Here is a 57671-nt window from a genome sequence, read left to right as displayed (position 1 = left end):
TCCCAAATCGATCAAAATTTGCGCCTGAATGATATGGTCAATGGCACTTTGATCTGATTCCACGATAATAGCAGATAATAATTTCTTATGCGTACCAATAGTGTCTGCACTTAAGACATTACACTGTAAAACACAATAAAGTACAAGAAATGTTGAAAGTAGGTTTTTGATAAGGGAACAGTAATGTAGAATTATAAGTTGATTACAAATTTAGAAATCTTTTATAAGGTATCAGTGAAAATTTTCGGAAATCAAACAAATCTAATAAAAATATGGCGGCATCCTGAGAATGTGGTCAAAACACAACTGTGGCTTGCTATTAGTATATACCTTATCGTAGCACACTTAAAGCAAATTGTAAAAAACCCAAACTAAGTATACACGATGACGTAAATCCTTGAAATATCCACCTTCACCAAAACACCTGTAGATAAGCTTTTTACGGAAAAGTATATCCCTTTTTTTATTCGAAAAGTTTCTATCCCACCTACTATGTTCTTTTGGTAGATATCTAAGCAAATCGTATAATGACTACATTGCATTAAACCTACAATACCAATGGATTTAGGAATATGAGAGTAAAATACACAATGAACGGTTATCGCAATACTTAACATTCAATCACTTTCCCAGGAGGTCAATCTTCCTTTCGCTTTAAATTATTAAACATGTCTGCGGTCATTGAATCTAAATTATAATTTGGAGTCCAATTCCAATCCTTATATGCGCAAGAATCATCAATGCTCTGTGGCCATGAATCAGCAATTAACTGTCTAAAGTCCGGCTTATATGTGATTTCAAAATCTGGATATAACCTTTGAATTGTTTCTGCAATTTGTTCTGGATTGAAACTCATACCTGCAAGATTGTATGACGTTCTTACGGTAATATTTGCGTTCGGTGCATCCATTAGTTCGATTGTGGCCCTAATAGCGTCCTCCATGTATATCATTGGTAAAGTCGTAGTGTTTTTGAGAAAACATTCAAATGGTTCATTGTTCAATACTTTATGATAGATGTCTACCGCATAATCAGTAGTCCCTCCTCCAGGTAAAGATTGATACCCAATGACCCCTGGATATCGAATTGACCGAACATCCAAACCATACTTTTCATGATAATAACGTATCCAGTTTTCACCAGCAACTTTACTCATCCCATAAACGGTAGCAGGTGTCAGAATGCTATCTTGTGGCGTTAACTCCTTTTGAACATTGTCACCAAATACAGCAATAGAACTCGGGAAAAACACTTTTTCAACAGTGTTTAATCTAGACGCCTCCAACACATTAAAAAGCGTTTTCATGTTTATATCCCATGTTTTTAATGGGTCCTTTTCACCGTTAGCAGATAAAACTGCCGCCAAATGATAGATTTGTGTAATCTTGTAATATTTTACAATCTTTTGTACACCATCAAAATTTGTGGCATCAAGAATTTCGAATTTCCCAATAAAGTTATCACTTGGATATATATCTGAGGCTATTACGTTTGTTAACCCCCACTTTTCTTGTAAACGTTGTGTAAGCACTGTTCCCAATTGGCCATTTGCCCCTATAATCAAGATTTTTTCGGTATGCATAATCAGATAGAATTAATAACAGATCAAATCTATATAAAATTGCACAAATTCAATTTAAATATCTTATGTTGGTTGAATAATAAGTGGTTTTATCTTTAAAATATTTATTAAAAGGTAAAAACACTTTTTCTGATCTATAGGGTATTGAAAAACGACCAAATTTTCTTTTATGGAAAAACTTGATGAAACAGATTTAAAAATTTTGAGAATTCTCCAACATGATTCCAAAAAAACAACAAAAGAAATTGCCGCCACGCTGCACTTATCATCATCTCCTGTTTATGAACGTATTCGTAGATTGGAAAAAAAAGGCTACATCAAAAAAAATGTCGCCCTTCTGGATAAAAAGCTGATTGGCAAACCAATCACCGCGATTTGCATGGTGTCTCTCCGTTATCATAATGAAGGTTTTATTGACAAATTTGATCAACAGATAAAAGAACTGGAAGAAGTTCAGGAGTGTTATCATATGGCTGGAAAAGTAGATTTCTTTTTAAAAATCAACCTTGAAAGCTTAGATGCCTATCACGAATTTATTCGGTCTAAACTCTCAAAAATTGATAATATAGGCGTATTGGAAAGTTATTTTGTACTCAAGGAAATTTTACACACCACAGCGTTCTGTTTTTAAACCTCTATGTCACCTTCCATAACAACTTGGGAGGTAAAATAACCGAGCATTCCCAACTCGCGAACAGCCGTTAGGAACGTATATAAATAATAATCTGGTTTGACATTTTCTGCGAGCTCATCACTACCATTTTCCAACATTTGAAAAACAGCTTTTTCTCTTTTTTCTGAAACATCAAAATACGTAGCGATCATCTGCTGATAATCTTCCCTATTTCCATTTGATGGGAGCTTATTTGTGATTTTTTCAAATTGTTTTGAAAACTTCTCAATCCCCATTCGAATTTCGTCCTGTTGTTTTTTCGACAGAACATGGCAGCACATTTTATCAATGAATAGGGAAATATTCAAATCGTTCGCACCTATGCTCGACGTTTTAGGCAGTATTATATCGACCAGTCCCTCTATACCAAGCATATCAGACTTCTTAAAAAACTCTGGCAACACCACAGTCTTGTCAGTGGTACACGCATTAAAAAGACTTAAAATGGTTGAACCTGAAACGACCAAACCCAATGAGAGTACAATGTTTTTGACAGCTGTTCTTCTATCCATAATTACCATAAGTTTTCTTTAAACTGTTTCACCGCATGATTAACTGCCCTTGCCGTGAGAGCCATATAAGTCAATGAGGGATTCTGGTTTCCTGAAGAGGTCATACAGGCACCATCAGTGATATATACGTTTGGGACAGCATGTATTTGATTGAATTTGTTCAACACAGAAGTTTTAGGGTCATGTCCCATTCTGGCCGTTCCCATCTCATGAATGGCATGTCCCAAATATGCCGCGGTATCAAATCCTTTGACGTCTTCAAATCCAGCGAGCCTTAACATTCTAATGGCTTCCTCCTTCATGTCTTTTCGCATTTCCAATTCATTCTCTTTAAATTCAGCATTAAAAGTAACGGTTGGCAAGCCCCATTGGTCTTTCTTGTCATAATCTAAGGTCATTTTGTTATCATGATATGGCAAGCATTCACCAAAACCAGTGAGTCCAATACGCCATGGCCCAGGTTTTAAAAGATCATCCTTAAAGTCCTTGCCATAGCTCAGTTCTTTGATGGCTCTTCGCCAATCGGTTCTGCTGGCACTGCCCTGAAAGGAATAGCCTCTTAAAAAATTGGATTGTGGTTCACTCCCATTTAAATTTCTAAATCGTGGGATGTGAAAACTTGCCGGACGATTATTGGAATAGGGTACATTTTTAAACTTTGCAGTGGAGCCAGACGCTCCAACTCGAAAATGGTGGTCCATCAAATTATGTCCCAATTCTCCACTATCATTACCCAATCCGTTAGGAAATCTATCAGATTTTGATTGTAATAAAATGCTGGTTGTCCCCACCGTAGACGCACAACAAAAAATGACTTTAGCAGAAAACTCCAGAGTTTCGCCAGTTTCCGCATCAATTACATTGACTCCGGTTGCCCTTTTGCCAATATCGTCATATAGAATCTCTGAGACTATCGAATAAGGTCTTATAGTCATATTGCCCGTACGTTCCGCAGCGGGCAAAGTGGACGAGTTGCTGCTAAAATAGGCACCTAACGGACAGCCGCGCATACACCTATTTCTGTATACGCAATTTGACCTCCCTATATGATGTGTATTACCAGTAAGATTGGCAAATCGTCCCATAGTTAAATATCTATCTTTATAATGTTTGGAAATTTGATACCGAAAATCCTTTTCCACCTCATTTAAGGGCATGGCGGGCGAAAAATGACCGTCCGGCAAATGAGGCAATCCTAAATTCTCACCGCAGACACCGATGAATTTCTCCACTTTTGTATACCAAGGTTCTATGTCCTTATAACGAATGGGCCAATCCACGGCAATCCCTTCCAATTTATTGGCCTCAAAATCGAGGTCACTCATTCTCAGGGCCTGTCTTCCCCAGGTGAGCGAGCGGCCACCAATGTGATAGCCTCTTATCCAATCAAAACGTTTGGTTTCGTTATATGGGTGTTCGATATCGTTAACAAACCAATGGGCTGTTGTTTCCTGGGTAACAAAACCAGTCCGACTTTGAGTTTTTTGCTTGGAATTGGATTCGGCGCTCGGCTTGCCACGATAATCAAATTCCCAGATGTCTTTAGTGGCGGTGGGGTAATCTCCGTGGCTCACCAATCTGCCGCGCTCAAGCACCAAAGTTTTAAGGCCATGCTCACAAAGTTCTTTAGCTGCCCAACCACCTGAAATTCCCGTGCCTATTACAATGGCATCATATTCCTTATTCAATTTTTTACTTTTTAATTTATTCAGAATTAATTTAACCTTCGTCTTCAAATACTCATTTTAACAAAGAAAACCCATTTATTATACTTGAAGTGGGCATCATTTAGGCTAAAAGGTGGAGTATTTCTATAAGACATATAAGGTTCAAAGAAATTGATCAAATAATGAAACACTATAATCATAATTTTATGGAAATAAACCGATCATAATTTTAAATTCATTGTTTGTGCTTCGCTCCAAAACTGGTTGGTGTTTCGCCAAATTCCTTTTTAAACGATCGTGAAAAATAAGATTGACTCTCGATTCCTATCATAATCATTATTTCCCGCATCGATAAGTTCGTATCGATAATTAGATTGGCGGCCTTGCGCAAGCGATAACTCTTTATGAATTCAATAATTGAATTCCCGGTGATACTCTTTATTTTATTGTAGAGCTTACTCCTACTCATAGAGAGTTCAGAAGCAATTTTATTAACATCCATTTGTGGCTTATCCAAATTTTCATCTAAAATAGCAATGAACTTCCTCATAAAATCACTTTCTCTTTTATTGGTCGTAAGTTCATGCGTTTCAGCAAAGAAGTTCTTTGCATAATATTCGCGCATTTGCTGCTGTTGGCTAAACACATTTCGAAGGGATAAACGCAATAAATTGAAATCAATTGGTTTTTCCAAGTAGATATCGGCGCCAGAATCGGCACCTTCCAACTTACTATCCAATCCGGCTTTTGCGGTCAATAGAATAAATGGAATATGTGAATGTTCCATGTTCTCCTTTACTTCTTTACAAAATGTGATCCCATCCTTTATGGGCATCATAATGTCGCTAACAATAAGATCTACATGGGTCCTTTTAAGAATGTTTGAAGCTATCAGCCCATTTTCGGCTTCAATAATTTCAAAATCCGTAGATAAATAATCAGCAATCATTTGTCGTAGATCATCATTGTCCTCAGCCAATAGAATGCGTTTTTTGTCTTTGATAAAACTTTCAATAACAAATTCCTCAGAATCAAGCTCTTCGGATTTGGATGCATCAGTCAAAACCGCGAGAGAGACGTTTTCTTCCAATGCTTCTGCTCTTAGAAAGTCTTCAGGAGCATAGATGTTGGCATCCATTGGAAAGCAGACAATAATATCTGAGCCTTTGCCTTGTTCACTAAACACAGTCATTTCTCCTTTATGCAATAAAACCAGATTTTTTATTATGAACAATCCGATACCCGTTCCAAAAACAGAAGTGAAATCTTCTGTTTTTGCCTTATAATAAGAGTCAAAAATCAATGGGAGCGCTTCTCTAGTAATACCAATACCTGTATCCGTTATAACAATGCAAAAACAATTCTCTTCCAAATTGGACTCCCCTATGGTTACGGTATTGGTATAGTCCGAATAGAATTCACTTCTTTTGCTATACGTGCTTAAGGAAATAACTCCATCATCCTTAGTAAACTTAAATGCATTATTTAAGAGGTTCAAAATTACCTTTTCCAAGATGTGTTTATCGATATATAAATCTTTCGGCATTTTGGGGTCGAGATCAATCTTAAAATTTATGTTATGTTGGAGTGCATAATCTTTAAAATCAAAGGCAAAAATGTTCACTAAATTATTGATATCCGATTTCGTTACCTGAAGCGGCATTTTATCACTTTCGATCTTCCTAAAATCCATCAATTCAGTAACAAGCCCCAATAAACGCTTTGTGTTTCCACTTAAAATCCGATAATAATATTCTTTTAAACCTTCTTCCCTTAACTTATCAACAGCGGCGCTAATCAATGAGAGTGGCGTTCGAAAATCATGAGAGATACTCGTAAAGAAGGTTAACTGGGATTGATGGATTTCTTCTTTTTTTTCTTGATTTAGTTTATCAAGAAAAAGTTGCATTTTTAGTTTCTTTTGATTGTAATAATACCGAACGAGCACAAAAATTACCGATGATGCAATCAAGAAATAAATAGTATAGGCCCACCAACTAAACCAAGGTGCAGGGATACGTTTTATTGTAATATCTAAAGGCCATCCCCATACGCCATCGCTATTGGCAGCGACGACTTCAAAAGTATATGTTCCCGGAGGCACCTTCGAATAGAAAACATTGCGGTTAGAAGCATCTACCTCAATCCAACGGTTATCATATCCTTTTAACCGATATTTGAAACGGTTGTTTTTTGGCGTCAAATAACTGTTGGATGTGAACGTAAATCCAAAGTTTGATTGCTTATGGTTCAGTTCGATCGTTTCTGGGAAACGTATGGTATTCCCTAATTTATCTCCATCATCGACCGGTGGGTTTGTAGGAATATTATCTACAAAAAAACTGGAAATATTGACCTTCGCCTTGGTAGTGTCTTGGACAATTTCGGTAGGTTTTATAATTGTAAAACCTTCGGTTCCGCCAAAATATAATTTCCCTGATCTATCCCGATATGTGGCTAAAGGATAAAAGACCTGTCCTTGAACACCATCATCTTTATCAAATCTGAAAATTTCATTTGTTGATGTATTGTAATAAAACAGCCCATTGTCTGTTCCTAACCATAAATCATTTTTAGCGTCGAGAATAATACTGAAAATGGTGGAGATGCCAAATTTTAAAATTTCGTCAAAGTTTTTAAAAACCCCAGTTTTTGTATTATATCTATAAAGACCTTTTCCAACCGTCCCAATCCATAAGTTCTCATTACCATCCATAGCAAGCGTTTGACCATAGAGCAACGAAGAGTCAGGTAGTCTTATTTTTTTAGTTTCTCCAGTTTCTTTATTTAAAGCATACAGCTTATTGTGGGTAAGAACCCATAATAAGCCATCACTACCTTGAGATATATCGAAAATATAATAATTAGGATCCTCTGTATTAATATTGTAATGCGTAAAAAGATCTTCTTCAATGCTATAGTATGACAAATCCAAACTTTTGGTCTGATAGCTTATCCAAAAGCCAGAATCAGAATTTAAGCTTAATTTTCTTAGATCATCATTTAAAATAGAATTGGGGTCATTAAAATTGTGCCTGTAATTTTTAAACTTTTTGGTTTTAGTATTGTAGAAACCCAACCCTCCTCTGAATGTAGCAAACCATAGGTTTTCATTACGATCTATAATTAGCGATTTGACATTGTTTGAGGATATGCTATTGGAATTAACTTTAGCCTCATGAAATGTATAGACGTTTGTTTCTTTATCAACTTGGTTAATACCACCACCTTCGGTAGCGATCCAAAAATTTTCTTTATCCTCGGCAAAGCCACTGACAAGGTTTTGGTTTAAGGGACTATTAATGGTGGAATATGATTCAAAATGATTTTTTTTATCAAGATTGACATAGCTTAGTCCACCAGAGTATGTTCCTATCCAGAGATTGCGTTGTGCATCTTCCTCTATAGTCCAAATAGAGTTGTTCGGTAAGCTAAAAGGATCCATTTTATGATGCACATAATGTTGATATGAGTTGGTTTTTGTATTGTACACATACAATCCATTTTGACTAGCAACCCAAATATTTTCATTCTTATCGGCAAGAATCATTTTAGAGTAAACATTTTCTGAATCCGATATAAATTCGAAACTATCCATAAATTCTCCTGACGGAATATCAAGGGCATTAAATATATTATCTGTAGAAAGACACCAAATTGTATTGTTGATCTTGCAAAAGCCTTTTATAGAATTATCATTTTCAAACGCATAAAACAACGTCACCTCCTCTGTATCATTATTGTATCTAAAAATATTTCTACCCCAGGACAAGAAAAAGAATCCATTTTCTTCGGGGACAATAGACTGAACCCTAGTGAGTGGTTTTCCCTGATATGAAAGTTCAGTAAACTGGTCGGTTTCCCTATCATATCTACCCAGTTGGTTTGATCTGGTGGCCAGCAAAGGATTGTCGGCAGTTGACCATAAGTAAAGAAAATCATCTTCATGTATTCTGGCAAAGGTGTTTTTCAATATGTCATAAGTATACAACCCATCGGTCACCGAGACATATAATTGCCCATTATGGTCCGCAACAATATCTCTAAAGGTTTTTTCCAACTGCACGTCATTTTGATTAAAATGACTTTGATAAGACTTATGCTCATAACCATCAAAACGAAACAGGTCATTGTCCATTAATATCCATATAAAGCCATTTGAATCTTGTTGAATTTTTTTGACCCCGTCATAATTAAAACCGCCTTCGGGAGAAAAGGTCTGAAATTGGTAGTCTCCTTTTTCTTGTGATAATGCGACCGTTCCTATCAATAAAAAAAACAAAAATTTGAGCAAATTGAAAATCAACTTCATTATTAATGAAAGATTATAAGATTGGTAATGATATGCTTTTGTTCGAATATACAATTTCAAATCGCTAAAAAGTATTGATTTACACAACAAAAAGCAAAAGAAGCAAAACATAAACCAAATAGGACAAGAGCTTAAGAGCCTGATGAAAATACATTTGTAAGCATCATAAATCCCTATTAATGAAAAAATATAACTACTTGATATTGTATGTTGCATTTCTTCTTTCTTCTACGCTCTATTTTGGCTGTAATGATAAAAAGGAAGACAGCAAGGAAAGTGATGAGCAAGAGATAAAAAGACCTTGTGTAAGTAAGACGGATGTAAAAGAAGAATTAAACAAAGTTGCCAATTGGCAGATTGATAATTTCTCCTATGGTACAACTGGAAACCTACATGACCACGGTATTGACTCTTGGACCAATGCAACGTTTTATGTGGGTTTAAACGAGTGGGCCAAAATTGATAATAACAAGCCAACCTTTTTAAAATGGCTTAAGGGAATTGGTGAAACAACCTCTTGGATAATGCCAAGTAATTTTAAAAACAATGCACACTATCAACTTTATCATGCAGATGAGTTCTGTATTGGCCAGTTGTATTTAAATACCTATGACCTCTACGGCGATCCAAAAATGCTTGCATCGGTCCGTGAACGCGCGGATTGGGTTCTGAGCAATCCAGGGAACTCGAACATGAATTATAGAAACAAACAATCTTGGACCTGGTGCGATGCGCTTTTTATGGCACCTCCTGTGTATGCGCATTTAGCCGAGATAGAGAATGATGAAAAGTATCTGGCTTTTATGGATGCGGAATTTAAACGCACATACAACCACTTATATAGTCCCGATGATAAGTTGTTTTTCAGGGATGATAGCTATTTCAATAAAACCGAAAACAATGGAAAAAAAGTGTTCTGGGGAAGAGGAAACGGTTGGGTGGCAGCTGGATTGGTAAGCATTTTAAAGCAATTGCCAAAAGACTCACAATACCGGTCTTTTTATGAAAACTTGTTTAAGGAGTTTATTCCAAGACTTGCATCGCTACAGAGTGAATCTGGTTTTTGGCATGCTAGCCTCCTGGATCCTGAAAGCTATCCTGCACCAGAAACCAGTGCAACGGCATTAATAACCTATGCGATTGCTTATGGTATTAACAACAACTTAATAAACAAGGACATCTATTGCTCGATGGCAAACAAAGCTTGGGAGTCATTATTATCTATTGTAGATGAAGATGGAAAGTTAGGTTGGGTGCAACCTATTGGAGCTGATCCCAAAAAAGTGACCGCAGACATGACTGCCCCTTATGGAGTGGGTGCTTTTTTGTTGGCCGGAAGTGAAATTTACAAACTGTAAAATGCCCATCAAGTTCCACCTTTAAGTTTCAATTTGAAGTGGATTCCTTTTTAAGAAAAACACAAATGCTTACAAGTTGGGACAAGGGCACAAAACACAAATGAAACCATGGAATTAAAAGATTTATTAACATTATTAACTACAGTAACATTGCCGAGTGTGAAACTTTCACGAGATAATAATTATTAATTAGACCAACATTATGAAACATTTTTTGAAACCATTCTTATTCGTAAAAACACCACTTATAAGAATCTTACCCGTGTTAGCTTTTTGTTTCCTTTCAGTTTCATGGGTTAACGCCCAAGAAATAAAAGGAGAAGTCTTAGATCAAAATCGCTTACCCATCTTAGGTGCCAACGTTCTTGTCAAGAATACAACGCGAGGTGTGATCACCGATTTCGATGGAAACTTTAGTATCAATGCAAAAGAAGGTGAAGTTCTTGTATTCTCCTTTATGGGTTACCAATCCTCTGAAATTACGGTGGCAAATCAAGATTTTATTACGGTAACGCTCCAGGAAGATTTTGCCCAGCTTGATGAAGTGGTCGTTGTGGGTTATGGAACGATGAAGAAAAGAGATTTAACGGGTGCATTGGGCACCGTTAATGCCGACCAACTTAAAAAAGAACAACCTGCAACAGTACAGGACCTATTGCGAACCAATGTTCCTGGATTATCCATGGGAATATCCAATAGCGCGAAAGGCAATGCAGGGAATATTCTTATCCGTGGTAAAAATAATTTACGTGGCAGTACTACCCCATTATTTGTTTTGGATGGCGTTATCTATGACGGAGAGCTTACAGACATCAACCCACAGGATATTGAGCGTGTTGATGTTTTAAAAGATGCCAGTTCGGCTGCTGTTTATGGTGCCAAGGCCGCGAATGGTGTCATCCTGATCACCACCAAAAAAGGAAAAGCTGGAAAACCGGTCATTCGATTTTCTTCAATATTGACCTCTGCGTTTACCAATTCCTTACCAGATGTTTATCAAGGTGAGGAGTTTATTGCTTACAGACAAGAAGTAATGAAAGCACAGAACAAAGGCAGACAGAAAGGCTATTATGACAATCCTAAGAACTTACCAAACAGGGATCTGGTGGATTGGATGGCGATGACAAACTCAAGTGGAGACCCTACCGGTGTGTGGTTTACAAGATTAGGATTTTCAGACATTGAGAGAGAAAACTATATGGCGGGCCGAGTGCTCAATTGGAAAGATATGACCTATCGCACAGCCATTAGCAAGGATTATTCTTTGAGCCTATCTGGCAGAACGGAGAACACCTCCTATTATACGTCGTTTAACTATATTGACAACGAAGCCAATCAAGTAGGATCTGGATATTCTGCAGTTCGCGCTCGATTAAACTTAGAGTCCAAGGTTACTGACTTTTTAACATTTGGGGTCAACACCCAATTTACTAACCGCGATGAAAGTGCCATAAGTGTTGGCGGGTATCAACCTCTTTCCCCTTACGGAAGTCTGTACGAAAACGACGGGGAAACCTATAAATATTATCCCAATGACAATTTAAATGGTTATAATCCATTTTTGAATCGGGAGTATATCGATAGAATGGATAATTACAGCATTTTAAACTCCGCACTATATTTAAAAATTAGTTTACCGCATGGTTTTTCTGTCCAGTCTACATTCTCACCACGCTACCAATGGCGCAATTATTTAAACCATAATTCGACGTCACACCCACTTTGGGCAGATGCCACAAATACAGCATCACGATCGAATTCCAGAACTTATAACTGGCAGTTGGACAACACTTTGAAATGGAAAAGAGAGTTTGGAAAGCATGATTTCGATTTCACATTCTTAGCTAACTTGGAGAAGTTACAAACATGGTCAGATTCCATGACCAATAGCGGCTTTCAACCGAGTGATATATTAGGTGCACACGGTATTGAATGGGGAACCAATCCAAAAATTTCAAGTAACGATACGTACAGTACAGGTGACGCACTTATGGCGCGTTTACATTACAGTTATGACGACCGATATATGCTGACAGGAACAGTTCGTCGTGATGGGTATTCAGCTTTTGGTCAGGAGCAACCTCGAGCGACCTTTCCTTCCATTGCGGCAGGTTGGGTATTTACAAACGAATCCTTTTTCCCAAAATCTGATGCGTTCAACTATGGAAAACTCAGATTGTCTTGGGGGTTAAATGGTAACAGAGACATTGGAATGTATCAAGCTTTAATGAACCTTGACGCTCGGAAATATTTATACTATGATGCTTCTGGCGAACCAATCAGCATCAATGCTTATTATGCCTATAGAATGGCAAACTCCAACTTAAAATGGGAAAGCACAGAATCATATAATATTGGATTCGATTTTGGTTTTATAAATAATAGGATCACAGGGAGCGTGGATGTCTACCAAAAGAAAACCAACGATTTGCTTATCCAACGTGACTTACCGGACATCATAGGTTTTTCAAATGTATGGGGTAATATTGGTGAGGTAGAAAATAAGGGAATAGAACTTTCCATAAATTCAACCAACATAAGAAACGATAATTTTAAATGGGAAACTTTTTTAGGGTATTCGTATAACAAAAACAAAATTAATTCATTACATGGTTTAATGCAGGATGTTTTAGATGACAATGGAAATGTCATCGGGCAAAAAGAAGCAGACGACATCGGCAACGGATGGTTTATAGGAAAGTCCATTGATGAGATTTGGGATTATAATATTCAGGGCGTATGGCAAACGGACGAAAAAGATGAAGCTGCGGTCTATGGTCAATCACCTGGAGATTTTAAATTCTTGGACAAAGATGGCAACCAAAAATATAATAACGAAGACAAGGTTTTTCAGGGATCGAAAGTGCCTACCACTCGATTGAGCATGCGAAATACCTTTACCTATAAAAATTTCAATTTTTCCTTCAACCTATACTCTTATTTAGGTCAGAAAAAAGCTTTCAACCGTGCTAAAAATGATGGTGCATTGATAAACACCACCAACCAAATTATAACGGAATATTGGAGTGAGGATAACCCTACCAATGATTATGCAAGATTAAGTTCTAAGGCACCTAGCGGCATAGGCTATTCGGTTTGGAGGAAGGCGGATTTCATTCGCTTGGATAATGTATCTATCGGGTACACACTCCCTGATTCACTTTTGAAGCAATTAAAAATTTCAGATATGAATTTAAACCTAACCGGTAAAAATATCGCCTATTGGAGCAACTGGCCAGGAGAAGATCCTGAGCTTTCCGGCAGTAACGTGCCCATCAGTATATTATTAGGATTTAATGTAACCTTTTAAAAAATGAAGATTATGAAAAATATAAATAAAATCGCAGGATATTTCGTTTTGTTTACAGCTCTAATGATGACTGTAGGCTGTAGCGATGATTGGTTAGATCCAAAACCCTTATCCTTTTACACGCCAGAAAATGCATTTCAAGATTATCAAGGATTAAAGACCGGAACGGATATGTTGAATCGTGACGTGCGTTATTTAGAGTTTTATCCAACAGGATTTTCACAAGATCCTGCCTATTTAACCGAAGCCTTCTTTTCAGACATCGGTGTAAACGGTCGTGTAGATGATGCAAGTGCTCCTCAGGATTTGGTGCGTCAAATTACGCCAAGCGCAAACCTAAGTGGCGGTAATAGAGCACGAGTCCATTTTTATTGGCAAGCACTGTATAAAGGCATTAAGGATGCAAATACTATAATTTCCCGTTCTGAATTTGCAGAATTTGATAACGAAAATCAAATGAAAGAAGTTTTGGCATTGGCCTACTTTCATCGTGCCTACCGATATTATAGACTAGTAAACCAGTTTGGTGATGTTCCATTTATTGCAGAAGAAGTTACCGGCCCGCGTTACGACTTCTATACTACAAAAAGAGAAGTGATTTTAAGACAAATGAAAGAAGATCTCGACCAGACCGTAGAATTTATGCCAAAAAACGTCCACATAGGAATGGTTACTCAAGGGGCAGCCTATCATTTACTTACTAAAATCAATCTGGCACTTGCCGAATTTGATGATGCTATCGCATCAGCCTCTGCTGTAATTGACGGAGGATCACATTCGCTGATGACACAACGTTTTGGTAATGCCGTTGGTTCTGATGACCCCACAAAAAACGTGACCTGGGACCTACATCAAAATAAAAATAAAACATCTTCAGAAAACAGGGAAGCATTATATGTTGTGACCGACGAATATGAGGATGAATCTGCAACGCCTACAGGATTGGAAATCAAACGTCAGGTCATTCCATGGTATTCTTATCCAGGGATGATATCTACTCCAAATGGAGAAAATGCATTTGTGGATAACGATGAAGTTAAAAATCCATATTTGGCTGAGTACGGACGAGGTATTTTCACCTTGCGCTCCACCAGTTACCAACAAGATTTAATCTGGAAATTGGACAATACCGATTTACGTCACGATCGTGAATCTAAGAATTGGATGCACGTTGAGGAGTTCAATTATAACAGTCCAAATTTAGAAGGTAAAAGCGAATGGTTTGGAAGACCAATTAAAGAAGCGTTGGCATCGGTAGGTGGTGACGTGAGTGCAATTTGTAAGGATACCATTCGAGGCTGGGGAGGTTGGCCGAACTATAAATCAAATGTTCCGGATCAAAAAACTGCCAACTGGAGAGGTGGTAGCGCTGCTTGGTACATTTTCCGTTTAGCAGAAACTTATTTGCTCCGGGCAGAAGCTCATATCTGGAAAGGTGATTTATCCAACGCCATGACTGACATCAATGCGGTAAGAGAAAGAGCGGGTGCCAGAACATTGACTACTGCAGAAATAAATATGCGCCAATTGATTGATGAGCGTGCTCGTGAATTGTTCTATGAAGAACCAAGAAAAACAGAGCTCACACGAATTTCCTATATCTACGCAAAAACAGGAATCGCAGCCGATAATGGCAAAAGTTATTCCTTAGCCAATTTTTCTGAAAATAATTTCTTTTTTGATCATATTTCATCGGTGACAAACTTTTATAATCTAGGTGTCACCAATCAAATAGGAAATGAATATACTCTTGCTCCATGGCATGTACTATGGCCGATCTCTGAGTCTGCCATAAGTGTAAACGTTCAAGGTCATATCAATCAGAATGAAGGATATGCTGGTTCTGAAAGTAATATTGAACCTATTGATCATGCCAATTAAATAACATAATCAAATAAGATAAAAAGATGATAACGAAACAATTTTATAAAAGTAAAGTCTGGATTTATGCCTTACTTATGATTCTTGTCGTTGGAGCTCAATCATGTGATAAAGATAATGTCATAGACTCCGAAAATGAAGGATGGTTAAAGGTCTTGCCTCTAGAACTAGATTTTAATACTAGCGGTGGAACTAAAGATGTGTATTTAGTACTCACAAACGATATCAATCCACAGGATGTTATCTACCAGGTCTCTGATAATGGAAAGGATTGGTGTACACTTGATTTAGAAGGGAACTATTTACATGTAACTACCATGCCCAACTATTATGAGTCCCCACGAAGCACTATTGTAACCATAAACTATGGAGATTACAGTAGAAAAGTGCCAGTTAGCCAAGAAGCCGCTGTAGGTGATCAACTAATTGATGTCATAAGTGGCACAGCAACCTCTGAAGAAACAGTAAACGAGGATCGTGGTCTTGTAAACTCATATGACGGTGATTACGAAACCTATTTCAATTCAAAATTTGGTGCAATTACCGAGTGGCCATTCCAAATAGAATACACCCTGGCTGAAGGACATACTTTAAATAGAATTATCTACTATCCAAGATCGGATTCAGGAAACAAATGGGGATCATTTAACGAATACGAGGTTTGGGTCTCAACCGCAGACGCTCCTGATAGCTTTTCAAAAGTGGGTAAATACGAACGCGGGGATGGTAACCATAACCCAACCATAATGAAATTGGAGACTCCAATCGCGAATGTTGCCAAAGTGCGTTTCGATATTTATTCTGCGTATCAAAATAGAATCAGTTGTGCAGAAATGGAGTTTTATCAAGATGGCAACACAGGCTATGATTATTCGTCCATTTTTGAAGACGATGTCTTCTCAGTTTTGAAGGATGGCGTCACCGAAGCTCAATTGAAAGCCATTCCAGATGATGAGTTACGCAATTTAGCATTAGATTTATTTGTTGAAGAGTACGATCCTGAATATAGAGTAGCATCATTCCGTCCGTATCAAAACCCATCGATTCAAAGCGCAATTAACAAAACCTCAACATATAGTTTAAGAGATAATCCATCAGGAATTTATGTAGAAGAAGGCGATGAATTAGTGGTGATTGTAGGTGGCCCTTACAAACAAAATATATCATTGGTTGTTCAAGACCTAAACATCGGTTTTGGCAGTTCTAAAAATTACCCACTTATAGAAGGCGTCAATCGGTTGAATATCGATACTGGAGGACTCGTTTATGTCCAAAACCTTACCACAGACAATATTCCACTCATTTTGGAATCCGAAGCAGATAAGACTGCCGCTGCAGCGAAATCAGTAGATATTCATTTTGTCAACGCTAAAGTTAACGGCTATTTTGATTTAGCCAAACACACTAGTGAAGACTGGTCAACAATTCTGAATAATGCACCATACCAAGATATAGATGTGCTAGGCTTGCGTTCTCATATCACCTGGACAACCGAAAACTTCCGATCATACAACACGGATATTGTAAGTGTTTTAGAAAAATACGATCGTTTAGTCTATTTGGAATCTGAATTTGCAGGATTGGAAAAATATGGCAAAATGTTTAAGAACAGAATGTATTTCCACATAGATTATAACGGCGCAAGTCCATATGCCACAAATAACCGAACTGCATATACCTCCAGTTATGCAGAGATATTTTGTAATGCTGATCGTTTTGAAGCCCGTCTATGGGGTCCTGCTCATGAAGTTGGTCATGTCAATCAACTTAGGCCAGCCTTAAAATGGGCTGGAACAACTGAAGTCACCAATAACATCATGTCTATGTATGTACAGACCGAATTCGGAGAACCATCTAAATTACTTGTTGATGGGACCTACGCCGAGGCTAAGGCTAATATTATCGACGCTGGAGCACCTCATGCATTAGATAATGCCTCAAATGAATTTATGGTAAAACTCGTGCCTTTTTGGCAACTGAAACTATATATGATTGACGCCTTAGGGAAAGAAGACTTCTATAAAGATCTTTATGAGCACTATCGAATCACCCCTAATTTAAATACCAGCAGCAATACCGAAGGATTGTTGCAGTTAGATTTTGTACGTCAGGTTTGTAAAATCTCAGGATTAAATATGATTGACTTTTTCCAGAAGTGGGGCTTCCTTACGCCTGTAGATAAAACCATAAACGATTACGGTAATAAGCAGTTTAAAATCACACAAGAACAAATTGATGTTCTAATTACTGAAATCAATGCGGAAGGCTATGCAATGCCGCATGACAATGTGGAAGATATTCAGGATGACAATATCAATCAATATAAGTAATTAGTAAAGTTTTTTTAATTATGAAAATAAACTATAAGAATATGAGATTAATGAAAAGCATTGGGTTTGTCTGGACAGTATTGCTGTCCCTTACCCTAATGACTGTTTCGTGTAACTCTGATGACGATGTAATCGAAAACGCTATCAAAGTAACACGTATGGAAGTGGAGGGCGTAACTGATGACATTGTCGTTTTGGAAGTCGCTGATACATACAAGGTCAATGTGAAGTTATTGCCAGATGACGCTGTGGATAAAGACACGTACAGTTATGAGTACTTTAGCGCAAATGAAGAGGTCTTTAAAGTAAGCGAAGACGGTGTTATTACCGCCATTGGGGTTGGTGAAGCTGCATTAAGGATAGATCCAGTGAACAATACCGATTTATGGACCTCCATAACAATTAAAGTGAATAGTAAATTGTTTTTGATTGAGTCTTTAGATATAGATCCAGCATATCAGGATTTTTATATGGGTATCGATAAATCCTTTGATTTATCAGAAATCATTAGCATTAACCCAGAGTTCGCTACCAACAAGGATTTAATCTTTGCATCAGATGATACTTCAGTTGCAACTATAACCCGTAGAGGGGTTGTTAGCACTGTAGGTCTTGGAGATGTAAACATTACCATTAAATCAGATGATGGTAGCAATATAGAAAAAACCATAAAAATTAAAGTCAGAAACACAACCTATCAAAATTTAGATCGTGATGGTTGGGAAGTCACAACCTCTCACCCATATTTCGCTGATGGTACTGTCGTTGGGACTCCAGAAAGTTTAATCGATGATCCAGACGCTTACGGCACTATGGAGGGAGAACCTACCTGTTTGGTTTTGGTAAAACCAGGAAAGTCATTAGGAGGAATAACCGTTGGAAACGATGAGGAAGTGCATTTTATTATTGATATGAAAAAGGAAGAAGATTTTGATGCCTTTTACTTACGTCATCGCCTCAGAAATGCATCAGCTTTTTTAAGATTAGCTGAAGCTAGTGTGTACGGAAGCAACAATGGTGTAGACTTTGAACCGGTGGCCGAAGGTTTGACTATTGACGTTGAAGAAAATGAAGTCATCGTTGATTTGCCTAAAACGGTTAGTTATCGCTATTTTAAGTTAACTTACGACAAGTGGCATACCACAGGCAATACGGTTCAGATATCAGATTTCAATATTATCAAACTCAATTATGAAGAACTCTAATTGAGGTATATAATAAAGAATGCCCGCTTTATTATTTATATCCAAACTTTAATAAGACGGGCACTCTACAATTATTTTTGTTAGTCTTAGATAGCAATGCGATTAAAACTTTGGATCAAAGGTTTTAGCGCATTGCTTTTCTAAAGCCTTTTATAAAATTTAGATGCAGCTGTAAAAACCAGCCTATTAATATTAAGACACTTAAAACAACATGGAACGAAGAAAATTTTTAGGGTCAGTTTCTGGAGCGGTGATGCTTTCCGCCATCACACCCTTTGAAATGGTGGCTGATAATAATATTTTGACCCCTCCACCACCGGCCAATGGAAATGATAGGGAGCTATGGGTAAACATTATTTATAAAATGGCTAATCCCATTTTTTCAAACCTTGCAAAAGGAACCTTAAAGAAAAATATGTTAGTGGAAAAATCGCCTTTTTACGACAGCCGAAAGAACGTGACCTATTTGGAAGCCGTTGGCAGATGTTTGGCGGGAATAGCACCATGGCTTGCTCTCCCGGATGACTCTTCTGAGGAAGGAAGACTAAGAGCCTCCCTAAGAAGCAATGTACTCAAAGGAATAGCTAACGGAGTCAACCCATCAAGTCCAGATTATCTGAATTTCAGAAAAGAGCATCAACCCATTGTGGATGCCGCTTATATGGTCCATGGTTTTGTTAGAGCAAGAAAAGCATTATGGGAGCCACTCGATGCGCAAACTAAAACACGAGTGATTACAGAACTTAAAGCATTGAGAACGCGAAAAGCATTCGATAGCAATTGGTTACTTTTCACCGCGTTAACAGAATCTTTTTTGCTCTCAATAGGTGAAAAAGATTGGGATAAGAAAGCAGTGGATAAAGCACTCGACAAATTTGACGAATGGTACGTGGGTGATGGATGGTACAGTGACGGGCCAACCTTTGCGCTTGATTATTACAACTCGTTTGTAATTCACCCGATGTTAGTGGACACTTTGGAAATCTTGGTCAGACATAACATAAAACCGCAAGCTGACTACGATCGCGCTCTAAAACGCATGTTACGCTACGCCGATCAATTGGAACGAATGATCTCGCCAGTGGGTACATTTCCCGTAATAGGACGATCAATAACCTATCGGACCGGTGCAATGCAAGCGTTGGCACAAGTAGCATTGGAAGAGATCCTGCCAGAAGGTGTCAGTCCTGCACAAGTGCGATGTGCCCTCACAAAAGTCACTGAAAACATGCTTGGCGACGAGGCGTTTGATGAAAATGGCTGGTTAAAGCTTGGATTTACGGGACACACTCCGGAAATAGCAGATTATTATACGTCCACCGGAAGTTTATATATGGCATCCTTAAGTTTTTTACCATTAGGTCTCCCTGCCGATAATCCTTTTTGGAATGGTCCTGCGGAAGAATGGACTTCTCAAAAGGCATGGAATGGCGCCGCGTTTGCGAAAGACTACCATGTGAAATATTAATACCCTGAAATAAAAGTCCATAAAAAGGAAGCTCATGTATGATGTATGAGCTTCCCTTTTTTTTGACCATGATTCATTAAAGCACCATAAATCATCTTATGATGAAACCACTTTGAGATGTTTTCTTAAAGTAGCCTCACATTTCATAGGTTAAAAAACAGGAGCTCCAGAAATTCTTTATAGATCCTCTCCTGAAACAGCATTATCGTATAGTCCAATTCCTATCCCATAGCATATCACAGACATGTAATTTCCTTAATAGCAAGAAAGATTATAAACCTCAAGTTTAGAGTAGCTTTAAGTTTCATCTTAAAAATCACACAGAATCGTATAGAATACCAACAATCGTGGATATATTGACATAAAACCTTCAAAAAATAACCAGAAACGGCAAATACTAAAGCAAATCAGACAACTGTAACTTAAGATATAATAATAATTTGTACCCAGCCTAAAGCAACTGAATTACAAGCTTTATCTTCAAAAATTTATTAATTCTTAAATAGTTATTATGAAAAACAAATTACTCTTTGCATTACTTGTTGTTTTCCTTTTAGGAAACAACATTTTAAGTGCTCAGGAAAAGATTACAGTTCCTTTAACTGAAGACGGTGCTTGGTCTGTGAATTCGCAGCCAAGTGCCGTTTACCATAACGGGAAGTCTTATTTTTCATGGGTAAACAGTAATAAATCCTTAGTGGCAGCGTCGTATAACCATTCTACTGGTGATTATCAAGAGACCGTCGTTGCTTCCAGCTATAGAGGTGATTTTGCCTCGCCGGCGTTGTTAGTGAGGGAGAACGGCCAAATACTATTGTTTGCTTCCAGAAATGAAGGAGAGGCCCATTATTTTATTTGGGTTACTACCAGTCCTGAAGATATTTCACAGTGGTCCAATCCAAAAACAGCTATAGCGTATGGTGCCGGTGGAACTCTTCCATTTGCAGTGGGAGACGATATTTATGTGCTATATCGCGGAAAAAATAGTGTTGGCATAACTTATGGAGCAGGGTTAAATTCGGCAACAGACCAAACTGTAAATGCAGATTTAGCGAGTGGCAATAGGCGTGCAGGGTTATTTCCTATACAAAATGGCAATGATTATGAGGTAAAATTAGATATCCCGTACATGAAGGCTGTTCAAGATAGTGATGGCGCCATACATATTGTCTTCACCCAACTAGCCAATGGTGGTGAGTCAGGTAATTTTTACGCTTATGACCAAAGTTCGATACATTATATGAAATTGGTAACAACTTCAACACCTGCCACAGGGTTAAGTTTTGATTTATTTAAAGCAGATGGGACAACCATAGTCAAGTCAAGTATTGATGCAGGAAGTCCACCAGATGTAATCTTCAATGAAGAAGAAAGTGGTAAAAAAGCATGGGCTTACGATATTCAATTAGATGGTAACGATCAACCTGTAGTATTATTTGACACTTTTAATGCTGATGGCACAGAACATGTTTACAACCAGGCCCGATGGGACAGTAGCAGCAATCAATGGGTCACCTCACAAATAGCAGATGCAGGTGATGGTCTGCATACTGCAGCCTATTCTGCAAACCAATCGCGGTTTCCTTCAAATTCGTTTTCTTCAGGGGGTCTTAACTTTGCTGCAAACGACTTATCAACTGTTTATTTGTCTAAAAGAAGTGAGCAAGGTGTTTTCGAAATCTACAAATATACCACTTCAGATTCAGGAAGTACTTGGCAAGAAGCAGAAGCTTTAACTTCAGGAACAGATTCCAACCAAGTGAACATACGTCCAAAACGAATAGAAAACCTGCCTGAAAATGCTCCTTTAGATATCGTATGGATGCAGGGCGAATACTCAAGTCCCGTAGATTTTGACACCAAAATATTGGCAATAGGCAATGCAGTAACTCCAACGGCAATAGCCTTCGAAAATGAGGAGTACAATCTTGTGATAGATGATATTGAAACTTTAAAAGTTAACTTCTCTCCAATCTTTGTAGCCAATAAGGAATTTACGTTGAAATCTAGTGATGGGTCTATCGTAGAAATTACTTCAGATAATAAAATTAAAGGTCTTACCCTAGGTACCGTGACTGTTACGGCTATGGCCTTAAATGACCCATCGATTACAGCAACTTGTCAAGTAACGGTTTTGGATAAGTTGGTATTTGACGTGTTTAAAGAACGTATTGTTGCTGACCTCATACAAGAGAAATCAAAAGATGTTAGTCAAAGAGATGCAGATGTTGCTTCTTACTTGGTTCAATTGCAATCAGATGGCGCATTCCCTGATGTCGATTATTCGTCAACCGCCCGAACAGACTGGCCTCCACTAGTACATTTAGACCGATTAATGGATATGGGGCTGGCCTACACTGATGAAGAAAGCACCTACTATAGAGATACTTTCCTAAAAGCAACGATGGACACCATGCTTCAATTTTGGCAAACCGAGCAACCAAGCTCAAACAATTGGTATTATAACCAAATTGGAGAACCAAAACTAATGGGGCAGTATCTTATCCTAATGGATTATTTAGGGAATGAAAGCATCCCGGAAGCCTTATTGAACACAGCTATTGCACGCTTAAGCAATAATGGAGGAAGCCCTTCGTCTCAAACTGGTGCCAACCGCATTGATGTGGCATTGCACCATATGTATAGAGCTTGTCTTACCAAAGATTCCTATTTACTGAACGAAGCAATGACCTATATCTATTCTCCTATTGAGCTAACAACAGGAAGTGAAGGGATACAATATGATAATTCATACACACAACACGGACGCCAGTTATATACTGGTTCCTATGGAAACGTTTTTCTAACAGGAATTACCAAGGCAAGTATGTATGCTGTAGACACAGAATATGCCATTCCATCTGATAGATTGCAAATTCTAAGTAATTTAGTAAAGGATTCCTATGCAACTATATTTAGAGGTGAATATATGCTTTTCAACCCTTTAGGACGGGCCTCTACCCGACCTAATGCCACAAAAAAGACGGGAGATACAAGTATCTTTGAACGAATGAAAAGTCTTGATCCTGCAAATGCGTCAATTTACGATAATGTAATTTCTCGATTAACAGGAGCCGAAGATCCAAGCTATGGCATAACCCCTTCGAGCGCTCATTTTTATCATTCCGATTATACATTACACAACAAACCAGCCTATACAGTAGATTTACGCATGGTTTCCAATAGAACAGTTCGCAACGAATATCTAAGCGATAATGGAGAGGGCATCAAACAGTACTTTTTGTCCGATGGTGCTACTGGAATTTTTGTTGATGGCGATGAGTATTATAATATCTTCCCTGTATGGGACTGGTCTAAAATCCCTGGCGTTACTTCTCCAGAATACACTTCTATTCCCCAAGCATCAAGTTATATTCAACAAGGCCAGTCAGATTTTGTTGGTGGAGTAACCGATAATTCAAATACCATTTCTGCCTATCAACATATCGACACTTATAGTGGAATCAATACTTCAGCCAATAAAGCATGGTTCTTTTTTGACAATGAAATTGTTTGTTTAGGAAACAGCATTCAATCCACTTCAGGTCTAAAAGTAAATACGACCGTCAATCAAAACCTTCTTGAAGGGAACATCACCGTGTCTTCCGGTGGTACAAAATCTTCCATGACCTCAGGCCATTATGATTACAGCAACTTAGATTGGGTATATCACGATAAAGTAGCCTATTATTTTCCAGAGCATGGCAACGTCAATCTAACGGCGCAGCAAAAAACTGGTGAATGGTCAAGTATAAATACCAATTATGCAGATGAGCCTATGGTTGTTAAAGACGTTTTCACATTAGCCTTTGACCATGGTGTTGACCCCACGGAAGACACCTACGCTTACGTGATAGTTCCAGGAGTTTCAGAGGCGGAAGCAGATACTTATTCGATTTCAGATATTGAAATCTTGGTGAATTCCGATTCTTTACAGGCAGTTTACCATAAAGCACAAAAAAGTTATGGGTTGGTTTTTCACAAACCAGCGAAGTTTACAAATAATGGTTTTGCAATAGAGGCAGATGCTGGTTGTGTCGTGCTGGTCAAAGATATTGATCAAGCTGAAACAATAATCCATGTTGCAGATCCAAAAAATGGGACAATTCCAATTAACTTGGGGGTCGTAACCCCTTCAGTAGATGAGGCCAAGTTAATCACTTATAGCGCTTCCAGCCCTCATTTAGGGCAGTCCCTAAGATTTAATATTAATCAAGACTCGCCGCTTTACCCAGGCAAAGAAAGTTTGTTGGATAAGTCAGGCTGGATCATCAAAACCTCGATAGAAGGACCTTCAGACGCCGTTGTGGGAGGTACAGAACCAGAGTATATCATAGATGACAATACGCAAACCGCCTTTTTGTTTGTAAAGCCAGGAAGGACTTTTGGAGGAATTACAACTGATCCGGATTATGAGCCATCCTTTACCATCGATATGCAAACTGAGCAAGATATTAGTTTCTTTGTCTATAGACACCGAACGGACAATAGCCTTAGCATTTTAAGAGCCTCCTCAGTGTCTTTCTATGGTAGTGATTCAGAAGATGGACCATTTGATCCAATCATTGAAGATGTGGCAATTGCAACTGATGTTCCTGAGGTTAAAGTGTCATTTCCTGAGGTGAGCTACCGTTATATCAAATTAGTAATTACCGGATGGGATGTTAACTCAGGAAACACTATTCAAGTCTCGGAGTTCAATGTAGGGAATTTGGATAATACCACTCTCGGATTGGAAGATCTTCCAGTTAATGCCAGCCCATCAGAATTCTCGGTATTCGTCTATCCAAACCCTGTGAATTCAGGAAATCATCTAAACTTCAAGATGTCAAGATTTTCGGATGATGTTGTTTTTGAAGTTTACGATATTTTAGGAACCTGTCACCAAAAAGCAAAAGGGACAGTAATCAATACGGCAGAATTGTCATCTGGATTGTACTTTTTGAAAGTGTTTGAAAGAACAACCAATCAAATAGCAACCGCAAAGTTTGTTGTAAAATAGTTTGAATTAATAGCAACCCTCAATTAGGCTTACTCGAAATTTCGGGTAAGCCTTTTTATAAAATCAAAACTTAATTATTTTATAGTTGGAGTTATTCTAAATTGATACTGATAATGTTTTGCATTAAGTGAATACTTTTCCATAGGGACTTCTTCCCAACTATTTATGCCCCCAACCCCCATTTGCTTAGAATCTATTTTTAAACTTGTAGCATCCCGTTCTTTTAGGTCCTCTGGATGGCTTTGCTTCTTTTCAAGACCATCATCCAAATCTTCTGTGAAATAATGAAGCGCTGTGATGCTTAATAAAGTGTCGGATTGGATGCTAACATCTATGTTATTATCTGAAAGCTCATACCATCTCACACCTGTTTTATTCCCCGTTTCTTGAGGACGGATGTATGGATAAAACTGTTCTGAAACCGTTTGATTGTATATACCAACTTTTGCGCTGTATTTTCTATCTATATAGTTTTCAAAAGGTCCTTTGCCGTAATAGGAAATTTTTTCAAAAGCTTTAGGCAAAATCAGTTCCATTCCAAACCTTGGCAACATCGGTGTTTTGATAGCTTCATCTATGTTTAATTCTGCATGAACAAGGAGTTCGCCGTTACTATTGATTTCATAGTTAAGATTTAATTTCGCAGAAACTTCAGGTAAGCTATACACTGCAGTCACTATAATTTTATGAGCTTTTGTCTTTGAATAGCCCAAACTAATAAGTTCAGGATTATCTGTAGTCTCTTTCCAAGCTCTTAATGTTTTTTGTAAACCAGCTCCCATGTCATTATCATTAGGCGCTCTCCAAAAATTAGGACGCAATTGATAGCCTGCTTTTAAAATAGAGTGGTCATTAAATTGATAGCTATTAATAAATCCAGTGTTTTTATCAAATCGGATCTCAGTCTTGGCGCTTTTGAACCTAATGTCACTTTTTGATTTTTTCACTTTCAACTTCGTCGCACCAGCTAACGTCATGTTATTTTGCCATTCACCATCTAAATGTAATTGCTCTTTGGCTATTTCAAAACCTTTAGACAACAAGGGTTCGTCCTCTTTTAAAACATAACTGATGTTTACAAAGGCTTCTTGAAAATTTTTATCTTTTAATTGGATAGGAAGCACATATTTTGTTTCGGATTGGGCAGCGATGTCCAAATTGTTAATGCTACCCTTAATATCTGGTTGTCCGTCCAAAATTAACTGCCAGTTTAACTGCACATTACTTAAATCTTTAAAGAAGAACTCATTAAAAACTTTAATAGTAACCTCATCCTTATTGTCCCATGAAGTAAGAATATCCTGGAGGGTATTTTTAACCTCAAACGCATGTGGATTTGGTTTGCGTTCTGGGTTGAACATCCCATTATTCAAAAAGTTATTATCACTTGGTACATCTTCCGGTCCAAAGTCGCCACCATAAGCAAATATACGGGTGCCATCGTCTCGTGTTTTATAAATCGACTGATCGATCATATCCCAAATAAAACCACCTTGAAAGTTTTTGTGAGCTCTAAAAACATCCCAATAGTCTTTAAAATTCCCCATAGAATTCCCCATAGCGTGCGCATACTCACTAAGTATATAAGGTCTTTCTCGGTTTGGATCGGCCTTTATATAATCCTCCATACTGTTAGGAGAACTGTACTGTGGGCATATAATGTCAGAATTATAATCATATACCAATTCTGGACCTTCCCACTCACCCATGGACACTCTTTCATATTGAATAGGTCGCGACGGATCTCTTTCTTTCAGCCATGAATAAGCACTGTAAAAATTATGACCATTCCCTGCTTCGTTGCCCATACTCCAAATAATAATGGAAGGGTGGTTGATATCCCGCTCTACCATGCGCTTGATACGTTGTAAATGTGCGAGTTCCCAATCTGGTTTGTTTCCCAAGGTTTTGTCGCGATCATAGCCTATACCATGGGATTCCAAATTGGCTTCGTCCACCAAATAAATACCATATTTATCGCATAGTTCATAAAAATACTCGTCGTTGGGATAATGTGACATTCTAAGGGCATTCAAATTGTATTCCTTAAGCAGCTTAATATCTGCTTCCATACTCTCCCTCGAAATGGTTTGTCCTGTTGTAGGATCTGTCTCTTGACGGTTCACACCTTTTATATAGATGGCCTTGCCATTGACTAAAAGCTGGCCACCTTTAATTTCAATAGCTCTAAAACCCACCTGTTGTGGAATCACTTCAATGATGTTACCGCTTTTATCTTTTAAAGTGAACGTTAATTGATACAAATTAGGCGTTTCAGCAGTCCATTTTTTTGGATTCTTAACCTCAAAGGTAAAGGTGTTCATTTTGGTAGTTTCATTAATCCTAAAGGCTTTGGAAGCCATTACAACACCTTTATCTTTTAACTCAACCTCTAAATTATAGGCATCTTTTTTTGTGATTTCCGAAATTTCGGTAGTTATTTTTAACGTAGCATCTCTATAGTTTTCATCTAAACTTGGTATAAATTCAAAATCTACCAAATGCGTTTTATTTCTAGCATACAAATAGGTGTCTCTTGTAATACCGCTCATGCGCCAAAAATCCTGACACTCTAAATAAGAGCCATCACTCCATCGCATCACTTTTAAAACAATAGTGTTTTCACCTGACCTTAAAAAAGTATTGAGTTTAAATTCTTGTGGCAATTTCCCATCTTCCCCGTAGCCTACATATTTTCCATTTACCCAAACAGTAAGATTGGATTTTGCCGCGCCTACGTGAAGCAACACATCTTTATCTTGCCAAGTATCATCAACCGTAATGGTTCGCCTATAGATCCCTGTTGGGTTATAGGTTGTAGGCACTAACGGTGGATTTACGTCGATAAGGTAATCAAAATCATAAGTAGTATTTGTGTAAATAGGATACCCGTAGCCATTCACATCCCAATTGGCTGGTATTTTAAAATCATCCCAAGCAGTATCATTAAAGTTTACACTTTCAAAATCTGAAGGTAGATTATTAGGATTTTCAAGATATTTAAATTTCCATTTTCCATTTAAGTTGAGGTAATTTCTTGAAGATTTCCAGTCACCTTGTGCAGCTAATGCTTCTGTTTCATAAACATAATAAGATGCATGCATGGGCATTCTATTTTCTTCATTAATCTTTTCATCCAACCAAAATGGGGTGTCTTCTTGACTGTTGCAAACCGAATTGAAAAACAAGAAAAATGCAAATGCTATAAGAATATGTTTCATTTAAAAAATATTAAAGATTTGTCAACTTTATTAATCGCGACGCAATACTTCCTTTAGAAGGTTTCATTGTTGTCTAATTTGCTCTTTCTATATAGGGCTTCTAAATAATAGTAATCAGCATAAACTAACGGCACATCGATCTCGACACCATGTGGAATACTTCCTACACTATGGTCTAGTATAAAAAATTTATTCTTACTATTTTCATTCATATACGATGGTGATGATAAGGATTCTATAATGTTGTCTGCTGCTTTTAAAAATTCAGCTTTTTTATCTGAATATTCTGATAGTTCATATAACGCAGAAGCTGTAATTGCAGCCGCTGAGACATCGCGTGGAATTGTAGAGAAATCACTTTCATTATACTTCCATTCAGGTTGAAAATTAGGATTTCCAGCATCATAATCCCAATATGGCACCATGTCCTTTGGTAAGTTTGGATGTTTGATGATATAATTTGCAATGTTTTCTGCAAAATCAAGAAACTTTGGATCTTTTGTATATCTATAAGATACCGTGTACCCGTAGAGTCCCCACGCTTGACCACGTGACCAAGAAGATTCATCTGCAAATCCTTGGGCTGTTTTTTTATTAAGAACAGCGCCTGTGATGGTATCATAATTCACAACATGGTAGCTAGAATAATCGTCACGATAATGATTTTTGATAGTCGTTTCAGCATGTTGTATTGCGATATCTTTAAATTTCGAATTTCCGCTTAATTTGCTGGCTTCAAACAAAAGTTCTAAGTTCATCATATTATCGATAATTACTGGGTAATACCAATAGGTGCCATCCCACGATTTTTGACGGTTCCATGATTTAATAGCCTTTGTAGTGTCGTTATAACGCTCGCTTAATGATTCAGCAGTTTGAATAATGATGTCTTTATACTGTTTTTGATTCCCAAATTTAAGTCCATTACCATAACTGCAATACATGATAAAACCAACATCATGATTGCCTGTCCAATATTGTATGGTATCCAAAACTTCAGTTCTTTTGATCGCTTCATCTTTCCATTTCTCATCCTTGGTCAACTCATACGTGTACCATAGATTTCCAGGAAAAAAGCCACTGGTCCAATCATATTTACCAACTGTTACCAAACTCCCGTCATTGGTTGTCGTTCGTGGAATTTTTATTGCATCAGGTTCAGCTTTTAAAGTATATTCTAACCGTTGTGTAACAAAATCAAGTGTTTTATTGGTTTCACTTACTTTTTCTTTTTTTTCTTTAGCACAACTAACAACTAATGCCAAAACACATACAAAACTCAAAAATCTTTTCATATCTAATCTATTGTTTAATTTATTATATACTCTATTTTTTAAGGTATTTTAAAATTGACGGTCACCGAAGCGCCTTCCTTATGCCCTCCTGTAGGCAATTCTACAACCTGAGCGTATGTTTTGCCCTTCTTTTTAATGCGCACCAAAACATTAGAATAGGTTTGCGAAGGATTTGAAACGGTTACGCTCGTTCCTCGATCAAGTAGCAAGGCGCACGGTCTATCAACCGACACGCTCATTCCTTGAAATTCAACGGTTCCGGCCTGATAAAATATCGCTTGCAATAGGTTCAAAGCCTTATGGTAAACCGCCTGGATTGTAGTTGTGTTTTCAATGATGTCCAAAGCATTCATATCATATGCTTGTGCTTTTTTATTGGAATCTATATTTGGAACCACGATATAACTATAGGAGGCATTATCGGGATTTTTTCCATGATCTACCCATAGAGAAAAGACATTTCCCGCTTCAGTTTTTGTTGAATCTTCAATCTTATTAATGTCGAGCCACGTGCCACTTTTTGACTGCATGGTAAACTTAACTTTTGTTTCATTAGGAAAATAGTATCCAAATTTGCCATTACGAATGTATTTCAAATCGGAATTAAGATAGACATCTGAGCTTATATCTGCCAGTTTTTCAGTGGCTTTACCTCTTTCATTGTAATACGAAGGATGCTGCATCCACGCCTGATTAATCGTTGTCCGCACTTCTGTATTACTATGATCTACAATACCAGCACCCAAGCAGACCATTTCATCATCAAATAAAAACCAACTTTTCTTAGCCGATATATTAGCTTCATCTAAACTTAAGACCGAAGCACCATAAGTCCCATTTGAAACACCACCTACAAAGGTTGTATTCCCAAAATTAGAACCCCAAGTGCGTCGTTTTGGGAATGTCTCTATATAAGGAAACGTGGCCCCTGGAATCATAGCCCAATCCCAAACAGGCATAATATTAGTGTACTCATTACCATCAATAGCCATAAAATTAGCACCATAAGAAAAGTAATTGGCTTTTAAATTTTCGCCATTTCCGGTTTCACTCTCCGCAGTTCGTGTTGAAGTATTTCGAATAGTGAACAAATAGCCACTACGAGCGTGTTGCATATAATCAGAAACCCAATACTGCTTATTAAACGTGCGCACATTATAATCTGGAGGATATGTGCCGTTCAACCTCCCTAGTGCGTCTAAATAGGATGTAGCATTTTCTGGATCAATCGTCTCTGCTAAAATATGAAGATAACCCAGACTAGCTTTCAGAGCATTGTAACGGCTAACCCCCCTACCTAAAATATTAAAGTCCCATGAGCGGCCTCGGATCGATGAAATTTGAGTATCGCGAATAAAACGAATAACTTTTGAAAAACTCTCACTTTTGGTATCGAAAGCAGCTGGAGAATCTGCCAAATAAGATGCCAAACGCAACAAACCTTCACTAAATACAGGTCCGTAACTAGCAATCATTATTTGTGGTCCATGATCTTGATAGACCATGTCTGCTTTAATGTTATCAGTTAAAAGCGTTTCTAATTTATTTCTCGTAACTTCTAAAAGCTGTCCATTTTCAGTAAGCAAGCCACGGTACACATAATGTAACGCAATGTCAATGGCATTGGCACCTGTACTATGGGAAGTTATATCTTTTATTTCAGTGGGGTTAAATAATGATAAAATTTCTGGCTCATCAATTCCTACTGAGCTATTTTGCGGTATAACCCCATCAAAAGCGCGCATAAAAATTAAAATCTCACCCAATCGCTGCGGAAAATAAATTTTATTAAACCACCAATTGGCATCGTTACTTTTAGAATCATACCAAAATTGTAAGCCATTTTTAACGGCATTCTTATAGCCTGAATCGTTATATTTTATATGATCAAGCCTTGTACAAGCCGCGGCTAAATGCCATAAACGGTGGATGTGATTATTGTTTAAGGCATCTGTTAACGCAATGTTTCCATAGGTCATATCTGGCCAACTTCCATCAAAATTCTGATTGGAAATCCAATCATCCATAACTGCTACTTCTGCAATGTTTGTGCTTTGACTATTAGCAACACGGGCTCTTAATTGCTGGAAATTGTATTCCTGAGCCTGAAGATTGCTGATAGTGAAAACAAAAACTGAACAGATTATAAGAATAGTTTTAAAGGATGCTATAAATTCACTTGCAATTCTCATGAATATTGGACTATTTAATACTAAAAACAAAGGTTCTTATAGCGTAAGGGTCACGCTGTTGAAAAATAATTACCCTGCAAATAAAACAATTATTTGCAGGGTAATATCTTGTACTTCCTATGCTATCATAGATGAACGTTTTTATTGTTTTATAAAACGTTTTACAGAGGTCTTGTTATCATCAAACATGACTTTAAATACATACATACCACTTGTAAAGTTAGATACATCGATAACTTCAGTTGCGTTCGTTTTTAGAACTTGGCTTCCGTTGATATTAAATATCTCAATGTTCCTAATTGCTTTATTTGTTTTAATGTTTAACACACGCGTTGTTACCGTAGGATAAATTCTAAACTCTGATGGTTGTGCTACTAGAGTCTCTAAGCCCAAAACTGGTGGGTTAGAAGCGTCAAATTGATAAGCACCTACATCGGGGTAAATAAAATCGTTTGACGAATTAGGACGTGCTTTTCCAGCAAAGTCAGTAATAATAGGGTTGCCATTATTGTCAGTCGCATCCGTCCCCGCTTCAATTGCCGCAGAGCCATCCGTTATTTGCCATCTGCTCACGTCCAAATCACTAGCTCCAAATCCAACGGTTGCTGTTGGCGCTAAGAATTTAGGTCCCGTAGCATTCTCAGCATCTAAATTAATAACGCTTTCGATAGTAGCGTTATCCCAGCCATAGTACGTTGAATTAAAGCCTTGTATTGCCGAATACTGGATGGTTGATGCTTGTCCATTATTACTAAATTGAGTACGTCCTGTGTCTGGAATACCTTCTTTATTACCCCATAGCAACACATTCGTTAATGTTGCATTGATCGTTTGGTTTCCAGATCCTGCAAAATTAATTCCGCCACCACCATAATTAGCCGTGGAATTATTATTTACAATAGTTGAATAGGTCACATTTACAGTTCCTGAGCTATTAATAAACATCCCACCTCCTGTGTTAGCGGTATTATTAGCGATCACAGAATTGATAACATTTAATGTCCAACCTGTATTTTGTTGTGTAGCTGCCGTAGTTAAAATACCGGCACCAACTTGAGTAGTTTTATTATTGATAATCGAGGTGTTAGAAATGGTATAATCACCAAGGAATTGGCCACTCCAACGTGGATCTATAAGAATAGCACCACCACGTGCACGACTTTCATTATTGGTCACACTACAGCCTTCAATAAGGACTTTTCTTGCAGCTGTTTGAGGTACAATTGCAATAGCCGCTCCTGTAACATTATTTCCAGCTGCCGTACCTATAACTTTATTATTATCAATAGTGGAGTTTTTAATAACACCTTCAATAATAAATATTCCTGCTCCAAATACAGAACTTCCGTTTGACAAACCATTAATCGTGTTTCCAGAAATGATACAATCTTCAATCAATGCTGCTTTTGAGTTAGCACCTACAAAAATCCCAGCACCACCACCAAAATAACCTCCTCCATCTGAAAAAATGGTATTGTCCTTTATCGTAGAATTAGTTAAGTTAACGGTGCCAAAAACGTTCTCACTAGAGACTATAGCAACACCTGCACCTGAACCATCAGTTACTGCGCAATTCACAACAACAGCATTATTAAGATTACAGTTGCTTGATAAAAGTACACCAGTACCCACATTATTTCCATCAAAAGTAAAACCATCCCAGGTAGTAGCCGTATTTAAAACTGCACTACTGAGCAACCTAAAATCTGGAGTTCCATTTTCAACATGGCTAATGATAGTTAATTCTGGATTGGCATCCCGTTGGCTAAGCGCAGTTTCGCTGCCTGTGAAACCACCATATACGTTCACACCCTCTTTATAAGCTAATTGTTCTGCTTCGCTAACGATAATATAAGTGCCTTGTTGCACCCAAATTTCATCACCAGAAACTGCAGCATTTAAAGCAGCTTGAATTGTTGTATAGGCGTTAGCCCAGGAGGATCCATCAGAGTTATCCCCTGTGGCAGATACACGCAATGTTGCCGCGTGCAAGGTTACTGTCATTAACATGACGATAATAAAAGATAATTTTGTTTTCATAATACTCAGGTTTAAATTAATTAATCAGTTGCTTGTTCTATTTAATAATGTCTGTAATTTTAATACACATCCTAAAATGATAACAGACTTACCAACCAGGATTTTGTTCTAACATATTACTCCTGTTAAGTTCAGATTCAGATATGGGATATAAATACATTTTGTCAGAAAAAAAACGTTGTTGCACCACATTATTAGTGTCATAAGTAAAGTTCCCTGACACTGGATCTTTAGTGATTTTAACGCCACGAATCGTTAGCAATTTCTCTCGCTCAGAAGGCTGGTCAAACAATTTCCAACGACGTACATCGAAAAAACGGTGTTCTTCAAAGGCCATTTCAATACGTCGTTCATTTTGAATGAATTTTCGCATTTCATCTTTACTTAAACCTGGCGGTACGTAAACCGGTCGAAATCCCGCGCGGAAACGTAAGGTTCGCAATGCAAAGTACACATCGTCATCAGGACCAAAAGCTTCGTTTCTTGCTTCTGCCAGATTTAAGTATATTTCTGCAAATCGAATTAAAATCCACGTGCGCGTTACATCAACTGTGCGTCCTTCCCATGCCGCAAATGGCATCACGTATTTCTGTAAATAATAGCCTGTTTGCGTAGCATTGGGATAAGCTCCAGGGCCATCTGCACCACCATCAAAGGTTTCTAATACCCTGGCTTTGTCATTCACTTCAAATTCAGTCCCATTTGCCAAAACCGTCATGCTTAATCGTGGATCTCGGTCTTTAAATGGATTATTTGAATCATATCCTGATGTTGGATCAGAAATGGCTTTACCGTTACTCATAGGAAACGCCTCAACTAAGTTTTGAGTAGGATTAGTTAAGCCTTTTGCTCCATACGAAATAGGCGCGTTTTGTCTTTCAACCGTGGTGTTATTATTATATTTGGTTGAAAATATAAGTTCGTCATGGTATTGCGGTACAATCGAATTTGTAGTAAATAAAGTAGACATCGTTAAAGTAGAACTAAAACGTTGCAAGTTGTACACTTTAGTCCCACCATTTTCATTGACCGTATAATCGATAACTTCCGCTGCTGCCGTTGCAGCACGTTCCCATCGTGTTATATCGTTGGCCGGATTAAATAGTGGACTTGCCCAATACAATAAAGCTCTAGACTTAAGAGCTAATGCTGCTCCCGATGTGGCCCGTCCTATATCTTTACCTTCATTAAATCCAACTATAGCTGGAGCACTCCCATATTTCCTAGGCAACAATTGTGCAGCAGCTTCGCATTCTGCAAGGATAAACTCAAAACATTCATCGCTACTTGCACGTTTTAAGTTCACTGCCTCTTCAGGTGTTAAAACACTTTGAGTCAATGGAACCCCTCTGTAACGCTTAACCAATTCTAAATAAAAGTAAGCCCGAAGAAAACGTGCTTCTCCTTTCATTCTCTTGCGCGTATTCAAAATACTTTCATCCGTACCTAAGGCATTGGATTTTTTAGGGAGTGGCACGCTATCCACCTTTTCAAGGAATGTATTGACTTTGCGAATGCCTTCATAATTCTTATTCCATACATCATCAATCACATTAAATGGACTCCATCTGCCATCATTAAACCCATTAACCTTGCTGATAGGGTCTGGGCTCACTGCATCATCAGTTGCAGCTGCGAGCATTGCATTAGAAATACGATTGTATCCGTCTGGCAAGTTATTGTATGCATTATTTAAAAAACCAAATGCCAAGTTATTATTTGACCAAACAGCCTCTTCGCTTAAGGTGCCATCTAAATCTGGATCTAGTAGATCTTCACAGGAGGATAGAGATACTATGACCAATACAAATACTATTACTTTAATTAGTTTCATTACCTATTGTTTTATAGATTAAAGATTTACAGATAAACCTACCAAGTACGTTTTCAACATCGGATAATCTGAATAGCCCGCATTAACCGCTTCAAAATCACGACCCTCAATAGAGTTGTTAGTAGAGAATATATTATCAACATTCAAAAACAGCCTCAATTTTGATATGGACAAGTTACGTACAGTCTGAGTTGGTAGTGTGTAGCCCAATTCTATAGTTGAAAGCCGGAAAAGATTTCCATTTTCTTGCCAGAAAGTTGATGTTTGCTGATTATGCAAACTCTCTAAGCTAACTCTTGGATATGCAAATGTTGACGTATTTTCCCCACTTTTGAATCGGTTATCATAAGCATAGGTTGAAAATTGATTAGGTATAATATGTGAGATAAATTTTGAAGTCCCTTCAGCAGCAGCATACAAATCGAAGCCTTTAAATTCAAGGCCTAAATGCAGTCCATAAATCACTTCTGGCAGTGTATTGCCAATCGCTTTTTTATCGGCATCATTAATAATACCATCTCCATTTAAGTCTAAATATTTAATATCACCTGGAGCCAAAGATCCAAATGAAGAGCCCACAGCATCAGCATCAATTTCAGCCTGATTCGTGTAAATACCGTTAGCAACATATCCAAAATAAGAGTCTACTGAGTTTCCCTTACGATAGCGGTAATCTTCTTGCGCGCTATAAGGAACTTCTTTTAGATCGATGATCTTATTATTTGCAATGGTCGTATTCCCTCCTACGTTAACCAGTAATTCACCTATATTTTTTGTATAATTAAGCTGTAACTCTATACCTTTATTGGTGATGTTTCCCGCATTATATAAGGGAAGCCCTACACCAATTAGATCTGGTACAACATTAGCTTGTGGTACGAGTATGTCTTTACGGTTTTCATGAAAGTAATCTGCAGATAGCGTTAAGGCATTCGTGAACATACTCAAGTCAAAACCTACATTAGTCTTAAGAGATTTCTCCCAAGTTGCACCTTCGTTTCCTAAAGTTCCTGCATACGTTCCTGGAACTGAACCATTGGGGTTCCCAAAACCATAACCATTATTTTTAATATACGCTTGACGGTGTAAGTAACGCGTAGCGTCTAAATGATTCCCGACTAAACCATACGACCCTCTTAACTTAAGATAGTTAACGGTCCGGCTAGCATTAAGAAATGCTTCTTCTGAAATTACCCAAGAGGCTCCTACTGCTGGAAAAAAACCATAACGTTGACCATGAGCAAAGCTATTAGACCCTTGATAGGCACCACTTACTTGTAGAAAATAGCGGTTTTGAAACCCATACAAAAAACGTCCAGAGGTTCCTAACCATTTATAATCTGGATTATCACCACTGATGCGACTTGTATATTGGTTGGCAGTTAAACTTCCTCTTACTTGGTGATTTTCAAAAGTACGCTCATAGTCCAAACCGCCCATAATGGTAACATCTTTATAATAATCGCCCATTTGCCCCCCTGTGTTTGTGACTTTCGTATCATCTACTCCATACATTGTATAGGTGTCATCCTGATTCAATTGGTATACTGCAAACCCTGTATAACGACCTTGGTAATAGGAGTTATAATTCTCAAAGCTGTACACCATATTAGCACTTAATCCTTCTAATAAAGAACTTAGATCCTTTGTGAATTTCGTTTTCGCAGTTAATTGTCGTGTCGTTTCAACTCGGTTTCCAGACTGTAAAATACCGAGCATGTTATTTTGATATTCTGAAGACCCTCCTAAAGACCCATCTCGATTAACTAAAGGATAGGCATTGGCAGGTGTTGTCATAATTCTATTGAAAAGATTACTATTAGAATTATTCACATTAAAATCACTTCCTAGCCAAGGCGAACGTTTAGCGTCATTAATTGCTGCAATATTGAGGTTAAGCTTATAGCCTTTGCCGAGATCAATATCAATATTCGTTCTAAAGTTATAGCGTTCATCATTGGAGTTGTTTACGTCACCATAATTTAAAGGCGCGGTAAACAAGCCATCTTGTTTCATGTACCCAACTAATACATAATATTGGGCGACATCATTACCACCACCTGTTGAGAAATTTAAATTTTGATACATATATTGCGTATTATCATTTAAAAACAACTCAGGAAAATTGGTGTTTGGGTAGCGAAACGTGTCGCTATTATTCAAATAATTAGAGGTATCAAATACTGGACTTCCTCCATCATTAACACTAGCTTCATTATATAAAGTCGCATACTGGTAAGCATTCAGTTTATCAGCAATGAAATTAGCCTGTTGAAAACCTGTTCTTATTTCAACATTCATATAACTATTTAATTTATCACCGCGTTTCGTTTTAACAAGAATAACACCGTTAGCGCCTCGCATACCGTACATAGATAGTTCTGTTGCGTCCTTTAAAACGGTGACACTTTCAATCTCTTTAGGATCTAACAGATTGATGTTCGCATCAACACCATCAACTAATATGAGTGGACTTGCGTTACCTGTAGTGGCAATGCCCCTTATATAAAATTTGTAATTAGAGTTCCCCATTTTTTGTCCGCCACTTTTAACAGAATGCAGGCCAGATAGCGTACCGTTTAATGCTTGTTCAACGATACTCACAGCATTCTTTTCAATGACATCTGCATCAATATAAGATAAGGCTCCTGGTAGCGTTCGTTTTCTATAGTTTCCATAGGCCACGTCTACCCCACTATCTTCCTCAAATAATGGTTGCATTACAATAGTAAGAGCTTTTGTTTTTTCTGTTAAAAGCACTTTTTCAGTTTTATAGTCTTTATAGCTGCATACCAACACATCAGAAGGTGATACTTCTAACGTGAATAACCCATCAACATCAGTATTTACAACGTCTGGTTTATCTTGAATTTTAATATCAGCACCGCTTAATGGCATACCGTTACTATCTGTAACCACTCCGCGCAACTCATATCCAACTGTTTGTTCTTGTGATTTTTGTGAAAAAACAGAGGTCGAACAGAAAAAGAACACCAGCAATAACAAGCTTCTTTTTACCATTATTTTGATTTCGTTTTGACTCATCTTTATATATTTTTGTCTGCTTAGGATTATATAATAATTACCAACCAGGGTTTTGTTCTAACTCCGTACTCTTATAAATTTCACTATTAGGAATTGGGTAACGGTTCATGTGAGGTCTAAACACACGTGTTTCGTACACATAAGGTTCGTAGATAAATGTGTCATCAGGATTTTTAGTGATTTTCATGCCCTTTATGGGGTTTTCTTCTCCAAAAATCTCCACGCCTTTGTTCCAACTTAGGACGTCGTACCAGCGCTGTTCTTCAAAACTAAGTTCAATAGCACGTTCGTTATGAATCCGCTCACGCATGGTCTCTTTAGAAGATGACAATACCAATGGAATAGGCACCTGATTTACTCTTTGACGAACTTGTGATGTGGCATCTCTTGCTGTTAATCCTGCTCCCGAATGTGCACCATCGGGTCCATAGGCCTCATTTACCGCTTCGGCATAATTAAGAAGCACCTCGGCATATCGGAAATAAATATAATTTAAATACGTACTGGTGCCTTTATAACGCTGGTGTGCCTCTGGCCAAAATTTTGCTATAGAGTAACCTATTGGATTTATTAAGGTATTTCCATAATCAAGACCACCTGTATAAAATTGTGTGTTTCTACTGTACCAATAACGATCGTTATAAAGCACGGTCATTTTCAAACGCGGGTCCCTATTGACGTAGGGATCATTCGGGTTGTAGTTTGAACTTGCATTTGTGATTGGAAACCCATTAGAATCTTCATAAAGATCCACGAAATTTTGTGTTACCGCAGTGCCCATCCAACCATCATACCCTTGTGGCACAATAAACCGTACTAAAAAATTAGAGTTGTCGGAATGCCCTTGTTCAAAATTTATTTTTGGTCTTGGACGATTCATTATGATTTCATTTCCTAAATCTGATCTGAAAAACATATTCACATAATCAGGATCGAGACTGTATTGATTTAAATTAATAACATCCCAAGCTGCCGCTGCCGCCGCTTTCCATTTTTCCACATCTTGATTAGGGTTATTTAATGGTCGGGCAGCATATAATAAAGTTCTTGACTTTAAAGCCAATGCTGCACCTTTTGTGGCTCTTCCTGTATCACCTCCTAAGTTTTCTAAATCTAACAGTTGAGCTGCACGGTTGCAATCTTCAACTATAAAATTGATACTTTCTTCGTAGGTGTTTCTAGGTACATCCAATTCATCCTTACCTAACTCCAATGGCCTATCAAAAAGAGGCACGCCACCCCAACGTTTCACTAATTCGAAATATAAAAACCCACGAATAAAATAGGCTTCACCTAAGGAACGCTCGTAAACTTTTTGAGAAGGGAAATTTTCAACTAAATCGATGTTTTTTATAACATTATTTACTTGACGAATGCCTTTAAATAAGTCATTCCACATATCACTTAGCTCCCTATTAGCATTGGCTGCAGGATTTGATCCTATGCCAGGGATTACGTCTCCAGACCAAGCTCCATTATTAAATACAGAAGAACATACGTTAACTCCAAGTCCTTCTGCTTCGTCAGACAGTTCTGCAACCATACTGTTCCACATACGTCCTAAGTGACCTGGCATAAAATAATAACTATAGTCTAAGTATTGACGAAATTGCTGATAGTCAGTAAATACTTTGTCAAAATCCAAATCTTGCTCTGGTGCTTGATTTAGCTGTGACTCATCAAACACATCTGTACATGATACAGCACTTCCTAGGACCACTATTAAAACCATTATAAATGGTATTACTTTATATTGTTTATTGATTTTCATCTTCATTATAAATTAATATTAATACCTAAGTTATACACCTTTTGTTGCGGATAGGATTCTCCTTTTTGATCTACAGTTTCAGGGTCGAAGCCCTCTACTTTCGACCATGTTTTTAAGTTATTACCACTTAATACGATTCTCATATTTTTTATATTGAGCTTTTTACAAAACAGTTCAGGCAATTCAAAGCTTAGCTGTACATTACGCAGTCTTACATAATTACCAGATTTTAAATGAAATGAATTCACATTTTTGTTACTATGCTGTGGATTAAGGTGTAAGGATGGATAACTTGCATTTTGATTATCGACCGTCCAATAATCCTGATGCATTGTAGTCACTTGTCCACCACCTGCAGCACCTCCAAATTCAAAACCTGCATTAGAAGTAAACAGAACTGAAGCATTTGCCGCACCTTGCAACGTAGCGTTAAGCGTAAAGCCCTTCCAGGAAACTTCAGGTGTTATTGAGTAAATGATTTCTGGTACTTGCGAAAATCCTATAGGTTGTATATCTGCTTCGGTGATTTTATTATCACCATTAGTATCTTGATATCTTAAATCACCTGGAATAATTGGTCCTCCAAGAGTGCTGTGATCTGGTGAATTGTCAATTTCTTCCTGAGAGGTAAAATATCCAAGAACTTTATATCCTCTGTATTGTCCAATGCGATAGCCGGCATATTTTTGCATTACAGGGGTTCCACTAGGATCGTCATAATTGATAATTTCGTTTCGCGCAAAACTGTACCACCCGCGTAATGAATACCCAACTTCACCAATGGTATTCCTATGGCTGACATCTATTTCATACCCCCAGTTTTTAACTTCACCTATATTATATTGTGGTGATGGAATCCCTGTGGTATTGAGCAGTGAGCGTGCCGACATTAAAATATCTGTACGGTGTTCATTAAATACGTCTATTGTAATGTCTAGCAGTCTATTTCCAAAAAACTTGGCATCCAAACCAATATTTTGTTTAAGTGATTTTTCCCATGTTAACAGTCTGTTTTCAGTACGTGTTTCATAAATCCCACCTAAACTAGACGGGTTTGTAGTACCAAAACCAATATATTGTAATCGTGAGCCCGTAGCAGGCAGGTACTGATATAAACCTTGCCATAAGAAACGGCTGCCTCCAATCTTATCGTTACCGACCAAACCAGCAGAACCTCTTATTTTAAGAAATGTGACGACAGAGGACAATGGCATCATAAAATTTTCATTTGATATGACATATCCTAAGGAAGCCGCAGGGAAAAAACCGAATTGATTGCCTGGCGCAAAATTTTCTGAACCATTGTAACCCGCATTAATTTCAGCTAAATACTTTCCGTCAAAATCATATTCTAAACGGCCAGCATACCCCATTAAAACAAAAGGGTTGGACGTATTGCTTTTGTCGTTCTGTTGGTTATAAACCAAAGTGGTATTGATTTTTGACTTTCCAATTGTTTTGGTATATCGCATATTGGCCTGAATTCCTAATCTCGTGAAGGTGGTAGTTGGACTCTCTCCTGTGTAACTCAGCGGACTGTATTCAGTGATTTGATCATAGTCATCTCTGACAGAATTGTATTGAAAAGTTCCCGCTTGCTCTCTATAACTTTTAGTCGATCCTGTAGAACTATTGTAAGACAAATTCATGTCCAAGGTCAAACCATCCGTTATAAAGCTTAAATCATTTTTTAAACTCCCGACGATATCGTAGTTGTTGACATCTGTTCTATCATAGCCACTTTCTGCTATTTTAACTATAGGATTTCCCTGTCCAGCAATCGCTGCATAGCTGCCATCTGGGTTATAGATAGGAAACGCATAAGGTACTTGAGCAATTAACGACTGAAAGACGTTACTTATGTTTGGGAACCCATTCTTTGTATCCTTACGACCGCTAATATTAGCACTTAAGGTTTGAAATTTATTGACTTTAAAATCCAGATTTGAACGGAAATTAAAACGTTTAAAGTCGGTGTCCGAACTGTATCGGTTATGGGTGTTTGTATATTTAAACATCCCGTCCTGATTAAGATACCCTAAAGACACGAAGTATTTGACTTTTTCTGTACCTCCAGAGATATTGACATTATACTTTTGCTGAAAAGACAATGATTTAATAGCCTTGTCATACCATTTCAAATTTGGGTACCTGAATATATCTTCTCCTAAGCGGAACCCTTCTAAGGATTCATCAGAAATCAAGGGATCATTTTCAATATTTAATCCGTCGTTAATTGACGCTTGCTTTCTTAATAATAAATGGTCATAAGAACCTAGGAAATTCGGAATATTTATCGGTTGCTGTGCACCCAAATCTGCAGAGACACTTATTTTTTGTCGCCCTACCTCACCGCGCTTGGTAGTTATTAAAATAACACCATTCGCACCTTTAACACCATATACAGCTGTTGATGACGCATCTTTTAAAACCGAAATACTTTCCACTTCATTAGGGGCTATTTGTGAAAAAGTACGTCGCTCTACACCATCTACAATAATCAAAGGCGAACTGTCCACCCATGTTGATTGTCCTCTAATAAAAATATTTGCAGCATCCTCACCTGGTCGACCCGAACTTTGTATCGTTACCACCCCTGGCAACTTTCCAGTGATAGCGGTACTTAAATTTGATGTCGGCACATCGGTTAGCTCAGAACCTTTTATAGTGCTAATGGCACCTGTCACCGTTTCCTTCTTTTGAGAACCATACCCCACAATGACCACTTCATTTAACGATTGAATATCTTCTTCTAAAGCGATATTAAATGGTTGTTTACTGGACGCAGGTTTCTCTTGGGTAATAAACCCAACATAAGAGAATACTAATACCGCCTTAGGACTGGAAACCGAGATACTAAAATTACCATCAAAATCTGTAACGGTTCCCGTGGCGGTTCCTTTAACAACAATAGAAACACCAGGTAGAGGAACGCCAGATTGGTCGGATACAACTCCTGAAATGATTTTATCGCTTTGAGCATATAGAGACATGTGACTCACTACAAATAAAAGAAATAATGTGACTCTTAAGACATATGAAAATGATAGGATTCCTTTACCCATATTAGTTTATAGTTTAATAGTTAGTTTGTTATATAAAAAGTAATATGACATGGTGCAAACATCCATCAGTACTTTATGATTTTTTGAGTATTCGTTAGATTGTTAGCATCCGTTATATTTAAGAAATACAAACCACTAGGCAGATTCGATAAATCTAAAGTTGTCTCTTGTAAAAATTGGTCTGTTGCTATTATTTTACCATCTATACCAATCACTTTATAGCTTAATAAAGCCCCGGCATTATTAGACTTAAGATTCAAAACCCCTTTTGTAGGATTAGGATAAAGGAGTGTTTTTAATTTATTTTCCGAGAAATCGGTAGTACTTAATACATCTTGAAAATCGACCGTTACAGAACTTCCTTTGAATGGTGTACTTGTTGGTACTACCACAGCTTTGGTATAAGGCAAACCACTATCTGTGATTGTAACGTTTACTCCAGAATAACTTTGTGATGGATTTGATACAGTAACGAGCGTACCATTTTTAAATATTAATGCACAAGGCTTATCCACGGTAACTGATTTGTCTTCAAAACTGACCGTTCCCGCTTCATGAAAAATGACTTGCAAAATATCTAAACCGCGATGATACACCGCTTGTTGTGAAGGGGTGTTTTTTATAATACTTACAAGGCTATCATCATAATTTTGCGCTTTTTGTTGACTATCAATGCCAGGCACAACGATGTAGCTATAATTGGCATTATTAGGATTATTGCCGTGATCCATCCATAAGGAAAACACATATCCAGATTCAAGTGCTGGAGAACCATCTGCATTAATAGACTTCCAAGTGCCTTCTTGGGCTTTCATCGTATATTTCACATTACCTTGATTAGGAAAATAGTAACCAAACTTCCCGTTTCTGATATACTTTAAATTTGCGTTAGCATATACATTAGAACTGATAGATTGTGCGGTTTCTTCAGAAGACCCGACTTCGCTGTAATACGATAACTCTTTAAGCCACGCCTGATTTATAGTTGTGCGTACATTTCTATTACTATTATCTATAATTCCAGCACCTAAACAAACCACTTCATCGTCAAAAAAGAACCAACTTTTCTTAGCTTGCGTATTTGTCTTATTTAAAGTTAAGACCGATGCGCCATGTGTACCGTCAGAAACACCACCTACAAAAGAGGTACTTCCATAATTACTCCCCCAATCACTTCGGTTAGGAAACGACGTAGTATATGGAAATGTAGTGCCTGGGATCATTGCCCAATCCCAAACAGGCATAATATTATCATACTCATCACCATCAATTGCCATGAAATTTGCGCCATAAGAGAAATAATTAGCCTTTAGGTTTTCGCCGTTTCCTTTTTCGGCCTCCACAGTACGCGTTGATGTGTTACGAACAGTAAATAAATAATTACTGCGAGAGTGCTGTGTATAATCAGAAGCCCAAAAATGTTTATTAAACTCTTTAATATTGTAATTAGCTGGTTTATTGCCTTTCAATCTTGACAGAATATCTAAGTATTCAGTCGCATTTTCAGGGTCGATATAATCAGCTAATCGTTGAAGATAATTCATGTTGGCGTTTAAAGAATTTTTGCGACTCACGCTCCTACCCATCACACTAAAATCCCAAAAGCGTCCTCTGGTGGAATAGGCTTGTGTATCACGCACAAAACTTAAAACCTTACTAAAGTTTGCTGAATCCGTATCAAAAGCTGCTGGAGAGTCTGCCAAATAAGATGCCAATCGTATTAGCCCATCGCAAAACACCCAGCCATAGCTCGCGCTCATTATTTGTGGTCCATGATCTTGGTACATTAAGTCGCCAGTAATATTATCGGTCAAAATTGTTTCAAGGATATCCCTTGTGTTTTCTAAAAGCACACTGTCCTCCATCAGAAGTGCACGGTACACATAATGCAAGGCGATGTCTACCGCATTCGCACCAGAACCTCTTGAGGTAATGCCACTTAGATCTGTAGGAGAAAACATTGACAGTAGCTCTGGCTCATCTATACCTGCCGCACTGGTTTTTGGAATAAATCCATCAAATTCTCGCATAAAAATGAGGATTTCACCTAAGTATTGCGGAAAATAAACTTGATTGTACCACCAGTTGGAATCTGAAGTATTAGAAGTATACCAATACTGCAGCCCGTTTTTAACAGCATCCTTATAATAAGTATCATTATACTTTGTGTTGCCAATCTGTGTCGCGGCCGCAGAAATCTGCCATAAACGATAAATATGGTTATCGGTCGTTGTCAAATTGGTATTACTTCCATACTGCATATCAGACCAACTCCCATCAGCATTCTGTGAATTCACCCAGTCATTTAAAACACCAGTTCCAGATATACCTATTTTTTGCTCTGTTGCAACACGCGCTCTTAATGTCTCAAAATCATAAGCCTGAGCATGTACCTCTGTTATTGTTAAAACCAAAACGACAGATAGACATTTAATTAAATTCATATAGTAATTTTTATTCATCTTTAATAGCATCTTAAATAAATCCTTTTATTATTGTATCTAAATAACCCATCATACTAAGGTTATTAGAAACATTATCGCTAAAATCACAAGAATCCCAACTATTGCTATCATCGCAAACAGTGCTTCAGCTTTTTTATTTTTATTGTGCATACTTTGACGTTCAAAAGTGATATCACAAGTAAGAATTTTTGCTAAATAAAGAGCAACACTATTGTTTTTAATATGTGCACAGATGTGTAATTAACTGCATACATGTTCACTGAACAGTACAAATGTGTAATTACCAAGACTATGCTATTGAAATCATTATATTCATGAGGAAAATATTAACAAAAACAAATCTTTATATTGTATTTTCATTATGATTCAATCTGATTTGTTTACTTTTTAATTGGAAAACTTGAATCGATATAAAATTTACTTCTGTTGCCTATTCCTATTGCACTTAATGTTTAACTACGCGAAGTTTTTTACTTGTATATAATTAAGCCAAATAATTTCATCTTCTTAGAATGACTCGTTCTAACAATTTTGATTGGTCGTAGGTAGGAACTCCCCAAACTCGATATTGGAGAGTTAAAGAGAAGCTTGTCTCGATAATTTTTCAGAAATCTCAGATTTATTTCAACTGAACACTTTAGCAGGTCTTATTAAAGGAATAGGTGTCGCTAACTACATTAATTCTAATTTTTTTATACGAAATTAAATAGGCTGACAAGCAATAGCAGCCTACAAGCGAATGGAATAAAAACTCAGAGTATTGTGAGACCCAATTTTTGTATTTCCCTTTTTTGAGATTTACCTGTTAGATCACACACAAGGAGTTCCTATTTGTTCAGATCTGGAGAGATTAAAATTAATCTTTATCCTGCGTTGTCCCAAAGCAACCTACAGAAAAAATAACATTATTCTTTTCTATAATCTGTTGGAAGTTTATCAAATAGCTTTTTAAAACTTCTCGAAAAATATTCAGGTGAAGAGAATCCCGTATTATAAGCAATTTCAGCAATAGTTTGATCTGTTTCCTTAAGGAATACAGCGGCTTTTCTAAGACGTATGGACCTAACAAACTCTGTAGTGGACATATTTGTCAATGCCTTTAGTTTAATATGGAGGCTACTTCTACTCATTGCCATTTCACTAATAAAATCATCCACACTAAAGGTGTTATCTTGAAAGTGTTCTTCAATCGTTTTTATAGCCTTGTTGAGAAATTTATCATCAGCCGAGGAGTTTGAGATTTCATTTGGCTGGATAATGATATCATTTCCAAAACGTAATTTTAGTTTTTTACGCGTTTCCAACAAATTAGACACCTTAATTTCTATGAGTTCCATATTAAATGGTTTTTCTATATAGGCATCTGCTCCATTCTTAAGACCTTCAATTTTGTGTTCGAACGAACTCCTTGCAGTAAGTAGAATTACAGGAATATGACTTATCCTTATGTCATTCTTTATCTCAAAACACATCTCTACCCCATTTTTATTTGGCATCATCACATCACTAATTATTAAGTCTGGAGAAACTTTAAGACACATAGCTATACCTTGAACACCGTCATTGGCCTCATAAATTGTATATTTTTTTTCTAAACTTTCCTTTAGGTAGTTTCTAAGTTCCTCATTATCCTCAACCAACAAAATTTTAATAGGTCTCTTTTCTTGCTTGAGATTTATATTGGCTTTTTGTTTGTTTGAAATTAAAATATTAGAATTATACGCTTCCTTTATAAATGGATAAGCGTCTTGGAACTCATTAATATCTGAAGTATTAAAATGCTCATGTCCTAAACGCAAACTTATCGTAAAGCAACTTCCTTTACCTAAAGTGCTTTCTGCTCTAATGGTTCCATGATGCAATTCAACTATCTTTTTTGTGAGTGATAAACCAATTCCAGTACCATTCAAGTCTCGTTCAACCTGGTAAAATTCCTCAAAAATATTTGATATACCTGCTACTGAAATACCTTTACCATCATCTATTACACGAACCTCTACGAGTTGATTATTTAAAGAAATTTCTACAATTATGTTCCCATTCTCTTTAGTGAACTTAAATGCATTAAATAATAAGTTGTGTAAGATAATCTCGTATTTCTCCAGATCTAAGAAAACAGGAATCTTTGGTTGAACACTAACAACATTATAACTTATTGAAGACTCATCCGCTTTGTTTTCAAATGATCTTGCTATTTCATTTGTTACTTCAACAATGTTATATTCTGCTACTTTTAAAATCATTTTTCCTTTTCCAACTTTTCTGAAATCCATAAGCTGATTAATTAAACGCAACAATCTATTGGCATTTGAATGCATTAACTTAAATTGCTTTAACAAATTAGCATCACTTATATTAGAATTCAAGAGTTTCTCTAATGGACTAATGATCAATGTCAAAGGCGTCCTGAATTCGTGAGAAATATTTGTAAAAAACTCAAGTTTTGCTTGATGTAGTTCTCTATTATTTTGTTTTTCAATTTGTTCTAATTTCAAATTATTTTTTAAGTTTAAATACATGTATAAAAAATAATAAAACGCAGCTAAAAGAAGGACAATTATCACCACATATCCTAAAAACGCATACCGTGTTTTCCACCAGGGATGTAGTACCGTAATTTGTATAGATGCATCGTTACCATTCCATAAACCATCAGAATTTGATGCCTTTACTTTAAAAACATAATTCCCTGCTGGTAAATTGGTATATGTTGCCGTGCGTTTATTTTCTATATAATTCCAGTCCTTATCAAAGCCTTCTAACTTGTAAGCATATTGATTTTTTTTAGGAGAGGAATAATTTAATGCCACAAAGCCAAAAGTTATTACAGATTGTTGATGCGTCAATGTTAAATCATTAGTTTGAGAAATATGTTTTGTTAATGGCGAATTTTCAGCACCAATAGTGACAGGCTTATTAAAAAGATTAAAACTTGTAATGACAACTTTTGGAGCCTCTAAGTTTTTGGTTATCTTATCGGGGTTGAAAATATTAAAACCATTACGTCCGCCAAATAATAATTCCCCATCCCTTGTTTTTAAAGACGCATAGCGCTCAAACTCATTACCTTGCAATCCGTCATGCACGTCATAATTAAAAAAAACTTGTGTTTTCGTATCATATTTTGAAAGACCATTAATTGTACTTGCCCAAATATTATCAGCATCATCCACTTGCAAACTTAAAACCTGATTATTTGCTAAACCGTCTGCAACTTTATAATTTATAAACTCAGTAGTATTTACTTTCTTTAAAAACAAACCAATACTTGTACCAATCCATAAGTTTCCTTGGCTATCCTTTTGTAAGGCGTTAATTTGGTTCGCATTAATTTTAGCTTTTTCTAATTCTTTTGTTTTGGTATTAAATAAGTATAATCCAGTTTCAATGGTTCCTAACCAAATACGGCTTTCATCTTCATCAGTAATACATCTTACTCTTACGACACCATCAATTTTTTCAAGGGTGCCTTCTTCAGGAAAAAACTCATAAAACATACCACCATAATCCACCCATATTCTATCATTCTGATCCTTATGGATCGCATAGACCATATTGTAGATTGAATTGTACTCATTAAACATATAATGCGAGAACGTTCCTGTTTCTGAATTAAAAATTTCCAAACCATTCTTTAAAGTCCCAATCATTAAATGATTAGCGTCCAACTCCTCAATACAAAACACATAATCATCTGCCAGACTTAGAGGGTTGTCAGCATCTGGTTTATAATGAACAAAAGTACCGTCAGCACGATTAAATTTACTCAATCCACCGCCTTCTTTTGTCCCAACCCAAATATTTTCTTTTGAATCTTGAAATAATGCCCTAATATTATTATTAAAAAGTCCGTTTTCTTTGAAATTAACTTGGTAGTGTTCAAAGCTCTTTCGATGTCTATCTATAAAATCAACGCCACTGTTATAGGTTCCTATCCAAACATTATCATGACTATCTTTCATTAATGTCGTTAAAGCCTTGCTACTAATACTGCTAACCTCATGAATATCTGGCTGGTAATGATCAACAGTGTTACTTTTTTTATCAAATCGAACCAATCCCCCTTCAATATTCGCAATTAAAAACACCTGAGGTTCGTCTTCTATAATATCGACAACCCGATTGTTAATTAAGAACCCACCCGATTCCTCATAGATAATAGGAGTCCCTTTTACATCCCCATTTTTAACAAAGTAAAGACCTTTGGAATAGGTACAGATCCATAGGTTGGATTCACTATCTATAAATAACTTACTGATAATCCCTAAATTATCATATTTATAGACCGTTTCATAAGTTCCATTTTCCAAATTCAATTGATAAACGCCGTTTTTTGTACCTAACAAAATGGTATTTTGACTCACCTCTTGAATGGACGTTATTTCCCATTCTCTCCCATTATCATCTTCCGGAAGTGGGTATTTTTTGAAGTTGGTAAAGGATTCATTTATAATGTACAAAAAATCACTTCCTACAAATAGTTTATTATTTGAACCAAATTGCATGGAATTAATTGAGCTTTCACCAAAATTTTCCCCTAACTTATTTTTAAGTTTTTTAGGTTTAAAGCGCCAAATATTCTTATCAAATATCTCTAATCCTTTTGGAGTACCTATCAGAAGTTTTTTTGTTTTAGGATTAATCGCCATGCATGCGACTTGCTTATCAAAAACCTCCATGGTAGTACCATCGTATCGGTTGAGTCCATCTCCGGTACCAAACCAGATAAAACCTTCTCCATCTTCCTGTATAACATTTATTCTGTTTGATGAAAGACCATTTGTGTGAGTTAAATGATCGAAAATTAATTGCTCATTTTGTGCTAAAGCACCAAATGAGCTACATATAAAAAATAGGTAAAAGAATATTCGGTTTTTGAAGGTTAGAACAACATTGGAAAAATCATTGATAATATTAGGTCTCATAAAATTTATATAATGCGTGGTATAAATGTGTAATAGGGTAAGTTAAGTCTACATTTTATTATTTTAAACAGCCTTTTATAAGTAATTTATAATACAAATCAATAGCCACTATTCTTATTTAGGTTATTATTGAGATACGTTATCCAAAAAATAATATTGTTTAATTTATTTTAATCTTTTTAAGGCAAAACCATTTCATTAAATAAGAAATAATCTTCAGAGTCAAAGGTATCAATTGAAATAACTAATAAGTTCAAACATTACGCCACCAAATCCCGTTTATAAACGAAAAACAAAAATCACCAATACAGAATTAAGATAAATTTTCATAATTTTATTTTCATGTCAATTTTAAAAAGCCTTCATCACATGTATGTTGAATTTGAATATATTTAATGCTACAGAACGAACATTTGATATTCCGTCAAGCCTGTCTTAAATTTCGTTTCAAAGAAATAGTTCCTATTTTATATATTCCCTGCCATAAAGAAAACAAAAATATTATTAATGCATATCAACAGAGTATGTTGTAAAACAGAATTTGACTAAATTATTCATTTGTTACCTTGATTTTTCTGGGAAGAATCTCGCTCTACAAGATTGGCCTGAATAATTATTTTTTCATCGATAACAGAACCATTATTACCAGATATTTGTGAAATTAAAAGTTCCGCAGCCCGTTTTCCAATATTAAACCCAGGCTGATTGATAGTTGTCAACGACGGCTCAATCACAGCTGATATAGCTTCGTTACTAAAACCTACAATAGCAATATCCTCAGGTATTTTAAAATCATTTCTTTTGAGCTGTTGCAATGCACTAATGGCGGCAACATCATTGGCTGAAAAGATTCCATCTACTTTATAAGGTAAGCCAATAATTTTATCGGCATTCTCAATCCCATCTTGCTCCATTAAACGAGAGTTAAAAATCAGTTCATCATTAAATTTAATATGATGTTTCAGTAGTGCTGCTTTATAGCCTGCAAAACGGTTTTTATAGATTTCCAGATCCATGGGCCCAGAAAAATGCGCAATTTTTTTACATCCTTTTATTATAAGATGCTCAGTAGCATCAAATCCAGCTTGAAAATCATCTATGAGCACACTGCTGGTTTCCGGAACATTAAGATGCCTATCAAAGAAAACAAATGGGATCTTTCGCTTTCTTAGGCCTTCAAAATGTTCATAGTTTTTTGTCTCCATGGATATGGATACCAAAACACCCTCTACCCTATTCGCCAATAAAGTATTAACGGTATTCTGTTCTCGTTCTAATTGTTCCAAGGACTGACAAATGATAACATTATACCCAAGGTTATAAGCCGTTTCTTCAATTCCAGCAATTGCAGACGAAAAGAAATGTCTTGAAATACGAGGCACAATAACACCCAAGGTGTTGGTTTTATTTTTGCGCAAATTTGAGGCCAAATCGTTCCGTTGATATCCCAATTCCTGAGCCTTGGCAATAATTCTATTTTTAGTTTTTTCAGTTACCCTTGGACTGTTATTAAGTGCTCGTGAAACGGTAGAACTATCGACATTTAAAATGCGAGCAATATCATGTATGGTAATTTTATCAGAGCTCATGTTTAGAAGGGAAAAAAAGTTAAGTCAATATATTACGTTCTAAAAAATCCTAAATTAATCAAAATTATATTTATGTGATTCATTTTGGAGCCAGAAGCTTTTTTAAGCATAACTAAAAAAAATTTCAAAGGAAAGATATACATAAAATACAATCGATTGTATTTTTATTTTGTTACATTTACAGTTTAATTAATCAAACCAATTAAATTTTCATTAATAAATAACACTGTAATTATGCAAACGACCTTTGAAGTGAGATATGCAGCGTCTCCAAATGATGTTAAATCCTATGACACCCAAAAACTTCGTAATGAATTTTTGATCGATTCATTAATGAAGCCGAACGCAATACACTTTGTGTATACACATTATGATCGGTACATGGCCGGTAGTGCAGTACCAACAAACTCACCTTTAAAATTAGAAACTGTAGATGTTTTAAAATCAGAGTTCTTTTTAGAGCGTCGAGAGCTGGGGATTATCAATGTAGGCGAGCAAGGCACGGTATCAGTTGATGGAACCGACTATGTTTTGGACCATAAAGAAGCTTTATATGTGGGACAAGGCAACAAGGACATCACATTTTCAAGCACATCTGCTGATAAACCTGCTAAGTTCTACTTAAACTCAGCCCCTGCCCATAAGGCTTTTCCAACCAAAAAGATTGGCACCGACGATGTTGAAGTGATTGAATTGGGTGCACCTGAAACGGCTAATGCAAGAACCTTAAGAAAATATATAGTCAATACTGTGGTTGACGTATGTCAGTTGCAAATGGGAATGACGACATTAAAACCGGGAAGTTCTTGGAACACCATGCCGGCGCATACCCACGATAGACGTATGGAGGTGTATTTCTATTTCGAGGTACCGGAAGACCAGGCAGTTTGTCACTTTATGGGACAGCCACAAGAAACAAGGCACATTTGGATGGCCAATGATCAAGCGGTAATCTCTCCACCTTGGTCTATTCATTCTGGTTCAGGTACGAGCAGCTACACCTTTATCTGGGGGATGGCAGGAGAAAACTTAGACTATGGCGATATGGACCATTGCAAAATAAACGAATTAAGATAAACTTCAAAAAAAATATATTATGTCAACCAAATTATTTGATTTAACAGGAAAAATAGCATTAGTAACTGGAGCTGTGCAAGGTCTTGGAATGGCCATGGCCAAAGGATTGGGAAATGCAGGTGCTACCATCGTAGTAAACAATCATTCGGAAGACTCTTTGGGACCAGCTGTTAAGGAATATAAAGATGCAGGCTTGAACGCTCATGGCTACGTTTTTGACGTGACGGATACCGATGCGGTTGAAGCGGGCATTAAAAAGATTGAAGCCGAGGTTGGACCTATTGATATTTTAGTCAATAATGCCGGAATCATTAAGAGAACTCCAATTATAGAAATGGAAACCGTCGATTTTGAAGAGGTCGTAAAAGTGGATCTTGTGGGACCATTTATCGTTTCAAAATTCGTTGCTAAAAGCATGATCAAGAGAGGTGGTGGGAAAATCATCAACATCTGTTCTATGATGAGTGAGTTGGGCAGAGACTCTGTAAGTGCTTATGCGGCTGCAAAAGGTGGGCTTAAAATGCTAACTAAAAGTATGGCTACAGAGTGGGCACGCTATAATATCCAAACCAACGGCATCGGTCCAGGATATTTTGCTACAAGTCAAACCGCACCCATTCGTGTGGATGGCCATCCTTTTAATGAATTCATAATTGGCAGAACTCCTGCAGGACGTTGGGGAAATCCGGATGACTTACAAGGAACGGCGATATTCTTAGCCTCACAGGCCAGTGATTTCGTCAATGGCCATGTTGTTTATGTTGATGGCGGAATTTTAGCAACCATAGGAAAACCATCAAACGAAAAATAAGCCAGAAGATGATGCAACCTTATAAATATGTACTGCTTTTTGCGTTCTTCGGATTGCTGGCATCCTGTTCTGGACAAGAAAAAGCTAAAACAATCACTGTAAAAAACAGCTCAGACAATGACCGCACTTTCGAGACGGTTGAATTAACCAAAGAACTTTTGAAGGTCGATGAACTTTCCAATGTCGGTATTAAAAATAGAGACACGCAAACATTGTTGGTAACACAAACCATCGATAGCGATGGAGACGGAACTTTAGATCTTATCATTTTCCAACCAGAAATCAAAGCCAACAGTGAACAGGTTTTTGAAATTGTAAGCATTACTGGTGCCGAACGTCCTGAAGCACCTGAACTGTGCTATTCACGCTTTGTACCAGAACGCACCGATGATTATGCGTGGGAAAATGACAGAGTAGCATTTAGAGTCTATGGTCCCGTTGCCCAACAGATGATTGAAGAAAACATTCCTGGAGGCACTTTGTCTAGCGGTGTCGATGCATGGTTGAAACGTGTTGAGTATCCTATCATTAACAAATGGTATAAAAAAGCTTCAGATGGCACAGGAGATTATCACGAAGATACCGGAGAAGGACTTGACAATTTTCATGTTGGACCGAGCCGAGGCGTTGGGGGCATCGCAGTAAAAGTAGATACCGTCTACTACATTTCCAAAAACTTCACCAAATGGCGTACCATCACCACCGGACCGCTCAGAACTAGTTTTTATTTGGAATATGCCAATTGGGATGCTGCAGGCAACGAGATTACCGAATCAAAAGTGATCAGCTTGGATTTAGGCCAAAATTTCTCCAAATATGAGATGAATATTAAGGGCACTGATGAGATTTCAGCCGGATTGACCTTACACGATAAAAAAGGCGTTGTTTCTGGAGACAAGGGCAAAGGATGGCTAAGTTACTGGGAACCAATTGATGACTCTGAAATAGGTATCGCCATTGTGGCATCAAAAAAATACTTTAATGATTTTGAAACCTATGATGTAGAAGTCAAAGATTTAAGCAACGCTTATGCACATCTTAATGTCATAGACAACAAAGTGGTGTATTATGCTGGATTTACTTGGAAAAAATCAAAACAATTTCCAACAAAAGAAATATGGGAATCACATTTAGACCGATTTTCCGAACAGATAAATAACCCTTTGACAGTCACTTTAGATTAGTATTTTTAATGTCCAACAACCTTTAAACCAAGCACCCAAAAAAGTTATGACTAAAATCGAGAAAGAAGTAGGATCTTATAAGAACTTTTAATTAAACAATATTCACTCAATGCAAAAAGTTGTCACTTTTGGAGAAATAATGCTACGATTGTCCACAGAACATTATTTAAGGTTTTCACAATCCCATTCTTTCAAGGCCAATTACGGAGGTGGTGAGTTTAATGTGGCCGTCTCTCTTGCCAATTATGGTGTTACTTCTGAATTCGTAACCAGACTGCCGGATAACGATTTAGGCAAATCCGCATTGATGGAAATACGTCGACAAAATGTGTCTGCAGAAAACATTATTTATGGCGGTGAACGTTTGGGAATTTATTTTCTAGAAACCGGTGCGGGATTACGTGGCAGTAAAGTGGTCTATGATCGTAATCATTCGGGCATTTCTGACGTTGAAATTGGTGTGATTGATTGGAAAAAGGTCTTTCAAGATGCAAGTGTATTCCATTGGAGCGGACTTACACCAGCTATATCCCAAAATGCAGCTGATGTGTGTTTGGAAGCGGTGAAAGTTGCCAAAGGTATGGGAGTCCTAATTACCACTGACCTAAACTACAGGGCAAAACTTTGGAAATACGGTAAAGCACCTAAAGACATTATGCCAGAACTTTTAAAATACAGCAATGTCATATTGGGAGACCTTGATACCGCTTTCATGATGATCGGAAAAGATAAGGTTAACCCAAACTATAAGGATGCTGACAGTTTACCACAGTTTTATGATCTTTTTTTTGATCAGTATCCTGATTTGAAATATATGGCGACGACCTTGCGATACTCCCGAAGTGCATCCCATCAACAAATAGGTGGTATTTTTTATGATAAAGAAAAATTGTATACCGCAACCGTTAGAGAAATCACACCTGTAGTTGATCGTGTTGGGAGTGGTGATGCCTTTATGGGAGGGATTATTTATGGTCTGGTGCTGGATACGTTTGATCCTCAGTATACGATTAATTTCGCAGTCGCAGCTTGTTGTTTGAAACATACCATTTCGGGTGATTATAACTTGGCCACAAAAGAGGAGGTAGAAGCTCTGGTTAAAGGAGGTCCCTCAGGGATCGTTTCACGATAATTTATAAAAATACGAAAAGAATAATAATAGCTTATGGCACAATTTTCAAGAATAGAAGTCGCAGGTATCATGAAAAAAACAGGATTGGTGCCCTTGTTTTTCAGTCAAGATTTAGAATTGAGCAAGAGTATTCTTAAAGCATGCTATGATGGTGGTGCGCGGTTGTTGGAGTTTACGGCCCGTGGTGATTTTGCTCATGAAGTTTTTGGGGAACTGAACAAGTATGCCATCAAAGAACTACCTGGAATGGTAATGGGTGTTGGATCGGTAACCGATGCGGCGTCAGCTTCCATGTACATGGCATTAGGGGCTAATTTTATTGTTACACCTGTATTTCGTAAGGATATTGCCATCGTTTGTAATAGACGTAAAGTATTGTGGTCTCCAGGATGTGGGTCGTTAACAGAAATTGCAGAAGCGGAAGAAATGGGCTGTGAAATTGTTAAACTTTTCCCTGGCGATAGTTTTGGCGCAAAATTCATAAAGAACATCAAAGGCCCACAGCCATGGACCAATATTATGCCTACAGGAGGTGTGTCCCCTGACCAGGAGAATTTAAAGGAATGGTTTGATGCGGGAGCGACATGCGTAGGCATGGGATCCCAATTAATAACGAAAGACATAGTAAATCAAAAGGATTTTAAGAAGCTGGAAGAGCAGGTCCGATGGACCATTGAGACGATCAAAACCTTGAGGGAATAAATTACAGTTTTGAATATGAAGAA

29 protein-coding genes (1 of these 29 running past the window's edge) are annotated in these 57671 nt (G+C 37.2%); 13 read left to right on the top strand and 16 right to left on the bottom strand.

Going from position 1 to position 57671, the window contains the following annotated elements:
- A protein-coding gene (locus tag H3Z82_RS18155; RefSeq protein WP_182206919.1) for a helix-turn-helix domain-containing protein crosses the window boundary here: on the bottom strand, positions 1 to 6 show its start. 1269 nt of this gene lie to the left of the window's left edge; the window shows 6 of its 1275 coding nt (coding positions 1-6); its start codon is at positions 4 to 6; its stop codon lies beyond the left edge, outside the window.
- A gap of 631 nt (positions 7 to 637) precedes the next feature.
- A complete protein-coding gene (locus H3Z82_RS18150; RefSeq protein WP_182206918.1) occupies positions 638 to 1582 on the bottom strand; it encodes an NAD-dependent epimerase/dehydratase family protein in 945 nt (314 codons plus the stop codon).
- Positions 1583 to 1751: 169 nt separating this feature from the next.
- On the opposite strand from H3Z82_RS18150, the gene H3Z82_RS18145 reads away from it, so the two are divergent.
- Positions 1752 to 2213, top strand: coding sequence for an Lrp/AsnC family transcriptional regulator (locus H3Z82_RS18145; protein ID WP_182206917.1), 462 nt, complete (start codon positions 1752 to 1754; stop codon positions 2211 to 2213).
- Here H3Z82_RS18145 and H3Z82_RS18140 read toward each other — a convergent pair.
- From H3Z82_RS18140 to H3Z82_RS18130, 3 genes are all read right to left on the bottom strand, one after another.
- Positions 2210 to 2767 (bottom strand): gluconate 2-dehydrogenase subunit 3 family protein, encoded by a 558-nt coding sequence (locus H3Z82_RS18140; protein WP_182206916.1) that lies wholly within the window; start codon positions 2765 to 2767, stop codon positions 2210 to 2212. The two genes, H3Z82_RS18145 and H3Z82_RS18140, sit on opposite strands and share 4 nt — an antisense overlap.
- A gap of 2 nt (positions 2768 to 2769) precedes the next feature.
- Positions 2770 to 4503 carry a GMC oxidoreductase gene (locus H3Z82_RS18135; RefSeq protein ID WP_235982493.1) on the bottom strand — a complete coding sequence of 578 codons (1734 nt, stop codon included), beginning with the start codon at positions 4501 to 4503 and terminating at the stop codon, positions 2770 to 2772.
- A gap of 166 nt (positions 4504 to 4669) precedes the next feature.
- Positions 4670 to 8746, bottom strand: a complete 4077-nt coding sequence (locus tag H3Z82_RS18130; RefSeq protein WP_182206915.1) for a hybrid sensor histidine kinase/response regulator transcription factor — start codon at positions 8744 to 8746, stop codon at positions 4670 to 4672.
- A 179-nt stretch (positions 8747 to 8925) separates the two neighbouring features.
- Here H3Z82_RS18130 and H3Z82_RS18125 point away from each other — a divergent pair, with 179 nt between their 5' ends.
- The 7 genes from H3Z82_RS18125 (at position 8926) to H3Z82_RS18095 (ending at position 25300) form a co-directional block, all read left to right on the top strand.
- Complete coding sequence (locus H3Z82_RS18125; RefSeq protein WP_182206914.1) at positions 8926 to 10104, top strand: glycoside hydrolase family 88/105 protein; 1179 nt, start codon at positions 8926 to 8928, stop codon at positions 10102 to 10104.
- A 202-nt stretch (positions 10105 to 10306) separates the two neighbouring features.
- Positions 10307 to 13414 carry a SusC/RagA family TonB-linked outer membrane protein gene (locus H3Z82_RS18120; protein ID WP_182206913.1) on the top strand — a complete coding sequence of 1036 codons (3108 nt, stop codon included), beginning with the start codon at positions 10307 to 10309 and terminating at the stop codon, positions 13412 to 13414.
- Positions 13415 to 13426: 12 nt separating this feature from the next.
- Positions 13427 to 15295, top strand: a complete 1869-nt coding sequence (locus H3Z82_RS18115) for a RagB/SusD family nutrient uptake outer membrane protein (protein WP_182206912.1) — start codon at positions 13427 to 13429, stop codon at positions 15293 to 15295.
- Positions 15296 to 15321: 26 nt separating this feature from the next.
- Complete coding sequence (locus H3Z82_RS18110) at positions 15322 to 17625, top strand: M60 family metallopeptidase (RefSeq protein ID WP_182206911.1); 2304 nt, start codon at positions 15322 to 15324, stop codon at positions 17623 to 17625.
- A gap of 20 nt (positions 17626 to 17645) precedes the next feature.
- Positions 17646 to 18830: an Ig-like domain-containing protein gene (locus H3Z82_RS18105; protein WP_182206910.1), complete on the top strand. Its 1185-nt coding sequence runs from the start codon at positions 17646 to 17648 to the stop codon at positions 18828 to 18830.
- A 211-nt stretch (positions 18831 to 19041) separates the two neighbouring features.
- Positions 19042 to 20298, top strand: coding sequence for a DUF2264 domain-containing protein (locus tag H3Z82_RS18100; protein ID WP_182206909.1), 1257 nt, complete (start codon positions 19042 to 19044; stop codon positions 20296 to 20298).
- A 511-nt stretch (positions 20299 to 20809) separates the two neighbouring features.
- Positions 20810 to 25300: a polysaccharide lyase family 8 super-sandwich domain-containing protein gene (locus tag H3Z82_RS18095; RefSeq protein ID WP_182206908.1), complete on the top strand. Its 4491-nt coding sequence runs from the start codon at positions 20810 to 20812 to the stop codon at positions 25298 to 25300.
- A 74-nt stretch (positions 25301 to 25374) separates the two neighbouring features.
- Here the strand turns inward: H3Z82_RS18095 and H3Z82_RS18090 are convergent, their stop codons facing one another.
- From H3Z82_RS18090 to H3Z82_RS18040, 11 genes are all read right to left on the bottom strand, one after another.
- On the bottom strand, positions 25375 to 28521 hold the full coding sequence (locus tag H3Z82_RS18090; protein WP_182206907.1) for a glycoside hydrolase family 2 TIM barrel-domain containing protein: 3147 nt from the start codon (positions 28519 to 28521) through the stop codon (positions 25375 to 25377).
- A 53-nt stretch (positions 28522 to 28574) separates the two neighbouring features.
- A complete protein-coding gene (locus H3Z82_RS18085) occupies positions 28575 to 29816 on the bottom strand; it encodes a glycoside hydrolase family 88 protein (protein WP_182206906.1) in 1242 nt (413 codons plus the stop codon).
- 38 nt (positions 29817 to 29854) lie between these two features.
- On the bottom strand, positions 29855 to 32008 hold the full coding sequence (locus H3Z82_RS18080; RefSeq protein ID WP_182206905.1) for a polysaccharide lyase family 8 super-sandwich domain-containing protein: 2154 nt from the start codon (positions 32006 to 32008) through the stop codon (positions 29855 to 29857).
- Between the two features lie 141 nt (positions 32009 to 32149).
- Complete coding sequence (locus tag H3Z82_RS18075) at positions 32150 to 34048, bottom strand: T9SS type A sorting domain-containing protein (RefSeq protein WP_182206904.1); 1899 nt, start codon at positions 34046 to 34048, stop codon at positions 32150 to 32152.
- Positions 34049 to 34136: 88 nt separating this feature from the next.
- Complete coding sequence (locus tag H3Z82_RS18070; protein WP_182206903.1) at positions 34137 to 35882, bottom strand: RagB/SusD family nutrient uptake outer membrane protein; 1746 nt, start codon at positions 35880 to 35882, stop codon at positions 34137 to 34139.
- 18 nt (positions 35883 to 35900) lie between these two features.
- Positions 35901 to 38927, bottom strand: a complete 3027-nt coding sequence (locus H3Z82_RS18065) for a SusC/RagA family TonB-linked outer membrane protein (RefSeq protein WP_182206902.1) — start codon at positions 38925 to 38927, stop codon at positions 35901 to 35903.
- A 37-nt stretch (positions 38928 to 38964) separates the two neighbouring features.
- Complete coding sequence (locus H3Z82_RS18060) at positions 38965 to 40698, bottom strand: RagB/SusD family nutrient uptake outer membrane protein (RefSeq protein WP_220459209.1); 1734 nt, start codon at positions 40696 to 40698, stop codon at positions 38965 to 38967.
- Positions 40699 to 40703: 5 nt separating this feature from the next.
- Positions 40704 to 43763, bottom strand: a complete 3060-nt coding sequence (locus H3Z82_RS18055) for a SusC/RagA family TonB-linked outer membrane protein (protein ID WP_182206901.1) — start codon at positions 43761 to 43763, stop codon at positions 40704 to 40706.
- A gap of 65 nt (positions 43764 to 43828) precedes the next feature.
- Positions 43829 to 46207, bottom strand: coding sequence for a polysaccharide lyase family 8 super-sandwich domain-containing protein (locus tag H3Z82_RS18050; RefSeq protein ID WP_182206900.1), 2379 nt, complete (start codon positions 46205 to 46207; stop codon positions 43829 to 43831).
- Between the two features lie 926 nt (positions 46208 to 47133).
- The gene (locus H3Z82_RS18045; protein WP_182206899.1) at positions 47134 to 51153 is read right to left on the bottom strand and encodes a hybrid sensor histidine kinase/response regulator transcription factor; all 4020 of its coding nucleotides are present in this window, start codon (positions 51151 to 51153) and stop codon (positions 47134 to 47136) included.
- A 554-nt stretch (positions 51154 to 51707) separates the two neighbouring features.
- Positions 51708 to 52742 carry a LacI family DNA-binding transcriptional regulator gene (locus tag H3Z82_RS18040; RefSeq protein ID WP_182206898.1) on the bottom strand — a complete coding sequence of 345 codons (1035 nt, stop codon included), beginning with the start codon at positions 52740 to 52742 and terminating at the stop codon, positions 51708 to 51710.
- A gap of 234 nt (positions 52743 to 52976) precedes the next feature.
- On the opposite strand from H3Z82_RS18040, the gene kduI reads away from it, so the two are divergent.
- The 5 genes from kduI (at position 52977) to H3Z82_RS18015 (ending at position 57648) form a co-directional block, all read left to right on the top strand.
- Positions 52977 to 53819 (top strand): 5-dehydro-4-deoxy-D-glucuronate isomerase, encoded by an 843-nt coding sequence (gene kduI, locus H3Z82_RS18035; protein ID WP_182206897.1) that lies wholly within the window; start codon positions 52977 to 52979, stop codon positions 53817 to 53819.
- 19 nt (positions 53820 to 53838) lie between these two features.
- The gene (locus H3Z82_RS18030) at positions 53839 to 54630 is read left to right on the top strand and encodes a gluconate 5-dehydrogenase (RefSeq protein ID WP_182206896.1); all 792 of its coding nucleotides are present in this window, start codon (positions 53839 to 53841) and stop codon (positions 54628 to 54630) included.
- Between the two features lie 8 nt (positions 54631 to 54638).
- Entirely contained in the window at positions 54639 to 55814 is a 1176-nt protein-coding gene (locus H3Z82_RS18025) for a DUF4861 family protein (protein WP_235982492.1), read from the top strand.
- A gap of 109 nt (positions 55815 to 55923) precedes the next feature.
- Positions 55924 to 56946, top strand: a complete 1023-nt coding sequence (locus tag H3Z82_RS18020; protein ID WP_182206895.1) for a sugar kinase — start codon at positions 55924 to 55926, stop codon at positions 56944 to 56946.
- A gap of 33 nt (positions 56947 to 56979) precedes the next feature.
- Positions 56980 to 57648 (top strand): bifunctional 4-hydroxy-2-oxoglutarate aldolase/2-dehydro-3-deoxy-phosphogluconate aldolase, encoded by a 669-nt coding sequence (locus tag H3Z82_RS18015; protein WP_182202275.1) that lies wholly within the window; start codon positions 56980 to 56982, stop codon positions 57646 to 57648.
- Positions 57649 to 57671: the final 23 nt, after the last annotated feature.

The organism is Gelidibacter maritimus (assembly GCF_014062315.1).
GTDB lineage: Bacteria > Bacteroidota > Bacteroidia > Flavobacteriales > Flavobacteriaceae > Gelidibacter > Gelidibacter maritimus.
Note: the sequence above shows the minus strand (reverse complement) of the source record. Positions and strands in the feature narration are given on the sequence as shown.

Bases quoted from the DNA above. Each gene is read 5' to 3' on its own strand.
- H3Z82_RS18150 (WP_182206918.1), bottom strand. From the start codon at position 1,582: ATGCATACCGAAAAAATCTTGATTATAGGGGCAAATGGCCAATTGGGA.
- H3Z82_RS18145 (WP_182206917.1), top strand. From the start codon at position 1,752: ATGGAAAAACTTGATGAAACAGATTTAAAAATTTTGAGAATTCTCCAA.
- H3Z82_RS18140 (WP_182206916.1), bottom strand. From the start codon at position 2,767: ATGGATAGAAGAACAGCTGTCAAAAACATTGTACTCTCATTGGGTTTG.
- H3Z82_RS18130 (WP_182206915.1), bottom strand. From the start codon at position 8,746: ATGAAGTTGATTTTCAATTTGCTCAAATTTTTGTTTTTTTTATTGATA.
- H3Z82_RS18125 (WP_182206914.1), top strand. From the start codon at position 8,926: ATGAAAAAATATAACTACTTGATATTGTATGTTGCATTTCTTCTTTCT.
- H3Z82_RS18120 (WP_182206913.1), top strand. From the start codon at position 10,307: ATGAAACATTTTTTGAAACCATTCTTATTCGTAAAAACACCACTTATA.
- H3Z82_RS18115 (WP_182206912.1), top strand. From the start codon at position 13,427: ATGAAAAATATAAATAAAATCGCAGGATATTTCGTTTTGTTTACAGCT.
- H3Z82_RS18110 (WP_182206911.1), top strand. From the start codon at position 15,322: ATGATAACGAAACAATTTTATAAAAGTAAAGTCTGGATTTATGCCTTA.
- H3Z82_RS18105 (WP_182206910.1), top strand. From the start codon at position 17,646: ATGAAAATAAACTATAAGAATATGAGATTAATGAAAAGCATTGGGTTT.
- H3Z82_RS18100 (WP_182206909.1), top strand. From the start codon at position 19,042: ATGGAACGAAGAAAATTTTTAGGGTCAGTTTCTGGAGCGGTGATGCTT.
- H3Z82_RS18095 (WP_182206908.1), top strand. From the start codon at position 20,810: ATGAAAAACAAATTACTCTTTGCATTACTTGTTGTTTTCCTTTTAGGA.
- H3Z82_RS18090 (WP_182206907.1), bottom strand. From the start codon at position 28,521: ATGAAACATATTCTTATAGCATTTGCATTTTTCTTGTTTTTCAATTCG.
- H3Z82_RS18085 (WP_182206906.1), bottom strand. From the start codon at position 29,816: ATGAAAAGATTTTTGAGTTTTGTATGTGTTTTGGCATTAGTTGTTAGT.
- H3Z82_RS18080 (WP_182206905.1), bottom strand. From the start codon at position 32,008: ATGAGAATTGCAAGTGAATTTATAGCATCCTTTAAAACTATTCTTATA.
- H3Z82_RS18075 (WP_182206904.1), bottom strand. From the start codon at position 34,048: ATGAAAACAAAATTATCTTTTATTATCGTCATGTTAATGACAGTAACC.
- H3Z82_RS18070 (WP_182206903.1), bottom strand. From the start codon at position 35,882: ATGAAACTAATTAAAGTAATAGTATTTGTATTGGTCATAGTATCTCTA.
- H3Z82_RS18065 (WP_182206902.1), bottom strand. From the start codon at position 38,927: ATGAGTCAAAACGAAATCAAAATAATGGTAAAAAGAAGCTTGTTATTG.
- H3Z82_RS18060 (WP_220459209.1), bottom strand. From the start codon at position 40,698: ATGAAAATCAATAAACAATATAAAGTAATACCATTTATAATGGTTTTA.
- H3Z82_RS18055 (WP_182206901.1), bottom strand. From the start codon at position 43,763: ATGGGTAAAGGAATCCTATCATTTTCATATGTCTTAAGAGTCACATTA.
- H3Z82_RS18050 (WP_182206900.1), bottom strand. From the start codon at position 46,207: ATGAATTTAATTAAATGTCTATCTGTCGTTTTGGTTTTAACAATAACA.
- H3Z82_RS18045 (WP_182206899.1), bottom strand. From the start codon at position 51,153: ATGAGACCTAATATTATCAATGATTTTTCCAATGTTGTTCTAACCTTC.
- H3Z82_RS18040 (WP_182206898.1), bottom strand. From the start codon at position 52,742: ATGAGCTCTGATAAAATTACCATACATGATATTGCTCGCATTTTAAAT.
- kduI (WP_182206897.1), top strand. From the start codon at position 52,977: ATGCAAACGACCTTTGAAGTGAGATATGCAGCGTCTCCAAATGATGTT.
- H3Z82_RS18030 (WP_182206896.1), top strand. From the start codon at position 53,839: ATGTCAACCAAATTATTTGATTTAACAGGAAAAATAGCATTAGTAACT.
- H3Z82_RS18025 (WP_235982492.1), top strand. From the start codon at position 54,639: ATGATGCAACCTTATAAATATGTACTGCTTTTTGCGTTCTTCGGATTG.
- H3Z82_RS18020 (WP_182206895.1), top strand. From the start codon at position 55,924: ATGCAAAAAGTTGTCACTTTTGGAGAAATAATGCTACGATTGTCCACA.
- H3Z82_RS18015 (WP_182202275.1), top strand. From the start codon at position 56,980: ATGGCACAATTTTCAAGAATAGAAGTCGCAGGTATCATGAAAAAAACA.